The 57,671-nt window shown below is 69.2% G+C and carries 49 protein-coding genes (1 of these 49 running past the window's edge); 17 read left to right on the forward strand and 32 right to left on the reverse strand.

Features of this window, described 5'->3' with window-relative positions:
* From RIV12_RS07785 to RIV12_RS07800, 4 genes are all read right to left on the reverse strand, one after another.
* On the reverse strand, positions 1-461 hold a 461-nt coding region (locus RIV12_RS07785; protein ID WP_428978925.1), incomplete at its 3' end, for a translation initiation factor IF-2 N-terminal domain-containing protein.
* Positions 462-552: 91 nt separating this feature from the next.
* On the reverse strand, positions 553-885 hold the full coding sequence (locus RIV12_RS07790; RefSeq protein ID WP_075418564.1) for a YlxR family protein: 333 nt from the start codon (positions 883-885) through the stop codon (positions 553-555).
* Positions 886-1,003: 118 nt separating this feature from the next.
* A complete protein-coding gene (nusA, locus tag RIV12_RS07795; RefSeq protein WP_075418565.1) occupies positions 1,004-2,044 on the reverse strand; it encodes a transcription termination factor NusA in 1,041 nt (346 codons plus the stop codon).
* Positions 2,045-2,239: 195 nt separating this feature from the next.
* A complete protein-coding gene (locus RIV12_RS07800; RefSeq protein ID WP_309323054.1) occupies positions 2,240-2,758 on the reverse strand; it encodes a ribosome maturation factor RimP in 519 nt (172 codons plus the stop codon).
* A gap of 114 nt (positions 2,759-2,872) precedes the next feature.
* Here RIV12_RS07800 and RIV12_RS07805 point away from each other — a divergent pair, with 114 nt between their 5' ends.
* Together RIV12_RS07805 and RIV12_RS07810 are read left to right on the forward strand one after the other, a co-directional pair.
* Entirely contained in the window at positions 2,873-3,922 is a 1,050-nt protein-coding gene (locus RIV12_RS07805; RefSeq protein ID WP_309323055.1) for a Tat pathway signal protein, read from the forward strand.
* 1 nt (position 3,923) lies between these two features.
* Positions 3,924-4,178 carry a hypothetical protein gene (locus RIV12_RS07810; protein WP_309323056.1) on the forward strand — a complete coding sequence of 85 codons (255 nt, stop codon included), beginning with the start codon at positions 3,924-3,926 and terminating at the stop codon, positions 4,176-4,178.
* A 393-nt stretch (positions 4,179-4,571) separates the two neighbouring features.
* On the opposite strand, the gene RIV12_RS07815 is transcribed toward RIV12_RS07810, so the two are convergent.
* On the reverse strand, positions 4,572-6,407 hold the full coding sequence (locus RIV12_RS07815; RefSeq protein ID WP_309323057.1) for a proline--tRNA ligase: 1,836 nt from the start codon (positions 6,405-6,407) through the stop codon (positions 4,572-4,574).
* Between the two features lie 256 nt (positions 6,408-6,663).
* Between RIV12_RS07815 and mvk the strand changes: the two genes are divergently transcribed.
* Genes mvk through fni form a run of 4 tightly spaced genes read left to right on the forward strand, consistent with a single transcriptional unit; the run spans position 6,664 to position 10,917 of the window.
* On the forward strand, positions 6,664-7,626 hold the full coding sequence (gene mvk / locus RIV12_RS07820) for a mevalonate kinase (protein ID WP_309323058.1): 963 nt from the start codon (positions 6,664-6,666) through the stop codon (positions 7,624-7,626).
* Positions 7,623-8,654 (forward strand): diphosphomevalonate decarboxylase, encoded by a 1,032-nt coding sequence (gene mvaD, locus RIV12_RS07825; protein WP_309323059.1) that lies wholly within the window; start codon positions 7,623-7,625, stop codon positions 8,652-8,654. The genes mvk and mvaD overlap by 4 nt, the downstream gene beginning before the upstream one ends.
* Positions 8,645-9,832 (forward strand): phosphomevalonate kinase, encoded by a 1,188-nt coding sequence (locus tag RIV12_RS07830; RefSeq protein ID WP_309323060.1) that lies wholly within the window; start codon positions 8,645-8,647, stop codon positions 9,830-9,832. The genes mvaD and RIV12_RS07830 overlap by 10 nt, the downstream gene beginning before the upstream one ends.
* A complete protein-coding gene (gene fni / locus RIV12_RS07835) occupies positions 9,829-10,917 on the forward strand; it encodes a type 2 isopentenyl-diphosphate Delta-isomerase (protein WP_309323061.1) in 1,089 nt (362 codons plus the stop codon). Before RIV12_RS07830 ends, fni begins: the two co-directional genes overlap by 4 nt.
* A gap of 169 nt (positions 10,918-11,086) precedes the next feature.
* Here fni and RIV12_RS07840 read toward each other — a convergent pair whose 3' ends face one another.
* The 13 genes from RIV12_RS07840 to rpsB all read right to left on the reverse strand — a co-directional run bounded on the left by RIV12_RS07840 (position 11,087) and on the right by rpsB (position 24,305).
* The gene (locus RIV12_RS07840; protein WP_075418574.1) at positions 11,087-12,463 is read right to left on the reverse strand and encodes a tripartite tricarboxylate transporter permease; all 1,377 of its coding nucleotides are present in this window, start codon (positions 12,461-12,463) and stop codon (positions 11,087-11,089) included.
* Positions 12,460-12,750, reverse strand: coding sequence for a hypothetical protein (locus tag RIV12_RS07845; protein ID WP_309323062.1), 291 nt, complete (start codon positions 12,748-12,750; stop codon positions 12,460-12,462). The genes RIV12_RS07840 and RIV12_RS07845 overlap by 4 nt, the downstream gene beginning before the upstream one ends.
* Before the next feature lie 110 nt (positions 12,751-12,860).
* Entirely contained in the window at positions 12,861-13,850 is a 990-nt protein-coding gene (locus tag RIV12_RS07850) for a GNAT family N-acetyltransferase (RefSeq protein WP_081380109.1), read from the reverse strand.
* 49 nt (positions 13,851-13,899) lie between these two features.
* Positions 13,900-15,081, reverse strand: coding sequence for a flavodoxin-dependent (E)-4-hydroxy-3-methylbut-2-enyl-diphosphate synthase (gene ispG / locus RIV12_RS07855; protein WP_309323063.1), 1,182 nt, complete (start codon positions 15,079-15,081; stop codon positions 13,900-13,902).
* 102 nt (positions 15,082-15,183) lie between these two features.
* A complete protein-coding gene (locus RIV12_RS07860; RefSeq protein ID WP_309323064.1) occupies positions 15,184-16,518 on the reverse strand; it encodes a M50 family metallopeptidase in 1,335 nt (444 codons plus the stop codon).
* Positions 16,515-17,807, reverse strand: a complete 1,293-nt coding sequence (gene dxr / locus RIV12_RS07865) for a 1-deoxy-D-xylulose-5-phosphate reductoisomerase (RefSeq protein WP_309323065.1) — start codon at positions 17,805-17,807, stop codon at positions 16,515-16,517. Before dxr ends, RIV12_RS07860 begins: the two co-directional genes overlap by 4 nt.
* A gap of 41 nt (positions 17,808-17,848) precedes the next feature.
* Positions 17,849-18,394, reverse strand: a complete 546-nt coding sequence (locus RIV12_RS07870; protein WP_075418578.1) for a DivIVA domain-containing protein — start codon at positions 18,392-18,394, stop codon at positions 17,849-17,851.
* A complete protein-coding gene (gene rlmN, locus RIV12_RS07875; RefSeq protein ID WP_309323066.1) occupies positions 18,391-19,653 on the reverse strand; it encodes a dual-specificity RNA methyltransferase RlmN in 1,263 nt (420 codons plus the stop codon). Before rlmN ends, RIV12_RS07870 begins: the two co-directional genes overlap by 4 nt.
* A 72-nt stretch (positions 19,654-19,725) precedes the next feature.
* Complete coding sequence (locus RIV12_RS07880; RefSeq protein ID WP_075418580.1) at positions 19,726-20,655, reverse strand: phosphatidate cytidylyltransferase; 930 nt, start codon at positions 20,653-20,655, stop codon at positions 19,726-19,728.
* A 73-nt stretch (positions 20,656-20,728) separates the two neighbouring features.
* A complete protein-coding gene (frr, locus tag RIV12_RS07885) occupies positions 20,729-21,286 on the reverse strand; it encodes a ribosome recycling factor (RefSeq protein WP_009394550.1) in 558 nt (185 codons plus the stop codon).
* A 160-nt stretch (positions 21,287-21,446) separates the two neighbouring features.
* Complete coding sequence (pyrH, locus tag RIV12_RS07890) at positions 21,447-22,199, reverse strand: UMP kinase (RefSeq protein WP_309323067.1); 753 nt, start codon at positions 22,197-22,199, stop codon at positions 21,447-21,449.
* A gap of 305 nt (positions 22,200-22,504) precedes the next feature.
* A complete protein-coding gene (tsf, locus tag RIV12_RS07895; RefSeq protein WP_309323068.1) occupies positions 22,505-23,344 on the reverse strand; it encodes a translation elongation factor Ts in 840 nt (279 codons plus the stop codon).
* A 112-nt stretch (positions 23,345-23,456) separates the two neighbouring features.
* Positions 23,457-24,305 (reverse strand): 30S ribosomal protein S2, encoded by an 849-nt coding sequence (gene rpsB / locus RIV12_RS07900; RefSeq protein WP_075418584.1) that lies wholly within the window; start codon positions 24,303-24,305, stop codon positions 23,457-23,459.
* Between the two features lie 665 nt (positions 24,306-24,970).
* On the opposite strand from rpsB, the gene RIV12_RS07905 reads away from it, so the two are divergent.
* Both RIV12_RS07905 and RIV12_RS07910 read left to right on the forward strand, forming a co-directional pair.
* Entirely contained in the window at positions 24,971-25,609 is a 639-nt protein-coding gene (locus RIV12_RS07905; protein WP_309323069.1) for a M23 family metallopeptidase, read from the forward strand.
* 180 nt (positions 25,610-25,789) lie between these two features.
* The gene (locus tag RIV12_RS07910; protein WP_309323070.1) at positions 25,790-26,812 is read left to right on the forward strand and encodes a serine hydrolase domain-containing protein; all 1,023 of its coding nucleotides are present in this window, start codon (positions 25,790-25,792) and stop codon (positions 26,810-26,812) included.
* A 118-nt stretch (positions 26,813-26,930) separates the two neighbouring features.
* Here the strand turns inward: RIV12_RS07910 and RIV12_RS07915 are convergent, their stop codons facing one another.
* The 3 genes from RIV12_RS07915 to RIV12_RS07925 all read right to left on the reverse strand — a co-directional run bounded on the left by RIV12_RS07915 (position 26,931) and on the right by RIV12_RS07925 (position 29,104).
* On the reverse strand, positions 26,931-27,854 hold the full coding sequence (locus RIV12_RS07915) for a tyrosine recombinase XerC (protein WP_309323071.1): 924 nt from the start codon (positions 27,852-27,854) through the stop codon (positions 26,931-26,933).
* Positions 27,855-27,907: 53 nt separating this feature from the next.
* Positions 27,908-28,267 carry an ArsR/SmtB family transcription factor gene (locus RIV12_RS07920; protein WP_309323072.1) on the reverse strand — a complete coding sequence of 120 codons (360 nt, stop codon included), beginning with the start codon at positions 28,265-28,267 and terminating at the stop codon, positions 27,908-27,910.
* Between the two features lie 90 nt (positions 28,268-28,357).
* Complete coding sequence (locus RIV12_RS07925; RefSeq protein WP_309323073.1) at positions 28,358-29,104, reverse strand: DMT family transporter; 747 nt, start codon at positions 29,102-29,104, stop codon at positions 28,358-28,360.
* Positions 29,105-29,998: 894 nt separating this feature from the next.
* Here RIV12_RS07925 and RIV12_RS07930 point away from each other — a divergent pair.
* From RIV12_RS07930 to RIV12_RS07970, 9 genes are all read left to right on the forward strand, one after another.
* Positions 29,999-36,001, forward strand: a complete 6,003-nt coding sequence (locus tag RIV12_RS07930; protein ID WP_309323074.1) for an Ig-like domain-containing protein — start codon at positions 29,999-30,001, stop codon at positions 35,999-36,001.
* A 127-nt stretch (positions 36,002-36,128) separates the two neighbouring features.
* Positions 36,129-37,094 (forward strand): AAA family ATPase, encoded by a 966-nt coding sequence (locus tag RIV12_RS07935; RefSeq protein WP_075418590.1) that lies wholly within the window; start codon positions 36,129-36,131, stop codon positions 37,092-37,094.
* Between the two features lie 213 nt (positions 37,095-37,307).
* On the forward strand, positions 37,308-38,603 hold the full coding sequence (locus tag RIV12_RS07940; protein WP_143224129.1) for a DUF58 domain-containing protein: 1,296 nt from the start codon (positions 37,308-37,310) through the stop codon (positions 38,601-38,603).
* Entirely contained in the window at positions 38,600-41,158 is a 2,559-nt protein-coding gene (locus RIV12_RS07945; RefSeq protein ID WP_309323075.1) for a transglutaminase TgpA family protein, read from the forward strand. The genes RIV12_RS07940 and RIV12_RS07945 overlap by 4 nt, the downstream gene beginning before the upstream one ends.
* A complete protein-coding gene (locus RIV12_RS07950) occupies positions 41,158-42,417 on the forward strand; it encodes an RDD family protein (protein ID WP_309323076.1) in 1,260 nt (419 codons plus the stop codon). The genes RIV12_RS07945 and RIV12_RS07950 overlap by 1 nt, the downstream gene beginning before the upstream one ends.
* 14 nt (positions 42,418-42,431) lie before the next feature.
* A complete protein-coding gene (locus tag RIV12_RS07955; RefSeq protein WP_309323077.1) occupies positions 42,432-43,316 on the forward strand; it encodes a PP2C family protein-serine/threonine phosphatase in 885 nt (294 codons plus the stop codon).
* The gene (locus RIV12_RS07960) at positions 43,313-44,962 is read left to right on the forward strand and encodes an FHA domain-containing protein (RefSeq protein ID WP_309323078.1); all 1,650 of its coding nucleotides are present in this window, start codon (positions 43,313-43,315) and stop codon (positions 44,960-44,962) included. The genes RIV12_RS07955 and RIV12_RS07960 overlap by 4 nt, the downstream gene beginning before the upstream one ends.
* Positions 44,959-46,752 (forward strand): serine/threonine-protein kinase, encoded by a 1,794-nt coding sequence (locus tag RIV12_RS07965; RefSeq protein WP_309323079.1) that lies wholly within the window; start codon positions 44,959-44,961, stop codon positions 46,750-46,752. Before RIV12_RS07960 ends, RIV12_RS07965 begins: the two co-directional genes overlap by 4 nt.
* A gap of 97 nt (positions 46,753-46,849) precedes the next feature.
* On the forward strand, positions 46,850-47,596 hold the full coding sequence (locus tag RIV12_RS07970; protein WP_075418597.1) for an FHA domain-containing protein: 747 nt from the start codon (positions 46,850-46,852) through the stop codon (positions 47,594-47,596).
* Positions 47,597-47,666: 70 nt separating this feature from the next.
* Here RIV12_RS07970 and RIV12_RS07975 read toward each other — a convergent pair whose 3' ends face one another.
* The 11 genes from RIV12_RS07975 to RIV12_RS08025 all read right to left on the reverse strand — a co-directional run.
* On the reverse strand, positions 47,667-49,046 hold the full coding sequence (locus tag RIV12_RS07975; protein WP_075418598.1) for a DNA-processing protein DprA: 1,380 nt from the start codon (positions 49,044-49,046) through the stop codon (positions 47,667-47,669).
* On the reverse strand, positions 49,043-50,614 hold the full coding sequence (locus tag RIV12_RS07980; protein WP_309323080.1) for a YifB family Mg chelatase-like AAA ATPase: 1,572 nt from the start codon (positions 50,612-50,614) through the stop codon (positions 49,043-49,045). Before RIV12_RS07980 ends, RIV12_RS07975 begins: the two co-directional genes overlap by 4 nt.
* Entirely contained in the window at positions 50,605-51,165 is a 561-nt protein-coding gene (locus RIV12_RS07985; protein ID WP_309323081.1) for a YraN family protein, read from the reverse strand. The genes RIV12_RS07980 and RIV12_RS07985 overlap by 10 nt, the downstream gene beginning before the upstream one ends.
* Positions 51,166-51,329: 164 nt before the next feature.
* Positions 51,330-51,635 carry a DUF2469 domain-containing protein gene (locus RIV12_RS07990; protein WP_075418600.1) on the reverse strand — a complete coding sequence of 102 codons (306 nt, stop codon included), beginning with the start codon at positions 51,633-51,635 and terminating at the stop codon, positions 51,330-51,332.
* Positions 51,636-51,729: 94 nt separating this feature from the next.
* Positions 51,730-52,464, reverse strand: a complete 735-nt coding sequence (gene rnhB / locus RIV12_RS07995; RefSeq protein ID WP_309323082.1) for a ribonuclease HII — start codon at positions 52,462-52,464, stop codon at positions 51,730-51,732.
* Complete coding sequence (gene lepB / locus RIV12_RS08000; protein WP_309323083.1) at positions 52,461-53,684, reverse strand: signal peptidase I; 1,224 nt, start codon at positions 53,682-53,684, stop codon at positions 52,461-52,463. Before lepB (RIV12_RS08000) ends, rnhB begins: the two co-directional genes overlap by 4 nt.
* Before the next feature lie 111 nt (positions 53,685-53,795).
* Positions 53,796-54,143 carry a 50S ribosomal protein L19 gene (gene rplS / locus RIV12_RS08005; protein WP_003786428.1) on the reverse strand — a complete coding sequence of 116 codons (348 nt, stop codon included), beginning with the start codon at positions 54,141-54,143 and terminating at the stop codon, positions 53,796-53,798.
* A 244-nt stretch (positions 54,144-54,387) separates the two neighbouring features.
* A complete protein-coding gene (gene lepB, locus RIV12_RS08010) occupies positions 54,388-55,302 on the reverse strand; it encodes a signal peptidase I (protein ID WP_309323084.1) in 915 nt (304 codons plus the stop codon).
* On the reverse strand, positions 55,299-56,717 hold the full coding sequence (trmD, locus tag RIV12_RS08015; RefSeq protein WP_309323085.1) for a tRNA (guanosine(37)-N1)-methyltransferase TrmD: 1,419 nt from the start codon (positions 56,715-56,717) through the stop codon (positions 55,299-55,301). The genes lepB (RIV12_RS08010) and trmD overlap by 4 nt, the downstream gene beginning before the upstream one ends.
* Positions 56,714-57,253 carry a ribosome maturation factor RimM gene (gene rimM, locus RIV12_RS08020; RefSeq protein ID WP_075418605.1) on the reverse strand — a complete coding sequence of 180 codons (540 nt, stop codon included), beginning with the start codon at positions 57,251-57,253 and terminating at the stop codon, positions 56,714-56,716. Before rimM ends, trmD begins: the two co-directional genes overlap by 4 nt.
* Positions 57,254-57,563: 310 nt before the next feature.
* Positions 57,564-57,671, reverse strand: partial view of an RNA-binding protein gene (locus RIV12_RS08025; RefSeq protein ID WP_003786440.1) — the 3' end only. 129 nt of this gene lie beyond the right edge of the window; 108 of the gene's 237 nt are visible here — the last part of the coding sequence; its start codon lies off the right edge, out of view; it ends in the stop codon at positions 57,564-57,566.

A 57,671-nucleotide genomic window follows, 5' to 3' on the forward strand; every position in this document is an offset into this window, starting at 1 on the left:
TTGGGCGCATCGGCGGCGCCTCCCTGGGGCGCCGGCTTGGCTGGAGCCGCCGGGGCCTGGGTTGCGTCACTCGGCTTGGCGGCCTGAGCCCCCGGCTTGGGAGCGCCAGCACCCGGCTTGGGGGCAGCCGGCTTGACAGCGGGGCTCGGAGCCTGCTCCTGAGCACCGGCGGGTCCCGGCTTGGCGGCCTGAGCCCCCGGCTTGGGAGCGCCCTTGGAGGGCTTGGGGGCCTGAGAGGCGGTCTTGGCCGACTTGTCGGCCGCAGTGTCCGCCGGCGCTTCCTGCACCTGGGCGGCGAAGTGCTCGCGAACCCGACGAGCGACGGGTGGCTCAACGGCGGAGGAGGCCGCCTTGACGAACTCTCCCTGGTCCTTGAGCCAGGCCAGGATCACCTTCGAGGTGACCTTCTTGCCAGTGGGGTCGAGCTCTTTAGCAAGCTCATGAACGCGTGGTTTAGCCACATTTCTCCTGTCCGGTTTCCCACCCCGGACAGGGGTGGGTGCTTCTAGAGGCAGCTCATCGCTGGGTACTCATCGGGTGCCCATCGGCTTCCTACCCGCCTTCGCTATCGGTGGTCCGCTCACCCGGTCGGGCAGCGGGGGTCTCGCCGTCATTGACCACTCCCCGCTCCAGGAACCCGCGCACCCGGGCCACATCCAGTGGTCCGCCGGTGCGCAGGGCACGTGGAGCGGCGCGTCGTCGCTCAGCGAGGTCGAGGCACGCCGGATCCGGGTGGATCCAGGCGCCGCGCCCGGGTCTGACGGCCCGGGCATCGACGTCGAGCTCACCGCCCGACGTCAGCACGAGACGCAGTAGCTGCGTCCGCGGGGCCCTTTGTCGACAGCCGATACAGGTGCGCTCGGGCACGTGGGGGATGGTGACCACCGTCCGTCGGTGTCCTTCCGCTGGTCTGCAGCCGCTGACGCGGGCACCACGGCCGAGGAATCCCGGCGCAGGACCCGCAAAGGTCCGCCGGAAAGTCTACATCGCCCCACGGGGCGGTTCAGTCGCTCAGCTCTGAGGGACCTGTCACGTCGTCGGACTGGGAGCCCTGACCGGGGGTGATCTCACCGGACTCGGCATCGGCGTGGATGTCGATCTTCCAGCCGGTCAGACGGGCAGCCAGACGGGCGTTCTGCCCCTCCTTGCCGATGGCCAGGGAGAGCTGGAAGTCGGGGACGATGGCGCGGGCAGTGCGCTCCTCGGAGTCGATGACGCCCACGGCGGCCACGCGGGCCGGGGACAGGGCGTTGGCGATGAAGCGGGCCGGGTCCTCCGAATAGTCCACGATGTCGATCTTCTCTCCACCGAGCTCGGTCATGACCGCGCGCACCCGCTGCCCCATGGGGCCGATGCAGGCACCCTTGGCGTTGACGCCGCGAACCTTGGAGCGCACAGCCATCTTGGTGCGGTGGCCGGCCTCCCGGGCGACGGAGACGATCTCGACGTCCCCCGAGGAGATCTCAGGAACCTCGCGCTCGAAGAGCTTGCGAACCAGCCCCGGGTGAGTGCGCGACAGGATGATCTGAGCCCCGCGGGTGCCGCGTGAGACGTCGGTTACGTAGGCGCGCACGCGGTCGCCGTGGCGGTAGCGCTCGCCGGGGACCTGCTCATGGGGAGGCATGATGCCCTCGTGCTCCTCGTCCAGGCGCACGTACACGATGCGGGGGTCGCGTCCCTGCTCCACGGTGCCGGAGATCAGCTCACCGGTCTTGTCCTTGAAGGCGCCCAGGACCTCGAAGTCGCGACGGTCCTGGATGCGCTGGACGATGACGCTGCGGGCCGTGGCCTGGGCGATGCGACCGAAGTCGTCGGGGGTGTCGTCGAAGTACTCCCCCGTGGGCTGATCGTCCTCGTCGACCTCCGGGGCCAGAACGCTCATGTGCCCAGTGCGGCGGTCGATCTCGACGTGGGCCCCCCGAATCGCTCCGGGGACCTTGGAATAGGCCCCCAGGATGGCATCCTCGATAGCGGGCAGCAGGTTGTCCAGGTCAATGCCGAGCTCGTCGGCAGCGCCTCGCAGCTCCGGCATATTGATGTCCATGGGTCCTTGGGTCCTCTCTGGTCCGCTGAAGCGGGTGTGCACTGGGTTCCCGTTGACGGTAGTCCGTGACGGGCCGGATGGTCCATCACGTCTTTCCCGGGCAGGTCCGTCAACCTATCAGTTATCAGGACATACATTATTCCCGGTCGCTATCCGCGGGGAGCATCCTATGGATCTTCGGCCTGTTGCCCGGCTCTAGAACCCGGCCACCACCATCCGTGCCTCGGTGATGTCCCCCAGCGCGATGCGGTGCTGGACGCCGTCGACCTCGATCCCGACCATGCCGCCGTTGTGCTCACTGGCGTCGGCGTCCTCATCGGCCGCGGTGACGAGGCCGGTGAGCTCGTGGTCGGCCGTGCGCACCCGGGCACTATGACCAACGGCACGCCGGAAGTGACGCAGAGTGGTCAGCTCTCGCTCGGCTCCAGGGGTGGAGACCTCGAGGGTGTACTGCCCCTTGACGGGGTCGGCCTCATCGAGGGCCTGGGAGATGGCCGCGGTCACGGGCCCCAGGGAGTCGAGATCGAGGTCTCCGGGACCGTCAGCCAGATCCACGAAGACGCGCACGACCGAGTACTTGCCCGCCCTGGTGGTCTCCACGCTCTCGAGATGAAGCCCGGCATCGTTGACGACGGGGACGAGCAGATCGGTGAGACTGCGCGCCAGTGCGTCAGCGCGCTTGCGCGGATCCTTACGCGGATCATGGGCTGCCATGGTCGTTCTTCCTTCCATACTGGCCCGAGCAGAGGATCGGGCGGACGTGGTCGACATGATCGAGGTGGTCGAGGTCGGGATCATGCTACCTGCCGTCTGTGGGAGGATTCCCCGGTGAACACTCGCCGCAATCCCCTCCCCGCCCAGTCGAACGGCATTCCGTCGCCCTACGGTGACCGAGTCGGTGGCAGGCTCCGAGCCGGTGCCGACACGGGTGCGGCGGGCCACGGCCTGACGCGCCGCACCGCAGTGCTTGCGGTGGGGACGGCTCTGACCGCGGCGTTGGGCGGTTGCGGACTGCGCCTGGGGAAGGGTTCCCCGGCGTCCCTGCCCTCGGCCTCGGCGGCGGAGACCACCCGTGACGGTCTGGCCAGGCAGGCCGCGCTCATCTCCTCCACCGCCGGCGTGGTCGCGCAGGCCGGCGGTGGTGATGCCACGACTGCGGCCCTGGCCGAGGGGGTGAAGCAGACGGCTGACGCCCAGCTCGAGACCCTGGGTGGGGTATGGCAGCCGTGGCCCTCGCAGGTGCCGTCCTCCTACCCCACGGTTGCTCCGGTGCCGTCGGCCTCGGCGGGAGCCTCCGCGCAAGACCTGGCCACGGCCCTGGCCGATGGATCGACGCTGGCCCGCAGAGCGGCGATCGCCGCCGCCTCGGAGCAGGACGCTCGGCTCTTCACCTCACTGACAGTGGCCTGGAGTCTCCAGCACGACCTCTTCAAGCCGCCGAGCTCGGCGGACACGCCACGGGCGGAGGTGGCGCAGGGCAGCAAGATCAGTTCCGGCCTGTTGACCTCCTACGATGCCGCCCGCTATGCCATGGAGGAGCTCGCGGCGCGCAGCGACGACCCCCAGCGCACTCGGGCGATCGCCGACGCCAAGGCCGCCACATCCGTCGTCAATGCCGCGGTGGCCGCGGGCACTGAGGACAAGCGGCTGAGCGCCTACGCCGCCCCGAGCGAGTCCACCGACCCCAATGTGAGCACCCAGGTGCTCTGGGCCCGGCAGGTGTGGTCCAACATCGTGTCGTCGGAGGTGCAGGAGGCCGGTTCCGCCAAGGCCTCCAGTCCGGCCCGTGAAGCGGCCGTCACCGGTGCGGTCGACGCCGCCCGGCGCGCCACCGCCTGGGGCGCGGACTTCTCCTCCCTGCCCGGCTACGCCGCCTGACGTGCGCCTCCTCGTAGCAGTTCTGGCCGTCGTCGCCGCCCTGGCGGCCGTGGACCAGCTCTTCTTGTGGATGGAGCGCCGTGGCTGGATCTACTGGCGGCGTCGCAGGCCCGACCCGCGCGGAGCTGTTCTGGGTCCCATCGACAATGTCTTCAACCCGGCCCACGAGCACGTGGTTGAGCAGCAGGGGACCGAGGAGCGCCTGGCCGACATCCAGGCAGACACGGCCCCAAGACGCAACCGCGACGTCGAGTGAGCTCGAACGGCAGTACCAGCGCAACCCACTGCGATGGAGATCCCCGGAGGACTCGTCGCCTCGCATGTAGCAGCAACGCTCCACCAGCGGCACCGGATCGTTGGGGCCTCCGGCCCCGGGGTGAGGAAGCCCGCCCCCGCCTCTCGCCGACCCACTCCACGAGAGTGGGGATCTACTGCCCAGGGGTTGTACGTACTGCACAAAAGCCGGGCCTTCGTGGAGTACCCCCGACCCTCCCCCAGGTAGCACCCGACCCTCGTGCAGTATGCCGCCCCGAGTAAGGGGCTCGGGCCAGAGCCGGCGTTGAAGCGGCGCCGCCGGGACCCAGTACAGGAGCCAGGAGGGGCAGCCGGGTCCGAGGTGTTCGCCTCGCGCCGATACCGGCGCCACCTGTCACAGGCTCCGGGCGACCTCCAGGGCGTCGCGGACGGTGGCGCTGATCTCGGCTACGGCGGCGTCGGCGGGCACGGAGCGGCGCTCACCGGTGCGGCGGTCACGGATCTCCACGGTTCCCTCCTTGGCCAGGTCCCGGCCGACGACGACCGTGTAGGGCAGGCCGAGGAGCTCGGAATCGGCGAACTTCACGCCGGCGGAGACCTTGCGGCGGTCGTCGTAGAGGACCTCGATGCCGTCGGCGTCCAGGGACGAGGCGATCCGCTCGGCGACGTCGAAGACGGCCTGGTCCTTGCCGGTGGCCAGGACCTGCACGTGGTAGGGGGCGATCTGGACGGGCCAGGTGAGTCCCTTGTCGTCGTGGTTGGCCTCGGCCAGGGCGGCCATGACGCGGCTGACGCCGATGCCGTAGGAGCCCATGGTGACCACGCGGGCCTTGCCGTTCTCATCCAGGACGGTCAGCCCCAGGGCCTGGGAGTACTTGCGTCCCAGCTCGAAGATGTGGCCGATCTCGATGCCGCGGGCCAGGTGGAGGGGGCCGGAGCCGTCGGGGGCGGGGTCGCCCTCGCGGACCTCGGCGGCCTCGATAGTGCCGTCGGCGGTGAAGTCACGGCCCATGACCAGGTCGAGGACGTGCTTCTTGTCGGTGTTGGCGCCGGTGACCCAGCTGGTCCCCTCCACGATCCGGGGGTCGACGAGGTAGCGCACGGAGCCGGTGAGGACCTCGGTTCCGTCGTCGAGCCTCTCCACGCGGCGCAGCGGGGAGTTCGGGCCGATGGCGGTGGGACCGATGTAGCCGCGCACGAGCTCGGGGTGGGTCTCGAAGTCGGTGTCTCCGGCCATCTCGACCTCGGCGGGGGCGACGGCGGCCTCCAGACGCTTCATGTCGACGTCGCGGTCGCCGGGCACGCCGACGACCAGCAGCTCACGCTCACCATCTGGGTGGATGAGGGTGACGACGACGTTCTTGAGCGTGTCGGCGGCCGTCCAGGCCCGCCCGTCCGACCGCGGGTAGGCCTCGTTGCACAGGTCGACCAGGGAGTCGATGGTCGGGGTGTCGGGGGTGTCGACGACGCGCGCCGGGCCGATGCCGGAGGCGTCCACGGGATCGGGGACCACGGTGGTGACGGCCTCGGCGTTGGCCGCGTAGCCGCTTGAGGAGCGCACAAAGGTGTCCTCGCCGATCTCGCAGGGGTACAGGAACTCCTCGGAGTGGGACCCGCCCATGGCGCCGGCCATGGCGTTGACGATGACGTAGTCCAGGCCCAGGCGGGCGAAGATCCGCTCGTAGGTGTCACGGTGGGCCTGGTAGGCGGCGGCCAGCCCGGCGTCGTCGATGTCGAAGGAGTAGGAGTCCTTCATGACGAACTCGCGTCCGCGGATGATGCCGGCGCGGGGGCGGGCCTCGTCGCGGTACTTGGTCTGGATCTGGTAGACGATGGCCGGCAGGTCCTTGTAGGAGGAGTAGAGGTCCTTGACCGCGAGGGTGAACATCTCCTCGTGGGTGGGTGCCAGCAGGTAGTCCCCATCCTTGCGGTCGCGGAGCTTGAACAGGGTGGGGCCGTAGTCGTTCCAGCGTCCGGTGGCCTGGTAGGGCTCGGCCGGCAGGAGAGCCGGGAAGTGGACCTCCTGGCCGCCCATGGCATCCATCTCCTGGCGCACAATGTCCTCGATCTTGCGCAGCGTTCGCAGGCCCAGCGGCAACCAGGTGTACACCCCGGGGGCGGCGCGGCGGACGTAGCAGGCGCGCACGAGCAGGCGGTGGCTGGCGACCTCGGCGTCGGCCGGGTCCTCGCGCAGAGTTCGGATGAAGGAGGTGGAGAGTCTGTGCAGCACGGGGTGATCCTACGGGGTCTGACGCCACGGCCCCAACGGAGCCCGCCCGACCGTACGAGATCACGCGATTCGGGACCGGCTGACCAACGACGACGCACAGGGCGAACCGGAGGCCTTGACGCTGGTCAGGGACGACTTGCGGCCCTCGAGAAGGGCCCGATACGCTCCATCCCATCGGAGGGTTCGTCGACCCTCTTATCCCTGAATTCGGCCCGCGTCACGTCCCCCTGCTCGCGGACCACAGGCAAGGAAGCATATGGACAGGCACTCCTCCATGCGCGAGGGACACGGCCAGACGTGGGCGAAGGCCATTCTTCTGGGTGAGCACTCCGTGGTCTACGGCCACCCCGCCGTCGCCGTACCACTGCAGGACCTGCGGATGCGAGCCACTGCGAGACCGACCTCGGGCCCCTCCACGCTGACCAGCCTGGGCTACTCGGGCCCCCTGACGCAGGCCGGCCCCCGGTTCGCCAGCGTGGCGCGAGCCTTCGAGGTGGCCCGGGAGTTCTCCGGGTGCCTGGACCAGGCCCTTGAGATCACCACCGTCAGCGACTTCCCCCATGAGCGCGGGCTCGGTTCGTCGGCCGCGGCGGCCGGTGCGATCATCCGTGCGGTTCTGGACGCCTGCGGGCGCGAGGCCGCCGCGGACGAGCTGTTCGCCCTGACGCAGATGGCCGAGCAGATCGCTCACGGCAAGCCGTCGGGGCTCGACGCCGCCGCCACCTGCTCCCCGTGCCCCATCCGGTTCCAGGGAGGGCAGATGCGGCCCCTGAGCCAGCGCATTGAGAACGCCTCCCTCGTCATCGCCGACTCCGGGATCCACGGTTCCACCCGAGAGGCCGTTGGCGGCCTGCGCCGGCGCTACGAGAACGATCCGGACAACATCGGTCCGCGCATCAACCGCCTGGGGGCACTCACCCAGAACGCGATCATGGCCCTGGACCAGGCCGACGCCCAGGCGCTCGGGGTCGCCTTGGACGAGGCGCACGCGGTGCTGACCGAGCTCTGCCTGAGCCTGCCGATCCTCGATGACCTCACCGAGGCCGCCCGCGCCGCCGGGGCACTGGGCGCCAAACTCACCGGCGGGGGGCTCGGCGGCTGCGTCATCGCCCTGGTGACCGGCGAGCCGGCCGCGCGCCGGGTGCGCGCCGCTCTGGAACGGGCGGGGGCGCCGGCGACTTGGAACTACCGGATGCGCATCAGCGAGGTGGACGAGTGACCGCCGTACCCCCCGGAGCCGCTGCCGGCTCCTCCCCGTCCGCCATCGCGACCGCGACGGCCAGCGCGAACACCAACATCGCGCTCATCAAGTACTGGGGCAAGGTCGATGAGGCACAGGCGATCCCCGCCACCTCGAGCCTGTCCCTCACCCTCGGCGGCACCCGGACGACGACGACGGTCTCCTTCGACGGCGGGGACGGCGCCGCAGACTCGGTGACGATCAACGGGGCCTCCCCCAGCGCCGTGGAGCTGGGGCGAGTGACCCGGTTCCTCGACCTGGTGCGCGCCCGCTCAGGCGTCACCGCCCCGGCAACCGTCACCTCCCGGGCCTCGGTCCCGCTGGCGGCCGGCCTGGCGAGCTCGGCGGCGGGCTTCGCGGCGCTTGCGGCGGCGGCCTCCCGGGCCGCCGGCATGGATCTCGACGGCCGGGAGCTCTCCAGACTGGCCCGACGCGGCTCGGGCTCGGCGACCCGCTCCGTCTTCGGTGGGCTGGTCCTGTGGAACGCGGGCCACGACGACGCCTCCTCCTACGCCGAGCCGGTCGCCTGCGAGATGGACCTGGCAATGGTCGTCGTCGTGCTCTCGCAGCGTTACAAGCCCATCAGCTCGACCCGGGCCATGCGGGCCACCATGTCGTCCTCCCCTCTCTTCCCCGCCTGGGTCGAGGCCAGCGGGAGGGACCTTCAGGTGGCGCTGGAGGCGGTCCGGGTGGGCGACCTGGCGCGGCTCGGGGAGATCGTCGAGGGCAACGCCCTGGGCATGCACGCCACGATGATCGCGGCCCGCCCGGGCATCATCTACTGGCTGCCGCAGACCGTGGCGGCACTGCAAGCGATCCGCGCCATGCGCGAGGAGGGGCTGCCCGTCTGGGCAACGATCGATGCCGGCCCCAACGTCAAGGTCCTCACCGAGGGCGCCCGCGCCGAGGAGGTCGCCGCCGCGCTGCGGGACCGTCTGAGCGGCACCACCGTCTCGGTGAGGCGTCCCGGCGGCGGGGTGCGTATCGAGGAGGGCCCATGCCCCTGACCTCTCACGGCGGCGATGTCGTCTCCAGGGCGCCGGGTAAGCTCTACATCGCCGGAGAGTACGCCGTCGTCGAGCCCGGCCACCGAGCGGTCCTGGTCGCCGTCGACCGATTCATCACCGTGCGCATCACGCCCTGCTCCCCCGCCGGCGGGCACGCGGGCACGATCAGCTCGCGGCTCTACGCCACCGGCTCCAGGCCCTGGCGCCGCCGACCGCAGGACGGCCAGGCCGAGGCAGTCGGAGGAGAGGACGACTACATCATCTCGGCGATCCGAGTCGTTGAGGCGCTGGTGACCCAGGGCGGCGGCCGGCCAGGCTCCTTCGACCTGAGCGTCTCCAGCGAGCTGGAGGAGGACGACGGGCGCAAGCTGGGACTGGGCTCATCATCGGCGGTGACGGTGGCGACGGTGCGCGCCGTCGCCGCCTTCTACGGCCTGGCCGCCGACGACCTGACCGTCTACAAGCTGGCGATGCTGGCCAGTGACACGGTCCAGCCGATCGGCTCAGGAGGAGACATCGCCGCGAGCGCCATGACCGGGTGGGTGGCCTACACCTCCCCCGACCGCTCGTGGCTGCGCCGGGCCCGGCAGCGAGCCGGGGCCGGTGGCATGAGCGATCTCGTGGAGGCGGACTGGCCAGGTCTGAGCGTCCGCCGCCTGCCGTCTCCCTCATTGCGGCTTCAGGTGGGTTGGACCGGCGCGCCTGCCTCCACCCCGGCCCTGGTCGCCGACGTCCAGACCCGATCCCACGGGGCCGATGACTACGCCGTCTTCCTGCGCGACAGCCAGGACTGCCTGGCTCGTCTCATCACCGCGATCGAGGATGATGACGCCGCCCGGATCATGCGCCAGATCGCGCGCAACAGGGCTCTTCTGGCCGGGCTCAGCCGGATCGGCGGCCGGACCATCGAGACCGCTGAGCTGGTGAGACTGGTCGAGATCGCGCTCGACCACGGTGCCACGGCCAAGAGCTCTGGCGCTGGGGGCGGGGACTGCGGAATCGCCCTGTGCCCACCGGCCACGGACCTGGTTGCACTGCGAGCCGCGTGGGAGACGGCCGGGATACGCCCTCTGGACCTGTCGGTCTACAGCCAGGACTCATCCGCTGCCTGCGCAGCCGACCCCGCTGAGGCACGTGCTGATTCCTCGACCGCCTCCTCCGTTAAGGTCACCCCATGAGCCACGAGCCCCTCACCTCGCAACGGGCCTCCCGTAAGGACGAGCACCTGGAGCTGGCGATGCGTCTGCACGGTCAGGACCGCGCCGGCGCCTTCGACGACGTCTCCTTCATCCATCACAGCCTGCCGGGGGTCAGCGCCGAGCAGGTCGATATCGGCACCACCGTCCTGGGCTGCCGCTGGGAGGTCCCGTTCTATATCAACGCCATGACCGGCGGAACGCAGGCAACAGCGGCTATCAATGCCGGTCTGGCCGAGGCGGCCGCTGAGGCGGGAGTCGCGATCGCCTGCGGTTCCCAGCACGTGGCCCTGCGTGACCCCGAGCGGGCGGACGGCTTCCACGTCATCCGACACCGGGCCCCGGGCGCCTTCGTCCTGGCCAATGTCGGACCGACCGTCAGCCCTCAGGAGGCACTGCAGGCCGTGGAGATGTTGGAGGCCAACGCCCTGCAGATCCACCTCAACGCGGCCCAGGAGCTGGTCATGCCCGAGGGCGACCGCGACTTCACCGGCTGGAGCGAGGCGATCGCCGGCATCGTTGCGGCCGTGCCCGTCCCGGTGGTGGTCAAGGAAGTGGGCTTCGGGCTCTCACGCCGGACGATCGAGGCCCTGGCGCGCACCGGCATCGCGGCCGTCGACGTGGCTGGGGCCGGAGGCACGGACTTCATCGCCATTGAGAACGAGCGCCGACCGCAGCGCGACCTGTCCTACCTGGTCGGCTGGGGCCAGTCGACGGCGCTGTGCCTGCTGGAGTCGCTGAGCGGATCGGAGCCGGTCAGCCTGCCGGTACTGGCCTCCGGCGGCGTGCGCAACCCGCTCGACGTCGTCCGGTCGCTGGCCCTGGGCGCCTGCGCCGTCGGCGCCTCCGGGCACGTCCTGCGCACCCTGATCAAGGCGGGCCCCGAGGCCCTGCGCCAAGAGCTGCGCACCTGGAGCGAGCACGTGCGCACGCTCATGACCCTGCTGGGAGCGGCCGATGTCTCTCAGCTGCGTCGCACCGATGTTCTCGTCACCGGGAGCACCGCTGAGCGGGCCCGTCTGCTCGGCGTCGATCTGACCCGTCTGGCGCACCGCAGCGATACCTAACCGTCACCAGGTGCTTCCGTCAAGGGGGATCGTCCCCTCTGCCTTTTACTCCGACTGACTCATAGAGTGCTGGTATCAGGACTCAACATCGGAGTCTCGCGTGGCCGATCGCAACAGACGTGCGGCGGAGGCCGGTCCCCAACCTCCGCCGCATCCCGCGAGAAGGAGATCAGGCCAGAGCGGCCAGGGCCTTGACGATGCCGGGAGCCGCGTAAAGGGACATGAACTGGACGCCGTAGGAGACCCCCAGTCGGTTGAGCGACCCGCACGCGATTCCCACAAGCAGGACCCCGAAGACATTGGCCAGGCCTGCCTTCTGGTCGGCGTCGATGTAGGCCAGCAGGAGGACGAAGGCGACGAACAGCGCCAGCACCGCCTCGTGGGGAATGCGACGCATGACGAAGTAGGTGATCTGCGAGGACCAGCGCACGGCGATGACGTACGTGATCGCAACCGCGGCAAGAGCCCCGATGGTCACGGTGATGATGAATCCGGGCAGGTCCAGCAGGTGGTGCAGGTTGTGCTGCTTGGTGTAGACCGAGCCCGCATTGAACAGCGGACCGGCGGGGCCGACGGACACACCGGAGATCGGGACCCCGAGCGCCACCAGCGGAATGATGACGCCGGCCAGGTAGGTCGAGTGGGTCAGGGCGCTCATGACGGTCACTGCACGTTGCGCGCGGGGCACCCGGTCCTCCTTCTGGCGGGCCACGGAGGCCTCGCCCAGCAGGAAGGTCAGGCCCACCGGGCTGAGAATGAACAGCGGGGTGGAGACGGCGGCCATGGCGGCACTCCACCAGCCCTCGGACCTCGTGATGAGCCGCCCCGGCCACAACGCCTGTCGCTCGAAACCGGATCGCAGCAGCTCGGCCTTGGTGCGATTGCCGTGCGGCAGTGCCTCCCGACGCTTGGCATTGAGCAGCTCCAGGAGGGTCAGGAGCATAGGCCCCACGGTGATCCCGAGGAAGAAGGAGGTATTGACACTGGCCTTCTCAGGGATAATCCCCGCCCCTCGGTAGAGCGCCGGAAGCGCCTGGAACAGAAGTGCCATGGGAAGAATCGATACCAGGGAGAGAATTCGGTTCTTTCCGAGCAGGGCCAGAATCACGGCTCCGGCAGCCAGGACGATATCGGAGTTGGACTTGATCCAGTCGGCCATGGGCAGCAGCAGACCGGCAAGGAGGAAGCTCAGGGGAATGGAGATAAGGGTTCCAATGGCCGACCCCACCGCCATCTTCCGGATCGTGTCTGAGGCCAGGCCCTTGTTGCGCAGCACCATGGCGTGATCCATGAGCGGAGCGGACATGACTCCGCCGGGCAGTCCCACCAGCGCCGTCGGGATCCCGTTCATGAGGTTGAGCGTGACCACGGCGGAGATGAAGAAGGCAAGCACCACGTGCGGTGGTGCCCCAGCCAGGATGATCGCCAGAGTGACGGGGGCCAGCACCCCGGTCTCATCGGTCCCGGGGATGAAACCGATGAAGGTGTAGAGGACCACAGCAGCCAGGATGGCGACCACCATCATGAGGAGAAGGCTCACAGTCACCGGTCTCCCCCTTCACTCGCCCCGACGTTCAGCTCATCGACAATGGTGACCTCACGTTTAGGAGTCACAAGGAGGCAGCAGGCGATAAAACCGATGGTGGAGGCCCCCAGCCCCCAGAAGAGCGGCTTGCCTCCGAGATAAACGGAGAACAGCACCGCCGCGACGACGCATATCACCGATATCAGGAGACAGACAATCAAGTCTCTGGGTGATACGAGGTCATTCCATACCTCGATATTGTTCTGACGCTCCGTGGTCTCGGAGTCGACGTCATCCGTACTGCGCACGATTGGTGATCGTAGGCGAGCCGCCCAAGACGCTCCATATGTTGTTCACCATGACTTTGCAGGCGCTGTGTAACAAAACAGCATCGTCCTTGCGGTCCCACCGGGAACATTCACAGGAGCACGGTGGCGAACAGACCCACCTGCACGAACCCCAGAGACCGGTAGAGCGCCAGGGCGGGGGCGTTGTAGTCGTTGACGTAGAGGCTGACAACGCCGTCGGCCCCGACATGATCGCGACGTACGGCGTCCACGACGCTGGCCAGAGCCGCCGCCCCGACTCCTCGCCCACGCAGGTCGGGGCGCGTCCACACCCCGGTCAGCTGGGCGACACAGCCGGCCGGGGAGCGCCACAGGGCCCCGACATCGGCCTTGAAGGCCACGGCCCGAGGCGAGCCGGGTTGAACCGGGTGACCGGCACCGTCATCGAGCACGATGTAGCTGCGTCCCTGCTCGATGAGCCAGCTGACGTGGCGGCCGTAACCGGGACCGTCCACGGTGGGGTCGTAGCCGAGCTCCCCGCTGAACATGTCCACCGAGGCGGGCAGCACCAGTCCGTCCTCATCAGGACGGGCGAGACGGACCGACCTCCCCACCCAGGCCAGGGACGGACGACGACGCAGGTGCGCACTCCCCAGTCCCCCGCCCACCCGGGGCGCGGTCAGGACCGGCTGCCTCCAGCGCTCATGGCGAGCACGCGCTCCCTGCTCGCTGAGCCCGCCCCAGATCGCGGCGACGTCTCGAGCCGGTCCCGACACGGAGCCGCGCCTGGAGAGGCGAGGGCGGGCGTGCTCGGCCAGCGCCCAGATCTCACCGGCATCCGCGGCTCGCAGACCGTGCTCTGGGCGTCCGGCCAGGCCGAAGAGCATGAGAGAACCCACCGACCAGGCCGCGGCGACAGGACGGGCCAGTCCTCCCAGAGCGACGACGTCGCCGCGCCCCCAACGAGACCAGCGCTGCATCTGCTGGACCAGGCTCACGGCGCTGACCGGATCGAGTGCGCACAGCGACATGACGCCCGAGACCCGGTCGGCGGGGACCGGTGTCAGGCGATCGGCGCGACGCTGATCGCGTTCGTGATCACGGTGCCGTAGGAAGCCCATGTCCGTCAGGCCCGGGCGGGAGCTCTGCGCTTCCCGCCCTCACCGGTCCTCAACCGGCGGCGGAGACCATGGGAGCGGTGCCGGCCAGTGCATCCTCACCGAGCTCCTCGGCCATCTCAGCGGCCATGACCTCGGCGTGCTTGAGGAGGGTCTCAACGACCTGGTCCTCGGGGACGGTCTCAACCACCTGGCCACGCACGAAGATCTGCCCCTTGCCGTTGCCCGAGGCGCAGCCCAGGTCTGCCTCACGGGCCTCGCCGGGGCCGTTGACGACACAGCCCATGACGGCCACGCGCAACGGCGCGGTGACCTTCTTGAGTCCCGCCTCCACCTCCTCGGCAAGGGTCCACACATCCACCTGAGCCCGACCGCAGGAGGGACAGGAGACGATCTCGAGCTGGCGCTGACGCAGACCCATGAACTCTAAGAGCTTGGTGCCCACCTTGACCTCCTCAACCGGAGGCGCCGACAGGGAGACGCGGATGGTGTCGCCGATGCCCTCTGCGAGCAGGGTGCCGAAGGCGGCGCAGGACTTGATCGTGCCCTGGAAGGCGGGACCGGCCTCGGTCACGCCCAGGTGCAGGGGCCACTGACCGGCCTCGGACAGGAGCCGGTAGGCCTGCACCATGGTGACGACGTCGTGGTGCTTGACGGAGATCTTGAAGTCGTGGAAGTCGTTCTCCTCGAACAGTCCGGCCTCCCAGGTGGCGGACTCCACGAGCGCCTCGGGGGTGGCCTTGCCGTACTTCTTAAGCAGGCGCTTGTCGAGGCTTCCGGCGTTGACGCCGATGCGTAGGGAGACACCGGCGTCGGAGGCGGCCTTGCAGATGTCGGCGACCTGGTCGTCGAACTTGCGGATGTTGCCGGGATTGACGCGCACGGCGCCGCAGCCCGCATCGATGGCGGCGAAGACGTACTTGGGGTTGAAGTGGATGTCCGCGATGACGGGGATGCGCGACTGCTTGGCGATGATCGGCAGCGCCTCGGCGTCCTTGTCGGTGGGGCAGGCCACGCGCACGATGTCGCAGCCCGCGGCCGTCAGCTCGGCGATCTGCTGGAGCGTGGCACCGATGTCATGCGTCTTGGTAGTGGTCATGGACTGCACTGTGATGGGCGCGTCTCCACCGACGTTGAGGCTGCCGACCTTGATCTTGCGAGTTGGTCGGCGCGGCGCCAGGACCGGGGCCTGGGCACGCATGGTGGGGATGCCAAGAGCGATCGCTTCAGTCACCCGACCAGTATGTCACCCGCCCTGCCCGCCCCCACACCTCAGGTGTGTGGCATCGCTCCCGCCGGTACCGATTTGCTCACGCCCTCGCCGGCCCTGCGGGTCTCACAGCGGCGCAGCGATATCCACCCAGACCAGGACCAGGGCCATAACAATGAGCAGGCCGAAGACGACCTGACCGATGGGCAGCATCCTGGCCGTGTCCACCGGTCCCGGATCGGGCTTGCCCTGCGCCTTGGCGATCGAGCGCCGGATGCCCTCCCAGCAGGCCCCGGCCACGTGCCCGCCGTCCAGCGGCAGCAGCGGCACCAGGTTGAAGGCGAACAGCGCCAGGTTGAGGCTGCCCAGCAGCATGAGCATGGTGCTCACCCGCATCGACAGGGGGACCTCTCCACCTCCGGCAGCACCGCCGCTGGTGGCATTTCCGGCCATGCGCCCCATGCCCACCAGTCCCACAACGCCGCTGTCGGCACTGCGCTGCTCAATGCCCAGCGCCGCCTGGACGGCGTGATAGAGGCCGACCGGCAGGGTGGCGATGGCCTTGACCGTCCCTCCGATGGCCTGTCCGATGAGGCCCGGGATCTTGGCGGGGCTCAGGGGAATGGTTCCCAGCGACGGGGAGATGCCGACATAGGGGCGGGCCTGGGTGCGCACGGCCCCGGAGGCGTCCTTGACCGGGGCCCCCTGCGCGTCGCGAACGGTGCGTTGGACTTCGACGGCGGTGACGCTCACTGTGCGCTCGGCTCCGTCGCGCTCGATGACGACCTGGGTGGGGCGGGTGCCTGTGGCGGCGATCCGGGCCTGAAGCTCTTCCCAGGAGGAGACCTTCACCCCGCCCCAGGAGACGATCCTGTCGCCGACTTTGATGCCGGCAGCGCTGGCGGGTCCGACGGGGTCGGAGTCCTGGCAGGGGGCGTCCGCGTCGATGTTGGACGAGACGCAGGGCGCCACGGTCGACAGCGTCGTCGTGCGTCCGGGGATACCGACCGCGCCGATGGCCACGGCCAGCAGCACGATCCCCAGGGCCAGGTTGGTGAGGATTCCCCCGGCCATGACGATGAGCTTCTTGGGGACGCTGAGGTGGTAGAAGGCCCGGTGCTCCTCTCCGGGCTGGATCTCCTCCAGGGCCTCGGCTCGCGCCTCACCCACCATGCCCAGGCTTCCGTCCTTGCGCTTGCGGTCCGGCCTGCCGGGCTTGGCGGGCGGCAGCATGCCGACGAGCTTGACGTAGCCGCCCAGCCAGATGGCCTTGACGCCGTACTCGGTCTCTCCGCGCTTGAACGACCAGATCCTCGGGCCGAAGCCGACGAAGTACTCGGGGACCTTCACACCGAACCTCTTGGCGGGGATCATGTGCCCGAGCTCGTGAAGGGCCACCGAGACACCGATCCCGATGATGAGGATGACGATGCCCAGGATGTAGGCCAGGGTGGTGCTCACGAGTCTGCTCCTCCGTTTCGTACCGCGATGAGCTCGTCGGCGCGGGCGCGCGCCCAGGTCTCCACGGCCAGGAGGTCGTCGAGGCTCGGGGAGGTCAGGCCCTCGTGCTCGCCGACGACGAGCGCGTCGATCTCAACGATGTCCAGCCACTCCAGGCCGCCGGCGAGGAATGCTGCGACGGCCTGCTCGTTGGCCGCGTTGAGCACGGCCGGGTGGGTGTCCGAGGCCGCCACGGCGCTGCGGGCCAGGTCGACGGCCGGGAAGGCGGCGTCGTCCAGTGGCTCGAAGGTCCAGCTGACTGGTTCGCGCCAGTCGTTGGGAGTCACCATGCCCGACAGGTTGGGACGCTCGGGCCAGGTCAGCCCCAGGGCGATGGGTAGGCGCATGTCGGGCGGTGAGGCTTGGGCGATGGTGGCGCCGTCGGTGAACTCCACCATGGAGTGGACGACGGACTGGGGGTGGACGACGACGTCGATCTGCTCGGGTGCCACATCGAACAGGAGGTGGGCCTCGATGAGCTCGAGTCCTTTGTTGATGAGGGTCGAGGAGTTGATGGTCACCACCGGCCCCATGTCCCAGGTGGGGTGCTTGAGGGCGGCGGCGGCACTGATCCCGGTGAGCTCGGTGCGGCTGCGCCTGCGGAAGGGGCCACCGGAGGCGGTGAGGACCAGCCGTCTCACCTCGCTGCGCCCGCTGACGACGGGACTGGTCAGTCCCTTCTCATGGCGGCCGCTGGCCAGGGCCTGGGCGATGGCGGAGTGCTCGGAGTCCACGGGAACGATCTGGCCGGGTCGGGTGAGCGCCTGGCGGACCAGGGCGCCCCCGACGACGAGGGACTCCTTGTTGGCCAGTGCCAGGCGGGCTCCGCTGCTCAGGGCGGCCAGCGTGGGCAGCAGGCCCACGGAGCCGGTGATGCCGTTGACGACCGTGTCGTGGGTTCCCAGTCCGGCGGCCTCGACCGCCGTGGTAGCGGCATCGGGGCCGGTGAGGATGGTGGTGACCGGGTCGGGGCGACCGGCCTGGGCGGCTGCGGCCGTCAGGGCCTGGCGCAGGCGGCCGCCGAGATCCTCTCCCCCACCGGTGACGGCCAGGACGGGGACCTCCCAGGTGATGGCCTGGTGGGCCAGGAGGTCCAGGCGTGATCCACCTGCGGCCAGGGCGACCACCTGCGGAGCGGCCGCCCCCAGGCGGGTGAGGACCTCGAGGGTCTGGGTGCCGATCGACCCGGTGGATCCCAGGAGGACCAGTCGCTGTGGGATATAGGAGGGCGGTGGTGCATGGCTGGTCATGGGGTGGTGGGTTTCCTCAGGACGTGCTCGACGGGCTCGACTCACTCGACGGACAGGAGGACCTCGACGACGCGCGCCAGGTAGCGGTCGACGCTGGGCTCCCCGTAGGCCTTGTTCCCCCGGGCCCGACGAAAGACCGCTCCGCGCACCTCGCTGGAGGTCAGGGTGGTGTCGGAGTCGAAGTAGCCGGCGATGCGGTCCATGAGGGCGTCGACGTCAGTCTTGTCATACCCCTGTCCGGAGGCCGGGGCGAAGCGCTCGCCGGCCGGACGCAGGAGACGCGGGTAGAGGGTGGTGGCGAGCTGGGTGACCTGGTCCATCCAGGCCTGGCGGCCCTTCTTGGCCACGAAGGCCGCGCGCCGGCGCTGGAGGAACGCGGCCTCGAGCCGGTCGAGAGCCGCGTCCACGGCCTGGGGCTGGTAACCGCGCAGAACGACGTCGAAGGCGACGGTGCGCACACCCTCGGAGTCCATCTCGTCGAGCTCACCGGCGTCGTAGATCTCGTGAGCCGTCTCGAAGTAGCGGTCCACCTGCTCGGGGCGGTAGCCCGGTCGCAGGAGCGCTGACTTGGGGAACATGTCGCTCATGTCGTCTTGGCCCTCTCCTGGTTAAGTACCTCGGTCGCGAGCTGACCGCAGGCACCGTCGATGTCGCTGCCTCGAGTGTCTCGCACTGTCGTGGTAATTCCGGCACGCCGGAGCGTGTCAACGAACATATCCTGAACCGCAACCTCCGAGCAGGTCCAGATGGATCCCGGGGTGGGGTTGAGCGGGATGGGGTTGACATGGGCCCATCCGGTGTCCCTGCGGTTGAGCTCGTCAGCGAGCAGCTGGGCTCGCCAGGCGTGGTCGTTCATGTCCTTGATAAGTGCGTACTCGATGGACACGCGCCGGCCGGTGGCCAGGAAGTAGTCGTGGGCGGCGTCGAGCAGCTCACCGACCTTCCACTTGGAGTTGACGGGGATGAGCTCGTCGCGCAGCTCGTCGTCGGGGGCGTGCAGGGAGACGGCCAGGGTCACCGGCAGCCCCTCACCGGCGAGCCGGCGGATGAGGGGAACGAGCCCCACGGTGGAGACGGTGATACCGCGGGCCGACAGGCCGAAGCCCTCCGGGGCCGGGTCGATGAGCCGGTGGAGGGCGCCGACGACGTTCTTGTAGTTGACCATCGGCTCACCCATGCCCATGAAGACCACGTTGGAGAGTCGGGCAGGTCCCCCGGTCAGTTCCCCGGCGGCCGAGGCCTGGGCGGCGTGGCGCACCTGCTCCACGATCTCCCCGGTGGACAGGTTGCGGGTCAGCCCCATCTGACCGGTGGCACAGAAGGGGCAGGCCATGCCGCAACCGGCCTGGGAGGAGACGCACAGGGTGGTGCGGTCCTTATAGCGCATGAGGACGCTCTCGACGCGGACGCCGTCGTGCAGCTCCCACAGGTGCTTGATGGTACGCCCGCCGTCGGCGCGCAGGGCGCGCACCGGGGTGATGAGCTCGGGCAGCAGGTCGGCGCACAGCTGCTCGCGCTGGGCGGCGGGCAGGTCGGTCATATCCGCGCTGTCACGGGTGAAGTGCGTGAAGTAATGACGCGAGAGCTGGTCCGCCCGGAAGGAGGGCAGGCCCGAGTCCTTGCAGGCGGCCTTGCGGCCGGCCAGATCGAGGTCGGCCAGGTGACGAGGTGCCTTGCCGCGCGCCGCCGGTACTGCGAAGGACAGGCGCGGCTTGGCGTCCGGGCTGGTGGCGCCCTCCGGGGGCTGGTCGGTCGGCATGACCTGGACCTGGCCGTCACGCGGACGCCCAGTGATGCTGACGGGCTGCGGGCGCCGGGGGCGCTGCTGTACTCGCGATGGACTCACGCTCGTGCTCCTCGTGTCCCGGGGCTGGGGAGGGCCGGGCTGGTCGATAGGGGTGGGTGCGGCATGCCGTCCCTATTTCACCAGGAGGGTGAAGGCGTAGACAAGTGGAGCGGCCACGAGGATCGAGTCGAGCCGATCCATGATTCCGCCGTGTCCGGGCAGGAGCGTGCCCATGTCCTTGAGTCCCAGGTCGCGCTTGAGCAGGGACTCCCCCAGGTCGCCCAGGGTGGAGACGACCACGGTGCAGGCCCCCAGTGCGGCTCCTGCCCACCAGGGGCCGTCGATGGCCCAGACGCAGCCGGCCCCGGTCGCCACCGCCGCCAGCAGGGAGCCCATGAGCCCCTCCCAGGACTTCTTGGGCGAGACCGAGGGCGCCAGGGGGTGACGGCCGAAGGTGATGCCGGCCATCCACCCGCCGGTGTCGTTGGCGGCCGCCAGGGCGATGAGCATCATGACTTTTCCCACTCCGTGATCCTGCACCAGGAGCAGGACGGCGAAGCCGGCCAGGAAGGGCAGGTAGGTGGCGGCGAAGACCGAGGCGGCCGCGGCACTGGAGCGCGAGCGGCGGACCTCGTCATGGGCCTCCGTGCGAGGGATGTCATGACCGGCCTGCTCCAGGACGGTACCGACCTCCGCCTCGGCCTGGTCCATGAAGCTCCACAGGACGCAGGCCCCGACAGTGGCGACATAGGCCCCGAAGGCCGCCTCCGCTCCCACCTCCCAGGCGCACACGGAGATTCCCAGGGTCCCCAGCCACAGCGGCGCCAGGGGCAGGCGGATGCGCTTGCGGGCGAAGGCAGCCGCCAGCTCCCACAGTGCCCCGCAGACGGCCAGAACGACGACGCCCACGAAGATGACCTTGTAGAAGGCCAGGGACCCCAGGACCACGGCGATGAGCGCGACCGCCACCCCGATGGCGGCGGGCAGGTTGCGTCCTGCCCGCCCGGTGGCGGGCAGGGGGTCGTGGTTGCGCGTGGGGCGCGGGTTCAGCAGAGTCGACACGGGGCTCACAGGGGTTGACGGGACAGAGTCGGGAGGCCGGGTGGAGGCGCGGCCGATCCCGGGACGAGGCGGGTCAGACCTCGAGGAGCTCGCTCTCCTTGGCGCTCAGTGCGGCATCGATCTGCTCGACGAAACGCTTGGTGAGACCGTCGAGCTCGTGCTCGGCGCGCTTGACGTCGTCCTCGCCGGCCTCGCCGTCCTTCTTGATGGCCTCGAGCTCCTTCTTGGCCTTGCCGCGGATACCGCGCACCTGGACGCGGGAGTCCTCGGCGCGGGAGCGGGCGAGCTTGACGTAGTCCTTGCGGCGCTCCTCGGTCAGCGCCGGCAGGGTGACGCGGATGACGGTGCCGTCATCGGTGGGGTTGACGCCGAGGTCGGACTCGCGGATGGCGGTGACGATGTCCTTCATGGCGGAGCGGTCGAAGGGGCTGACCAGGACGGTGCGGGCCTCGGGGATCGTCAGGGAGGCGAGCTGCTGGAGCGGGGTGGGTGCGCCGTAGTAGTCCACGACGATCCCGTTGAACATCGAGGGGTTGGCGCGGCCGGTGCGGATGGTGGCCAGCTCGCTCTTGGCGGCCTGAAGGGCCTTGTCCATCTTGTCCTCGGCCTCGAGCATGACGTCGTCGATCATGGTGCTTCCTTTGCTGGGCGGTCGTGGGTTCGTCAGGTAGTGATCGGCCACCGCGGGGATGGCTGCGGGTTGAGTGAGAGGGTGTGCTGGCCGTCTGGGCCGTAGGCGGTCACGGATCTCGAACGGGGCCGTGAGCGGCCCGTCGGAGCCCGCAGCCGAGTCAGTCGCAGCTGACGAGTGTCCCGATTCTCTCACCCAGCAGGGCGCGGGTGATGTTTCCGGGCTCCCCCATGCCAAAGACGCGCATGGTCAGATCGTTGTCGCGGCACAGGGCGAAGGCGGAGGCGTCCACCACCTGGAGGCCGTCGGCCAGGGCGCGTTCGTAGGTGAGCTGGTCGAGGCGCCGGGCCTCGGGGTTCTTGCGGGGGTCGGCGGTGTAGACGCCGTCGACACCGTTCTTGCCCACGAGCAGCTCGTCGCAGTGGGTCTCCAGGGCGCGCTGGGCCGAGACGGTGTCTGTGGAGAAGTAGGGCAGGCCGGCACCGGCGCCGAAGACGACGACGCGGTTCTTCTCCATGTGACGGATGGCGCGCAGGGGGATGTAGGACTCGGCGACCTGTCCCATGGCGATGGCTGTCTGGACGCGGGCGGGCACCCCCGCCTTCTCGATGAAGTCCTGAAGGGCCAGGGCGTTCATGACGGTTCCCAGCATGCCCATGTAGTCGGCGCGGGCGCGGTCCATGCCCCGCGACGAGAGCTCGGCGCCTCGGAAGAAGTTCCCGCCTCCGACGACGACGGAGACCTGGACTCCGGCGCGCACGGCGTCGGCGATCTGACGGGCGGCGTCGGAGACGACGTCGGGGTCCAGACCTATCGATCCGCCACCGAAGACCTCACCGGAGAGCTTGAGTAGAACACGTCTGGGGTGCGTGCCGTGGGCGACGCGGTCGTCACGAGCCGGTTCCTGACTCATTGCGCTATGTCTCCTGGGTTCGGTGGGCAGGTTTGGCACAGCCTACCCCGTCCGCGGCGGCACCGGGCCACGATGAGCGTCAACCCTGGCGGTCAGACACGCCATGGGATGAGGACCACGCTGAGACATGCGTGAGGACATGCTCCCAGGGAGCAGAGGTTGATGGATGTCGATGAGTGAAGGGACGACAAGACGGGGCGGGGGCACGAGCATGGTGCTCGTGCCCCCGCCCCGGACATCTCCGGATATCACCGGTGGAGCCGGCCTCACCACTCACTGGCGGGCCGACTTGAACGGTGAGCGGATCAGGCGCCGACGCGGAAGCGCACGAAGCCGGTCAGCTCGCCGCCGGTGGCCTCGACAACCTTGCCGACCGTGGTCTTGGGGTCCTTGGCGAAGGCCTGGTCGATCAGGACGTTCTCCTTGAAGAAGCCGCTGAGGCGACCCTCGACGATCTTGGGGATGGCCTTCTCGGGCTTGCCCTCGGCGCGGGTGGTCTCCTCGGCGATGGCGCGCTCCTTGTCCACGACCTCGGTCGGCACGTCGTCGCGGGTGGCGTAGGCCGGGGAGTAGGCGGCAATGTGCATGGCGACGTCGTGAGCCACCTCGGCGGCCTTGGCGTCGGTACCCACCAGGACGCCGACCTGGGCGGGCAGGTCGGGGTTGGTGCGGTGCAGGTAGAGCTCGATCTTGTCGGCCTCGAGGCGGCCGACACGACGCACGACGATCTTCTCGCCGATGACGGCCTGCATGCCGTCGGTGAGCTCCTTGACGGTGGAGCCGTCGACCTCGACCTCGGCCAGGGCCTCGGCGTCGGTGGCGCCCGAGTCCAGGGCAGCGGTGAGGACCTGCTCGGCGTAGTCGAGGAACTTCTGGTTCTTGGCCACGAAGTCGGTCTCGGCGTTGATCTCGACGAGGACGCCGACCTGGCCGTTGCCGGAGTCGACGACCTTGGCGGCAATGAGGCCGGCGGAGGCGGCGCGGCCCTCGCGCTTGGCGATGCCCTTGAGGCCCTTGACGCGAATGATCTCAATGGCCTTCTCGGCGTCGCCGTTGGCCTCGTCGAGGGCCTTCTTGACGTCGAGCATGCCGGCGCCGGTCTTCTCGCGCAGCGCCTTGATGTCAGCAGTGGTGTAGTTCGCCATGAATGTCTCCTGGTCAGTCAGTGACTAATAGACGTGTGAAAAAGGACAAGTAGAGGCGTTCACAGCGCGGATGCCGCGCCGTGAACGAAGAGCTGAGGCGATGCGCCCGAGCTCAGGCCTGCTCGGCGGCAGGGGCCTCGGCGGTCTCAGCGGCCTCGGAGGTCGGCGCGTCGGCCTCGGCTCCGGCGAGGAGCTGGGCCTCCCACTCGGGCAGCGGCTCGGCGTCGGCAGGGGCGACCTCGGCCTCCTCACCGGTGCGGACGCGGCCGCCGGAGCGGGCCAGCAGGCCCTCTGCGGTGGCGTCGGCGACGACGCGGGTGAGCAGGGTGACGGCGCGGATGGCGTCGTCGTTGCCGGGGATGCCGTAGGTGGCCTCGTCCGGGTCGCAGTTGGTGTCCAGGATGGCGATGACCGGGATCCCGAGCTTCTGGGCCTCGGAGATGGCCAGGTGCTCCTTCTTGGTGTCCACGACCCACACGGCCGCGGGGAGCTTGCTCATGTCGCGGATACCGCCCAGGGTGCGCTGGAGCTTGTCCTTCTCGCGGCGCATCATGAGCAGCTCCTTCTTGGTGCGGCCGGAGCCGGCCACGTCATCGAAGTCGATCTGCTCGAGCTCCTTCATGCGGTCCAGGCGGGCGCGCACGGTGGAGAAGTTGGTGAGCATGCCGCCCAGCCAGCGCTGGTTGACGTAGGGCATGCCGACGCGCTGGGCCTGCTCGGCCACGGCGGCCTGGGCCTGCTTCTTGGTTCCGACGAACAGGATGTTGCCGCCGCGAGCGACGATCTCCTTGACGAAGTCGTAAGCGGTGTTGATGCCCTCGATGGACTGCTGGAGGTCGATGATGTAGATGCCGTTGCGCTCGGTGAGGATGAAGCGCTTCATCTTGGGGTTCCAGCGACGAGTCTGGTGCCCGAAGTGGACACCGCTGTCAAGGAGCTGGCGCATGGTAACGACGGCCATGACGGTCCTTCCGTGTGTGCCGAGAGGTTGCTCGACGCACGATTATTCGGGGGACGGCCGAGCGGCGCTCGGAGACGTCCCAGGGTTTTTCTTCTGGGTTCTTCCCCGTGATTCCACACGCTTGCGAACGCGCACCGAAGTCGGTGACCGGCTGGAAGCCGGCGCGGATGGGGCCTGGTGCCTGCGACGCACGGCCACCCGTTCACCGTGGCGAACCGTGATGACCGGGACCGCGACCGTGTCGCCCGGAGGGACGTCCCGAGATGCTCGGGTGCAGGCACGCGAAGTCAGCACTCCGGGCCCGTCTCCCGCTGACGCCGGAGCGATCCGCAGAATGCTGCGGGGGTGAGGCTACCACAGGGCTGCACCAGCCGCCGAGGCCGAATCAGCCGTATTCGGAGTAGTCCCGGTCACCACAGGCCGATTCCTGAGAGCGCTTTCCACAGGGCCGACGACGTCCCCAGCGCCCAAGGCCGATCGGCCCGCACCCTGAGGGCATGCACCCAGAACATCCCCGGCGACCCCGCCGAATCCGGAAAGCCCGAGCACGTCGCACGACTCCTCATCCTCCCCGCCTCCTGTTCCGCCGTCTCGCCGTACTGGCAGCAGCCCTGACCGCCTGCAGCTCACTCGCCGCACTCCCCGGCGCCCCAGCGGCTCACGGCATGTGCACATTCACCGGCGCTGCCGCGACCACAGTTCCGGCCCCGCAGTTCCAGGACCCGGCGCCCACCGACCTGACGGGGACTGCGTCGGGGCCGGCCGAAGCCGCCTCCTCACTGACCTCGCCCTCGTTCCTCACGAGCGTCAACCTCGTCTCCCTGCTCGATGAGGAGACGGGGACGAGCGGTCAGGAGGGGACGGACCGGCCCCAGGGTCCCCAGCGCCCGCGGGGGCGCTACCGGTGGCCGACCGGCGCACCGGCCACCGTGGTGGAGGACTTCGACCCGCCCGCCGTCGTGTGGGGCCGCGGGCACCGGGGAGTCGATCTTGCGGCTGCGGAGGGCACTCAGATCCGCAGCGCCGCTGCGGGGACGGTGGCCTTCGCCGGCATGGTGGCAGGGCGTCCGGTGGTCTCCGTCGACCACGCAGACGGGATCCGCACCACCTACGAGCCGGTCGAACCGACCGTCAGCGCCGGCGACACAGTGGGTGCGGGGCAGGTCATCGGCACCCTCCTGGCGGGGCACCGCTCAGACGGGGTCTGCGCCCTGCACTGGGGCGCTCGCACCGGCCCTCAGACGTACATCAACCCGCTGCGCCTGCTGCAACCGGCCGTCATCCGCCTCAAGCCGGTCCAGTAGCACCGGTGATCGACGCTTGATCTCGCCGACATTCCTTCCGATGATGGGAGGTCGTGGAGAGTGGTGAGCTTTCGGACACATCCCCTTCCAAGGCATCTTGTTGAGAGAGGTGGAGACATGAGGCCCTCCGAGTCCCTTCAGTATTGGCTCGAGTCCTCCCTGCGTCCCAGGCTGCAGAGGATGGCCGCAAAGCGACGCCCAGACCTGCCGGCCCCGCAGGTGCTCATCATCGCCCCGGGGGTGAGGTTCTCCTTCGGTGAGGTCGACCTACCTTTCCATACCGCGAGCGCGGGAAAACCCTTCGTGGCGGTCGCGGCGGCGCGCCTGGCCCAGCAGGGACTGCTGTCCCTGAATGCGCCGATCGGCGAGCTCGCCCCGAGCATCGATCTGTCCGCGCTACCCGCCGCTCCCGGCGTCATTCTGTCCCGGGACCTGACCCTGAGTCACCTGCTCAGCCACCGCTCAGGGCTACCCGACCCGTTACAGCCTCCGCGCGGGCACGCCACCGAGTGCTCGCTGGACCGCCTTGTGCGCCAACCCGACCGCCGGTGGGACCTGGCCGAGGTGTTGGCGCAGTGCGCGGGACTGCCGCCCCAGGGCCGGCCCGGTGAGCGCTTCGCCTACGGGGACGGCAGCTATGCCCTGGCTCAGTGTGTGCTCCAGGAGGTCACCGGCCTGTCCACCCACGAGGCGCTGCGCACCCAGGTGTTTCAGCCGGCAGGCATGACGAGCACGGGTCAGCCGCACTCCACGGCCACCGATGAGGAGCTGGCAGATCTGACGATCGCTCCGGTCTGGGTCAAGGGTGCGGAGATCAGCCATGCCAGGGCGCTGTCCGCCGGGTCCGCTGACGGCGGCGCAGTGACAACCCTGGAGGACATGGTGCGGTTCCAAGAGGCCCTGCATGAGGGAGACCTGCTCGACCGGGCTCTGCTGGCGCGCCTGACCCGGCCCCGCTCCCGCCTGCGCCCGGGCATCCACTACGGGACGGGCCTGGCCACGATCCGCTTCGGTGAGTTCCTGCCCTTGGTCCTGCGGGGCCTGCCCGAGCCGGTGGGAGGCCTGGGCCTGTGGGCGGTACACAGCTTCTTCTACCCGCGCCAGCGCGCCCACGTCGTCATGAACCTCCACAGCACTAAGCAGATGCAGCGCAGCTTCTCGCTGCACATCGCGATCGCCCGCCGTCTGGCCCGCCTGCCCTGAGCCGCGCTCCCCCACTGGCCGACCCTCGGGTCGGGCACGACTTCGGGGTGTCCATGGGGGCCAGGACTCACCCGGGGTCAGCCCACCACGGTGCCGTGGCATGGACGTGCTCGCCGTCTCAAGCGCGGGGGAAGGCCTGCTCGTAGACGCTGCGCAGACGCTCGGCCGAGACGTGGGTGTAGCGCTGCGTGGTGGCCAGCGAGGAGTGGCCGAGGAGCTCTTGGACACTGCGCAGGTCCGCTCCCCCGCCCAGGACGTGCGTGGCGGCGCTGTGCCGCAGCCCGTGCGGGCCCAGGTCGGGGACCTGGGCAGCCGCGCACAGGCGGTGGACGACGTCGCGCACCGCCCGGGGATCGATACGCCTCCCCCGCGCACCCAGGAAGAGGGCGCCTCCCGCGTCGACGGCGCAGATCTCACCGCGCCGACGCAGCCATGCTTCCAGCGCCTTGGCGGCGGGCAGCCCGTAGGGGACGGTACGTTCCTTGCGGCCCTTGCCCAGGACTCGCAGGGTCCGTTGGGAGTGGTCGAGGTCGGTGACGTCAAGGCCGACGAGCTCGGATACCCGCACGCCGGTCGCATACAGGGTCTCGATGATGGCCAGATCGCGCACAGCCAGGACCTCCCCGTCCGAGGCGAGATCCGCAGCGGTCTTGAGCAGCTGAGAGGCCTGCTGGGTCGTCAGTACCCCGGGTAGGCGGTTGTCGACGCGGGGCGCACGCAGACGCGCGGCGACGTCTGAGGAGAGCACTCCCGCCTCGAAGGCCCAGGAGGAGAAGGTCCTCACCGAGGCCGAGCGACGAGCCAGGGTGGCACGCGAGTGACCACTCGCGGCCATCGCAGCGAGCCAGTCCCGCAGGTCCGCCAGGTCGAGGGTGGCCAGGGCGGGGTCGACAGGCTCGGCGTCCCCCTCACCGACGCCCAGGAAGCTCAGCAGATCACTGATGTCGACGAGATAGGCGCGCACGGTGTGCTGGGACAGGTCCCGCTGCAGGGCCAGGTAGCTGCGGTAGGAGGCGAGCAGATCAGCACGCGTCCTCGACATGGCAGACCCCCTTGATGACGGTCCTCACTGGCGAATGACATGAGGGAGATGAGCTATAGCAACGTGGCGACCTGTGAGCGGATCTCGGCGATGCGCTTCTCGTCGCGTTTGTAGTGGGTCCATTTCCCGATACGTGTGGAGGTCACCAGACCTTCACGCTCCAAGGCCCGCATGAAGGCTGATACGGTCGACTGAGCAAGCCCCACCTTGTCGGTGATCTGCTTGATGCAGACCCCGTACTCATCGGGATCCGCGATCCCCTGCTCGATAGGGAACTCCGCCCGAGGTTCTCGGAGCCACTGAAGAATCCGGAGGCGCACCGGATGAGCGAGAACCTTGAGGGCGTCGACCATCACGCCCAGGTCCGCAGAATCCGAATAACCTTCCGAATGACTCTGCACACCCTCCGACATCGCCCCTCCCGCCCCCTATCTCTGCCACGGCTCGAGTTTCGAGCGAGCATATCACTCGTCCTGAACCAGGCGTTCCGACGCCGAGACGCATCACGTGCCGAGGACGAGCTTGGCCCAGTAGATGCTGACGATGAGGACCACCACACCGAGGAACTGAGAAAGTGTCAGGGTCTCGGAGAAGAGAATATAGGCGTAGGCGGCTGCGGCTATGGGCTGGAGCAGGGCGAACAGCGACCCCAGCTGCAGCGACATGAAGTGCATGGCGTGGGCCATGAGTGTCTGCCCGAGTATCTGAGAGGTGAACGCCAGGACAACGAGCAGCAGCCAGCCCCACGCAGAACGCGGAAGCAGGTTCTCCCCGCGCGGTATCGCCACCGCAAGGCACACCGCAGCGCACCATAAACTAAGTAGTGCCATGATACGTGGCGCGGGATACCTCTTTCGCAGCCCCTGGGCGACAACAAGAAATCCCGTGTAGAAGAATGCCGTGGCCAAGGCCATCGCGTTTCCGAGCAGGTGCCCTGGGTCCGTATGAACACCGACCGGGGTCAGGAGCAGCAGCCCCCCGATCGCCAGGATCGCCGGAGAAACGAGTCTGACGTCAGGAACGTCCCTGAAGAGCACCCACCCGTAGATCGCCGCGGCGAAGGGGACAAGATTGGCCAGGAGGTTGGACTCGGCCAGCGTGGTGTGGAAGAACGACATGTTCCACAGGCACAGGTCGATCGCCAGGAGAGCGCCGCCCAGGGCGATGGTGGCATGGTCACGAAGGGGTATGCGTTCCCGCACTCGAGACCCACGCCGCAGTCCGACCCCGGTGTCGAGCAGGAGCAGCATGGACTGCGATCAGAGACCGGAAGCCGCCGGTGGCGATCGGTCCGACCTCACTCAGCCGAACGAACACTCCCCCGAGCGCTAAACATCCCACTGCGAGCACTGCGCAGGCAATCGCCCCTCCCCTCACCCGACCACCGACAGCACGACTCAGATGCTGCACCATCATGCCCCTCCTTACCTCTCATCTCCGCTGACACCGACCGTCCGCCGCCTCAAGCGGCCTGCGCCCGTATCCAGCGCGGCGACGCGAACCGACACCAGCACCATAACCCACATATCGACAATATGCGATAGGTCGATTCATTGAGGGTCGTCGGCCGGCTACTGGATGAGGGAGGCGTCCGCGGCCAGCCCGTCAAGAGGTCCGCCCCCGGTCAGCTCGAGGTCCTGCTCTTGGCGGCTTCCACGTCGACGGCACCCACTTGGCCTCCGACACCCCACTAGCACCAGAAACCAGAGGATCGGGCTCATCGGTCCAAGGCGAGCTGCCCCCCAGCGGCAACAAGAGGCTCAAGCGCGCCAGAATCCCGTACGACCCGCATCCATCAACACAGCCACCAGCAGCCGCTCGACTCACCGCATGAGGACCCCATCACGGACCGCCTCCATCGGAAGGCGGCAGTATCCACGCCCTGGAGAGACGTGACCACATTGATTTAGCGCGCAACCTCACCAGTCGAATCACAAGTTCATAACAACCATCCGAGCGGCGTTATGTGAGCAGGCCACCCCTTCTGCTTGATCCCAACAAAAAATCCACTCCCCCTCCGTGTCCCCCCACATTTGGAGTGGTTGTTGCCGTCCAACAAGGAAGTTAAAATCTTGGTCGTTCTTACGAGCGCCATCCCCCCTGGCCCATCCCTATTTCTGCTGGAGCACAGCACTGTGAAACGGTTGTCCAGGCGCCGTGTCTATGTCGGCGTCATCGCGGTACTGACCGCTGCGGCTCTGGTTGCCATCGTCCTGCATCCGGGGATGGTCACGCATGACGTCGACCTTCATGACGGCGGAGTGTGGGTGACCAACGGGAAGATGAAGATGGTCGCCCACCTCAACTACCCCTCGCAGACGCTCGACGGGGGGCTGCGCACCTCCTCGACAAGCTTCGACGTCGACCAGTCCGGCTCCCAGGTCTTCATGTCCGACTCGTCCTCGGACAGCTACACGCAGATCGACGTGGCCCGTACGACCCTCATGCCGCCGAACACATCATCCGGCTCATCATCCATGGAGCTGGGTGGGGGCCGCATCGGGGTGGCCGATCCAGCCACGGGCAAGGTCTGGGTCGCCAGCGCCTCGGAGGCCCCCACCTTCAGCCAGTCGTCAGCTCCTCCCACCATCTCCGACATGCCCGGTGCCATCCTGGCCATGGGAACCGACGGCTCGGCTCACGTCGCATCGCTCAAGACCGGCACCGTCAAGACGGTCACGCCCCGAGGCTCCGTCAACGACATCTCGACCACGCCCCTGCCCACGTTGGCGAACGACGCCGAGCTGCAGGTCAGCGCGGTGGGAGACAAGAGCGTGGTCCTCGACCGCCGCAGCGGCACCCTCGTGCTCCCGGGAGGTCAGTCGGCCTCCCTGTCCGGGGACGACCTCCAGCTCCAGGTCCCCGGCCCCCAGGCCGATGAGGTCCTGGTCTCCTCGACGTCCGGGCTGCTTCGCGTGAGCCTGTCCGGGAAGGTCTCGTCGATCTCCCCCGGTGTCACCGGCGGCAGCCCCTCCCGGCCCGCGCAGCACTCGGGCTGCGCCTACGCGGCCTGGGGAGTCAAGGGCTCCTTCCTACGGGACTGTGCGGGCACCGGCGACGACGTCGACATCCCCGTCCCCACGCTCAACAACGTCTCGAAGGCTGTCTTCCGCACCAACCGCGACGTCATCGTCCTCAACGACATCCCCACCGGCGGCGTGTGGCTGCCGGACAAGAACATGGTCCAGGTCGACAACTGGGAGCAGATCAACTCCCAGACGAAGAGCGAGGAGTACTCCGACGAGACGTCCACCGAGACCCGGGACGAGGCCACTCAAGAGCGGTCCAAGGAGAACACCCCTCCCGAGGCTCAGGACGACTCCTTCGGCGTGCGGCCCGGACGGACCTCCTACCTGCCGGTCATCGCCAACGACACCGATCCCGACGGTGACGTCCTGGTGGCCACCGCGACCTCTCAACCGTCCTTCGGAAAGGTGGGCCGGGTGCGCTCCGGCGCCGCCCTCCAGGTGGCAGTGGACGACAACGCCACGGGTTCATCGTCCTTGACCTACACCGTCGATGACGGTCAGGCGCAGTCCAGCGCCAACGTCACCCTCAACGTCCATCCCTTCTCCGTCAACGACGGCCCCGAGCAGAAACGGATCTCCTCGCTCGACCTCGCCTCCGGAGCGAGCACGACTCTCAACGTCTCCGACGACTGGCTCGACCCCGACGGCGACCCCGTCTACCTCAAAAGCATCTCCTTCCCCTCGGGATTCGACGTCATGTACCGGGCCGACGGCACCATCACGGTCAAGGACATGGGCCAGACGACCGGCAGCACGGACCTGACCGTCACCTACTCCGACGGCAGCGAGGACACCGAGGGCCGCCTGACGGTCAAGGTGCACGGCAACGAGAACCTGCCCCCGGTGACCAACGCGGACCACGTCGTCGTCCCGGCGGGCCAGTCCGGTCAGGTCTCACCGCTGGCCAATGACGTTGACGCCAATGGCGACACCCTGCGCCTGGCCTCCGTGGGGGAGGCGCCCGAGGGACTGACTGCCACAGCCGACGTCAGCCTCGGGGTCGTCACGCTCAACCCGTCCAAGGCGGGTACCTTCTACCTGACCTACACGGCCAGTGACGGGCCCTCCGCCACGGAGGGCGTGATCCGGGTCGACGCCATCGAGGTCGACCAGTCCGCGCTGCCCGTGGCACAGGACGACGTCATCACGCTGCCAACGGGAGGCCAGGCGCTGTCGGCGGTCCTGGACAACGACTCCGACCCGCAGGGCGGGGTGCTCAGCGTGCAGTCTGTACGCACCCCCGAGGGCAGCCCCCTGGTGGTGGCCCTCCTCGAGCACCACCTCCTGCGCATCACGGCTCCCAACGGACTGACCGAGACCACCACAGTCACATACACACTGGCCAACGCGGCCGGGACGACTGAGGGCACGCTCCAGGTCATCCCGGTCCCGGCCGCACCGAGCACCACACCTCCCGAGCTCACCGATGACACGCTCGTGGTGCGAGCCGGGGACGTGGGCGGTATCAGCGTCCTGGACAACGACCGCTCCCCCACGGGGCTGGATATGAGTGTCCAGTCCGATCTCCAGCACGAGATCGATCCGACCATGGGCGAGCCCTTCGTCTCTGACGACGTCGTCCGCTTCCGCGCAGGGGAGCAGCCGGGTAGCGGACGGATCATCTACAGCGTGCGCGACTCGGAGGGGAATGTCGCCTCGGCCAGCGTCAACCTGACCGTCGTGGCCCGCGACGACGAGCGCAATACGGCCCCGCACCCCAAGGACGTCACCGGGTGGGCCGTGGCCGGGGAGAAGGTGACGATCCCGATCCCCATGGAGGGGCTGGACTCCGAGGGTGACTCGGTCAGCCTCAGCGGGCTGATGTCCTCGCCGCGTCTGGGCGGCGTGGAGCTGGAGGGATCATCCCTGACCTACACGGCCGCTCCGAACGCCTCAGGCACAGACGTCTTCAGCTACACCGTCCAGGACCGCCTCGGCAAGACGGCCTCAGCCGTGGTCCGCGTCGGTGTGGCGCCCGCCGGGAAGACGAACCAGAAACCCGTCGCCGTGGCCGATGTCGTCACCGCGAGACCCGGTGTCAACCTGTCCATCCCGGTGCTGGTCAACGATGTTGACCCGGATGGGGACACCCTGTCCCTGGATTCGTCCCTCATCTCCGGGCAGGACTCGGGTGTGTCCCCGTCGGCCGACGGCTCACGGGTCAGGCTCAAGACCCCGAGCGCGGAGGGGAGCTACACCGTCCAGTACGGCGTCACGGACGGCCGCTCCGAGCCTGTCGTCGGCATGGTGACCCTGGTGGTGTCCGCCTCGGCGCCTCTCCAGGCCCCCATCGCCCGCGACGACCGCATCAGCAAGGCGCAGGCCCGATCCAACCGGACCGTCAAGGTCCCGGTACTGGACAACGACGAGGACCCGGACGGCGATATCAGCGCCGCCACCATCACCACCCAGGACGAGGGCGCGGGCGTCGGGCAGAACGGGGAACTGACGATCGAGGTGGGGGACGAGCCCCGCTTCGTGCTCTACACGGTCACGGATCCCAGTGGGCTGGCGTCCTCTGCCTTGGTCGAGGTCCCCGGATCGGTGGTCACCGAGCCCGAGGTCGACACGAGCAAGATGCCCTTGACCGTGCGCTCCGGAGAGACCCTGTCCATCGCGCTGCGTGACTACGTGCTCACCCGTGACGGCCGCAGCGTGCAGCTGACCGACGGAAACAAGGTCTCGGCCGCCGCCGGGTGGGACGGTTCCAACCTGGTCAAGGACTCCACCACGTTGACCTTCGCCTCGCGTCCCGACTACTCCGGTCCCTCCTCGGTCACCGTGGAGGTGACCGACGGCAAGGACCTCAACGATTCCAGTGGCAAGACCGCCTGGTTGACGCTTCCCATCACGGTGACCCCCGGGGACAACCGTCCGCCCACCATCGCCCCCACCGCCGTCGAGGTGGCCCCCGGTGAGACCACGACGGTCGACGTGTCGCTGTGGACCACGGACCCCGACGGGGAGAAGCCGGCCGATCTGACCTACTCGGTGCGAGACGTCCCCGCCGGTGTCGAGGCCTCGATCAGCGGCAAGACCCTGTCGGTGGTAGCACCCCCGGGAGCCTCGAAGGGGTCCCTGGGCGCGCTCACGATCGACGTCAAGGACGGCTCCGGGGCACAGGGATCGGGGTCGACGCCGGTGAGCATCGTCTCCTCCTCCAAGCCCCTCATCATGCTCTCGCCGGCATCAGTGAGCGCAGACGCCGGTAAGGCCACCACCGTGAACATCTCCTCCTACGCCGTCAATCCCTTCCCAGGCTCCCCCATCCACCTCGTGGGCACTCCTGCGGCTCCGGACGGCATCACGGTCACGGGCTCCGGCTCGACCCTGACGATCACGCCCGCAGCCGGTGCCCGGACAGGAGTCATCACCTACCGGGTCGGGGACAAGACCGGTGACGCCGGACGCGAGGTCGAGGGCACGGTCCAGGTGACGGTGCGCAGCCGGCCGAGTCCACCGACCTCGGTCTCGGCCACCTCCAGCAGCGCGTCAACGGCCCTGGTCTCATGGACCGCAGGACAGGCGAACGGTGCGCCGATCAGCGGTTTCACCGTCTATGACGAGACGCAGGGCGACTCCCAGGACTGCGGCACGGTCACCAGCTGCCTCATGGAGGGCCGCTCCAACGGCAAGGACCACACCTTCCACGTCGTGGCCCACAACGAGGTCGGCGACTCCGATGCCTCGGCCTCGGCCACCACCTCGATCGACGTCGTCCCGGACACGGTCCCCCAGCCGGTGGCCACCGCCGGTGACGGCTCCGTGAGCGTGTCCTGGACCGCCCCGTCCAACCAGGGCTCGGCCATCACCGGATACGTCGTCGCTCTCAGCCCGGGTGGACAGCAGCAGACGGTGTCGGGCACGAGCGCCACCTTCTCCGGACTGAGCAACGGGACGGCGTACACCGCGGTGGTCAAGGCCGTTAACGCCAAGGGTGAGAGCCAGCAGTGGTCCTCCGCCTCCTTGGCGGTCTCCCCCTACGGCAGGCCCGGACCGGTCAGCTCGGTGCAGGCCGCCTCGGCCAATCTCGGCAGCGGCGGCTCCTCGGACACCGTCGCCGTCTCCTGGGGGTCGGTATCCAACACCAACGGCAGACCGATCGAGTACTACACCGTGACATCCTCGACCGGGGCCTCCAAGACGGTCTCCGGCGCGGACAACCGCTCAACCACCCTGGAGGGTGTCAACACCTCCCAGAGTCAGGTGACCTTCACGGTGACGGCCACCAATGACTCCGCCAATGCATCCACCCACACCTCACCGGGACAGTCCACCTCGACCTGGGTCGTGGGACGCCCACCGGTCCCCAGTGTCAAGGGTGTCAGTGCGACCGGAACCAGCCGCCAGATCTCACTGTCAGCCAGCGCCTCGGCTGGCAACGGATGGAGCGCCGGGGAGCTGTCCACCCAGTGGAGCACCGACGGGGCCTCCTGGCAGTCCGTCAGTGACCTGAGTGGCAACGGCCTCAGTGACGGCAGTGCCTCAACCGTGTACGTACGTGTCTGCGGGTCCAAGACCGGGAGCACCTCCTGCTCGGAGACGGTCAGTGCCGGAAGCGTCACCCCCTTCGGCCCACCTGCCTCGCCGACCATCAGCTGCTCGGCCAGCGGAGCCACCACTGTCTCCTGCTCCTGGTCCGGCGGTGGCGACGGCGGGCGATCCACCCGTTACCAGCTGAGCGGACCGTCCGCCAGCGATGACGCCGGCGCCTCAGGCTCCCAGCAGTGGAGCGTCGCGGAGGGCAGCACGACACGCGCGTGCATCCGTGCCGTGCAGTCCTCCTCCGAGCAGGGCTCGCGCGAGGGCCAGGAGAACTGCGCCGAGGCGACGACCCGCTCCTTCGCCAGGAACTACGCCGGCTCGCTCAGCGGCCAAGGGCGGTGCAACGTCGGAGGGTGCGCGGGACAGAACGCCCGGTACCAGGAGGTCACTCTCTCGGACTGGCCCCCGAACTCGACCGTGACCTGCAGCGGAACCTGGAACCAGCGTGAGGTCAGCACCACGCTCACGGTCGACGGCTCAGGTGGGTACAGCGGCCGCCCCAGGTGGCAGGGCGGTTACAACACCATTCTGATGTCCAATCAGGATCGGGGGACCTGGTTCACATGCACGTAGCAGCCGGTACCCGCCCCCGTCGAACGTCGACGCCGGGCACGTCCCCACACCGATCAGCCGCCGGGGCTCCTCACCGGGACGGCTCCCTTCACCGCAGTCAGCACCCCACGGAGAGCGAGGGCGATCAATGGCCATGACGAATGAGAACGCGACCTGGTTCGCCGACACCTTCGCCCGGATGGTGAACAACGTGGGGCTGGCGCTACTGGGCAAGACCGAGGTCATTCGGCTGGCACTGGCCACCATGCTCTCCGAGGGGCACCTCCTGCTCGAGGACGCCCCCGGAACCGGCAAGACAGCCCTGGCCCGGGCCATAGCGGCGACCGTGCAGGGGACGCACTCGCGCATCCAGTTCACCCCCGACCTGCTGCCCAGCGACATCACGGGCGTGACGATCTACGACCAGAAGACGGGCACCTGGGACTTCCACGCCGGCCCGATCTTCTCCTCGATCGTCCTGGCCGACGAGATCAACCGGGCCAGCCCCAAGACCCAGTCAGCCCTCCTGGAGGTCATGGAGGAGTCCCAGGTGACGGTCGACGGCGTGCGCCACACGACTGAGCGCCCCTTCATGGTCATCGCCACCCAGAACCCCATCGAGCAGGCCGGCACCTACCGCCTGCCCGAGGCCCAGCTCGACCGCTTCCTCATGAAGACCTCCGTCGGGTATCCCGACGAGGAGGCGATGGCCGATGTCCTGGAGGGCAGTGCCACCCCGGACCGGTCGAAGTCGCTCAGCGCCGTCATCGCCTCCAGCGCCGTGGCCTCCATGGCCGACCTGGCAGCGGAGAACCACATGGAGCGCTCGGTGGTGAAGTACATCGCGGCGCTGGCGGCCGCCACCCGCGCCTCGGAGAGCACCCGTATCGGGGTCTCGACGCGAGGGGCGCTGGCGATGGCGCGGGTCGCGCGGGTCTGGGCGGCCGCTCAGGGCAGGCCTTACGTCGTCCCGGACGACGTGCGGATGCTCGCCCAGGTCGTGTGGGCCCACCGCCTGGTCATGGACCCCGACGCCGAGTTCGCCGGAGCCACGCCGTCGGCTGTCATCTCCGAGGCCCTGGAGGTCGTCCCCGTCCCCACAGTGCAGGAGTAGGACCTCATGGCTGCGACGACACCGGGCCCAGACCCCGGCGCCCACCCCCGCTCACCGGATCAGGAAGTTCTTGGAGACCCGGGGGTCGGGCGGGCGCCTTCACCCGCCCCACTGGGTTCCTCCGCGCCGCTGAGGACCGGTCCGAGGCGTTCTCGACGGACACTGAACGCGCTGAGGCGGACGTCGACCACAGCACGCGCGGCGGTGCCGGCCGTGGCCGGAACGGTCCTGCGTGCTCTGGCAGCACTGCGGCGAGCAGGCGCGGCCGTGCTGAAGCGGATGTCCGCGCTGGCCGTACGGCTACGAGCCGTTCCCGTGGTGGGGCCGGTGCTGGGCGACTGCGGCTCGTTGCTGAGCAGCGTGGTCACGACGGTGACCGCACTGGGGCGGGTCTGCCTCCTGGTGCTCGTCATCTCCTGGTACCTGGGCGCCAGCCGACACTGGATGGAGGCCTGGGTCATCGCCCTGGCCCTGGCCACCCTGATGGTGCTGGCGGCGGTCCAGGCGCTGGGGCGAGCCACCTACCGGGTGCGGCTCGCCCTGGTCTCGACCCGGGTCGTCGTCGGCGATCCGGCACTCGGCTCCCTGTACCTGTCTCCGCCCTCGGGGCGCGCCACCCGACCGGCGACGGTGGAGATGCCGGTGGGCCAGGGACTGGCCGTCTTCGATATTCCGCGCATCTCCCCGGGCTCCGAGCACCAGGAGGTCTTCACCGTGCCCACCCGGCATCGGGGAGTCATCACGGTGGGACCGGTCCGAAGCATCCGCGGGGACGCACTGGGCCTGGTCCGACGCTCACAGAACTGGACCGAGCCGGTCGACCTGTTCATCCACCCGCGCACCGTCAACCTGGACTCGACGGCGATCGGTTTCATCCGAGACATCGAGGGAGCGGTCACCCCGGACCTTTCCAGCTCGGACGTGTCCTTCCACGCCCTGCGCGAGTACACCCCCGGTGATGATCGCCGCAACGTCCATTGGAAGACCACCGCCCGGACCGGGCGCCTCATGGTGCGCCAGTTCGAGGAGACCCGCAGGGCCCATCTCCTGGTCGTCCACGACCTGGATCCTCACGCCTGGGACGAGGAGGAGGACTTCGAGACCTCGGTGTCCGCGAGCGCCTCGTTGCTGCTGGCCGCAGTGCGGGACAACCGGGAGATCAGCCTGGTCACTCAGGCCGGTCACCCCTACCTGCCCACGGGGGCGCGAGTGCTGGACGTCTTCACCACGCTCGATCCGGTGGAGGGGGCAGGTGACATGGTCGGCCTGACCCGGCAGGCGGTCAGTGCCGTGCCTCAGGCATCGGTCGCCGTCCTGGTCACTGGTTCCAGGACCCCGGCGGCCGCCCTCCACCGCGCTTATGCCGAGCTACCGGCCAGTACCCGTTGCCTGGCGCTGAGGATCGACGGCCGTCAGCGCCTGGCCTCGCAGAAGGTCGCGGGGCTGCCCGTGGTGACGCTGCCCGACCTGGAGCATCTGGCGCCCGCGATGAGAAAGGCCGGTTCATGATCGCTCGTGGGTCACGCACTCGCCCCGATCCTCCCGAGGATCTGCGTACCGGTGGCCGCGGGAGCACGGCGACGACCGCCTCGACCGGCAGCGGATCGTCAGCCCGTCGCCTGGACTGGGTGAGTCTGGGGGCGGTTGTGCTGCTGCTGGTCGCAGCGGGAGCCACGCACGGGGCAGTCTTCGGGGCCCTGAGCGGTTATGTCGCTGTCGCCGGGGGCATCGTCATTGGCACGCTCGTGGGACTGGCCGGAGCCTGGTGGCGATGGAACCCCCTGGAGGTCCTCCTGGCCGCAATCATCTCCTACCTCCTGGTGGGAGGTCCGCTGGCGCTCCCCACCACGACGGGTCGGTGGGGCGTGCCGACCATGGCAACCCTTCAGGGGCTGGTGGTCGGCGCGGTGACCTCGTGGAAGGACCTGCTGACGATCGCGCCTCCGGCGGCGTCCTTCGTCGGCCCGGGGATCGTCCCCTACCTCAGTGGGATGCTGTGCTCGCTGGTGGCGGTCACGATCGCGCTGCGAGCCGGCAGGCGTCAGGGCTGGGCCCTGGCGGCCGTGGCGGTGCTGGGACTCATCGGGATCCTGTGGGGCTCGCAGCGCGCTCCGCTGGCGCTTCCGGCGGCTGCCGTCGCCCTGGTGGTCGCCGTGGTGTGGATGACACACCTGCAACAGCGGGGTCGTATCGCGGCAGGGCACGGGATCGTCGGCAGGCCCGGTTCACGGCGTCGTGCCCGGGTCCGTCTTGTCACAGGCGCCACCGGGATGCTGGCGCTCGCCGTCACCGTCGCCACGACCCTGGCCCCCGTCATCGAGCCCGGAGGCCGCCGAGATGTGTTGCGCGACCACGTCAGGCCTCCCCTGGACCTGTCGGCCTACGCCTCACCGCTGACGTCCTTCCGTTACTGGGTCGACAACCAGAAGGACTCGACACTCTTCACGGTTGAGGGGCTCAAGGAGGGACAGAGGATTCGTCTGGCCACGTTGGACGCCTATGACGGAACCGTCATGCGTGTGGGCACCGACGCCTCGGCGGAGGGGTTCCGGCGGGTGGGCTCCACCGTCACCGATGAGCCATTGCCCGGTGGCACCAGCACCACGAGCCTGACGGTGACGATCAAGGACTATGCGGGCTACTGGATGCCCGGGGGCGGTCAGATGCAGTCGGTCGCCTTCACCGGTGATCGTGCCACGAGCCTGCAGGAGTCCCTGTACTACTCCGAGCCGCTGGAGTCGGCCATCACCACTCAGGGCCTGACTCAGGGGGATCGCTACACGACCACGATCGTCGACACCCCGACATGGACCGATGCCCAGCTCAGTGACAAGGCGCTCACCACGTTGACGATGCCCGAGACGAGTAACGTGCCGGAGTCGGCCGGGACCCGCCTGAGCGAGTTCATCGGCGACGCCTCCACTCCCGCAGAGAAGATCCGGACGATGGCGCAGACCTTCTCCAGTCAGGGCTTCTACTCCGACGGCAGTGACAAGCTCTCCCTACCGAGCCACTCGACCTCGCGCCTGACCACCTTCCTGGACCCCAAGAAGCCGATGATCGGTGACGACGAGCAGTACGCCGTCGCGATGGCGCTCATGGCCAGGCAGGCGGGCTACCCGGCGCGCGTGGTCCTGGGGTTCTATCCCGAGACCTACTCCGGGGGCGCCCAGGCGATCACCGGGACCAACGCCCACGCCTGGGTGGAGGTGAGCTTCTCCTCCGTGGGTTGGGTGGCCTTCGAACCCACTCCGCCCCGTGACCAGAAGCCCCAGACGGAGGTTCCCCGGCCCAAGCCGAATCCTCGTCCCCAGGTGCTCCAGCCACCTGTGCCGCCTCAGGACCCCGCCGATCTGACGCCGCAGACCAACGACGACCGCGACGACGACTCGGACCGCCCCAGCCCCTGGCTGGCCTGGCTGCTCCTGGCTGCCAAGGCGGCCGGTGTCCTGGCGATCATCGCCGCGCCCTTCATCATCATCGTGGCGGCCAAGGCATGGCGTCGTCGACGACGGCGCCGGGCCGCGAGTCGGAAGGATCGCATCACCGGCTCGTGGAACGAGCTCATCGACTACGCCACGGACCTGCGTACCGGGGTTCCACGCGCGACCACCCGCAGTGAGCAGGCCCTCTACCTCGACTCCTTCGTCTCCGGCGAGCCGAACCCGGGGCTGACCTTCCGCCCGTCCCCGGCCTCGGACAGCGTCGGCGGCCTGGCCCAGCTGGTGGACTCCACGGTGTTCAGCGGCCAGGACATGGCCGACGCGATCGAGGCCAGTGCCTGGAACAGTACCGACACCCTGAGTCGGGCCCTGGCCTCTCGCACCTCCCGGTACCGCCGTCTGGTAGCCCGGTTCTCGGTGACCTCCTTGAGACGTCATCCCGGCCGCGCACCGGTTGGGCGGCCCTTAGGCGTCGGATCGTCTCGGCACGGCGACGCTCCGACGCCCTCCCCGGTCGGCTCGCGCCGTTGGTGGCCGAGCCGTCTGAGCCCATCGGGCCTGCGCAGACCGCCGCATCAGTCGGCCACGGATTCACTGCCCTCCCCGGAAGGAGACGACTGATGACGACAGGATCAGTAGGGCCCTCCCCGGTCTCGCCAGTCACCCACGGCTCCCCCGCCCACCTGCGAGGCCTCCAGTCGGCCAGCACCGGTATGCGCGCCACGGCACTGGTCGTCGACGCAGTGGTGGTGTCCCTCATCAGCACCATGTGCCTGCTGCCCACCGTGATCGCCGTGCAGCTGAGCTCCACGGTGACCATCGCGGTGGCGGCCGTGTTCGCGTTCCTGGGAGCGGTGGCTGTCATCTGGTTCGAGATCATTGACCTGTGGAGACGTGGACAGACCCTCGGGATGAGGGTCGTGGGCCTCTCCTGGCTGCGCTGGAGCCTCCCAGGAAGACCCGGTCTGAACGCCATCTCCAAGCTACTGGTCCTGTCGACCGTCTCCGCCCTCACCCTGGGTATTGGAGCCGTCATCATCTACCTGATCTCTGAGGACCGCAGCGGTCGCTCCTGGTTCGACAGGATCAGTGACATCATCGTCGTCACCGACAAGGACACCGATGCTGTCGAGGAGCCCTCGGGGAGGGGAACCGGCAGACGATCATCGGCGCACGGGGATGAAGCATTCAGCCCCCAGTGGTGGGCACCGTCCGAGACTCGCAGCGCAGATGCCTCCGCGGCTGCTTCCGGCGCCGAGGAGTTCATCACCGAGGTCCCGTGGCGATCCGGGGAGCCGGAGGAGACGGCAGCACCCACCCGACGGCCCATGCACCCGGAGCCATCCTCCATAGGGCACGACGGCGATCCAGCCGCGGCACATCCTGTTTCGACGCCCCTTTCACCGCTGTCCACGCGTCAGGAGCAGGCCGACTCCCCCGTGGCATCCGGAGCGGCGCCGATGGAGTCGCAGGATCATTGGGCTTCCGTGGACCCCCGCGCCGAGGAGGACCCCATGGACCGCACCGTTGCCAGAACCGCCACCCGGTCCGCGCCCTCGCTCCTGCTGGACACCGGGCAGCGGGTCGACCTCGGCACTGCGGGCACGGTCCTGCTGGGCCGCGATCCGCAGGCGGTCGCCCCCTGGGAGGGCGCCTGCACCGTCGCCGTGGACGATCCGGGATTCTCCATCTCCAAGACCCATGTCGCCGTCGTCCTGGAGGGCACCGATGTGTTCGTTGAGGACCTGGGCTCCACCAACGGCACCACGGTGGAGGCTCCTGAGGGCGCGCTGACGACCGCCGGTGAGGGCCAGCGCGTCAGGGCCGGCGTCGGCGACATCGTCCATTTCGGTCGACGCCGATTCACGGTGGGGCGCTGAGACGGGATGATGAGATGAACAGCTCCACCACAGCGCATCCAGCGGCTCATGCGGCCTCGCTCCCTCAGGAGGTCCGCCTCGTCGTGCGTCACGGCTCGGCCACCGACGTCGGCAGGGTCCGCACGGATAACGAGGACTCGCTGCTGGCCGGCTCCCCGGTCTTCCTCGTCGCGGACGGCATGGGGGGACACCGCTCGGGAGGTACCGCCTCGGCTCACGCCGTGGGAGCCTTCGAGGACCTCGTGGGGCGCACCTTCGTCACGTCGCGGGAGTTCAACAGGCGGCTGACCCGCGCCGCACGGAACGTGGCCGCTCTGGGGACCGGGGAACGCGCCCCCGGATCGACACTCACGGGGCTGCTGCTCTCCCGGCAGGGAGCGCTTCCGTGCCTGCGAGTGGTGAACATCGGCGACTCACGCACCTACCACCTGTCCACGCAGTCCTTCTCCCAGGTCACCCACGACCACTCCGAGGTCCAGGAGCTCATCGACTCCGGCCAGCTGGACCAGGCCCGGGCACTGTCATCACGCAACCGCAACGTCATCACCCGGGCGCTGGGGGCCGGCGGCGGGGACCAGGTGGTGGCCGACCAGTACCTTCTGCCGGCCACCGTGGGCGACCGCTTCATCATCTGCTCGGACGGGCTGAGCGGGCACGTCGCCGAATCCCTCATCGAGATGGTGGCCAGGTCCGTGCCCGACCCGCGCAATGCGGCCCACGAACTGGTCGCCCTGGCCCTGGCCGCTGGCGGACGAGACAACGTCACCGTCATCGTCGTCGACGTCGTGGATGTCTTCCCTCCCTGGGAGGACACACAGGTCGACGACACCACGCTGCCCCGGGCCACCGGCTCCGACTCCACCGTCCCCACCCCCGCCTCCAGGAGGTCCTGTCCATGAACATGCTGACACGCTGGGTACCAGGCGACATCCTTGTTGCCGTCGCGGACGGCGGCGTCCTCGCCCTCGACGGGAGTGCGCCGGCGATGGAGGCGATGTGGACCGAGCTCGGTGAGCACCGATCCCTCGGCGACCTGCTGCGAAGCCTGAGCCGGCTGCACGACAACGAGGTCTTCTCCCTTCCCGACTTCCTCATGATGGCCATCGACGGCCAGGAGCTGCGAGTGGCCGCCCGGGGGCGTTTCAGCCTCCACCTGGACACCGCCGATGGCGAGCGCAGCTTCAGCGCCTCCGAGGTCGTCGTGTGGGAGGAGTCCCGCTATGACCATGTCAACCAGTGCATCCTCGAGCTCGCCCCGGCCGCTGGGCGCACAGCCGGCCCCGAACACCTCGAGGAGTTCCTCCCTCTGCGGTCGGGGATCGTCCGAGCCGCACAGCTGCACATCGGGTTCGGATCCCACCAGATCCCGCTGTCCCCGCCGGCTCTGTCTGGTGCTCACGAGGCCGAGGAGGCACAGTTTCCATCAGCGGTCCAGGAGATCATCCAGCAGGCTCGGGCGGCAGGCGTCCCGGAGCAGGCCGCCCCGCCGGCGCCGTCATCCCGACCTGCGACGCAGGACCGGAGGGAGGCCGCCCACCCGGCTTCCACCGATCCCGGACGGACGCTGGGACCGGAGTCCTTGGACATGCTGGCCGGTGCGGGTTCCCCGCAGGAGCCCGGGAACCCGGCCGCGGTACTGGAACCCGTCGACGTTCCGGCGGCTGCCGATGCCGCGGACCCGCAGATACGCGAGCAGAGGGTCGAGGACGAGTACGTCGGTCATCTCTTCGAGCACGCCATGATGACGGAGGGCGAAGCGGGGGCTCCCCGCTCGGTCCCCTCCGAGGACGTGGATCCGTTGGCCCGGATCGCCGGAGGGCTTGGTCGCCACCGGGCCGCCCCCCATGGTGAGGACGCCTCCAGCTCCCCTCCCGAGGCGCACTCGGCGCAGGCGGATGAACCGCTCCCGACTCACGGACCGGCCCCGGACAACGGTGTGGAGGCGGCTTCCCCGAACGGTTCCGCCCCCTCGGGTGAGCACTGGCGACATGACGGGCGCACCGTCTCGGCCGCCGGGCTTCATGCCGCCCGGAATGCACTGGGCGGGCAGGCCACGATGGCCGAGTTCGATGAGCCGTCCGGCACCGGCCCCAGTGTGCTGGCCGTCTTCTGCGAGGCGGGGCATCCCAATCCTGTGCACGCCTCCTCGTGCCGCGAGTGCGATGCCGCCATCACCTCCAGGACAGGCCAGGTCGAACGACCGGTCCTGGGGATCCTGCGTGTCTCCTCCGGTGCCACCGCGGTTCTGGACACCGACGTCATTATCGGCCGAGTACCCCAGGGCACCAGCACCACCGCCGCTCAGAGCCCCCATCTGCTCGCGGTCCCCAGCCCGGGCAAGTCGATCTCGAAGACTCACTGCGCCATACGGGTCGAGGACTGGGACATGAGTGTGGAGGACCTGGGGTCCACCAACGGCACCTTCCTGCTGCGCGCCGGGGAGGAGCCCCGCCGGGTGCCCGAGCACCAGCAGCTCTTTCTGCGCATCGGGGACGTCATCGACATCGGTGACGACACCACCCTGACTGTGGAACGTGAGACATGATGTCCTCCAAGAGGAACGCTTCCCCGCAGGGGCCACCGATCCCCGGAGCCAGGCCCAAGCGCTTCCTGGGCGCCGGAGGCTTCGCCGACGTCTTCCTTTACGAGCAGCAGGTGCCGCGCCGCGACGTGGCGGTCAAGATCCTGCGGCAAGGAGGAAGCGAGCGCGACCACCACCGGTTCACCACCGAGGCGGACCTCATGGCCCGGCTGTCGTCACACCCCTCCATCGTGTCGGTCTACGGGGCCGGGACAGTGGAGGAGGAACGCAGCTACCTCATCATGGAGTACTGTCCCCCGCCCCACTTGGGCAAGCTGGCCACCTCACAGCCCTTGACGCTCACACGCGCCCTGGAGATCGGAATCCAGGTGGCGGGCGCGGTGGAGACCATTCACCGAGTCGGTTACCTCCACCGCGACATTAAGCCGGCCAATATCCTCGTCACCCCCTTCGGGCGCCCTGTGCTCGGCGACTTCGGGATCGCCGCACCCATTGGACTCAGCGTCGAGCAGGACGAGTTCGGTGGGGCCTCCCCACCATGGGCCTCACCCGAGCAGCAGCTCGACCAGGAGAGTCTGACACCTGCCTCGGACGTCTACGCTCTGGCCGCGACCATCTACACCCTGCTGGCGGGGCGCTCGCCCCACGTCGACGTCTCCGGCTCCGACCGCAACGACCAGCTCTCGATGCTCGACCGGGTACTCCACCGACCGATTCCCCCGATCGGACGACGCGACGTGCCCGAGCAGCTCGAGCGGGTCCTGATCACGGCGATGTCAAAGTCCCCCCGAGGACGGTATGCCAGCGCCGTCGCCCTGGCTCGAGCGCTGCAACAGGTTCAGACCGACCTGCAGCTGGCCACCACCCAGCTGGATGTCATGGAGGAGGCGCCCCGAGAGGAGACGGGTGGGGACGGGGAGCAGGACTCCACGATGCTGCGGCCGGTCGTCACGGTGAACCCCGACGGGCCGACCGGAACGGTGCCCGCTGCCCACAGGCATGACGACGCCGCCACGGCATTCGCGCCCCGTCGTGTCGAGGCCCAGTCCACAGGCGCCGCCTCGCAGCGCGACCGGCCCCGCCCCCGGTTCTCGGTGCCGCAGCCATCCGCGGGGCCACTCATGCCCGAGGTGCTCGGCAGCCGTCCCGGGCGCAGGAACGACGACGAGGTCGAGCCCGCCCCGGAGGGGGCGGTCCTCCCGGGGCACCGGGCGAGTACCTCATCCGCCTCGACGACATCATCCCCACAGCCCTGGGCCACTCCCCTCTCCGAGGACGATGCGGCCGAGGGTGCGGCGGGTGCTCCAGGCACGGACGAGGCTGAGGCGGGCCTCAGGAGGCAGCCCAGACGCCTGTCGGGGCGAGCCGTGGCCGTCACCGTTCTGGGCGCCGCCGTCGTGGTTAGCCTGACCGCGATCGGAGTGTGGTCGGTGCTGCGAGGAGAGGGCGGGACACAGCAGGCCACCGCCCAACCGGCGACCACCGCGCCGCCTGGGGCCGTTCCCGGTGCCGGGATACTGCCCGCCGTCACGGACCTCAGGGTCGCACAGGCCGAGGAGCGCGTCTCAGCCACCTGGTCCTACGACTCCAGCGGCAGCGACGTGGTCTTCCTGTACCGCATCTCCGACCCGGGCCAGCTGCTTCCGGTGCAGGAGACCAGGCAGACCAGCGTCACTGTCACACCGGTCAGTGCACGGACCTGCATCGAGGTGGTCGCTCGGGACTCCAGCGGGGCCTCGTCGGAGGCCGCCGTCGCCTGCGTCGACACACCCGGGGCGGGCAGCGCGGGGTGAGCCGATCTCTGTCCAAGGCCCCACCGACAGCCGCACGAGCACCGACGTTCAAGGAACATCCATGCAATCGAGGAATACCAAGGAAGAAGGAGGGACCATGACGAATTCACCTGCCGAGCCCCTGCTCGTGGACTTCGTCGGTGAGCTGTACCACGTCGAGCCCGGTACGCACTTCAGTATCGGGCGCGAGGGGGATCTCGTGCTCGACGCCGACAACCTGTTCCTGCACCGCAGGTTCCTCATCCTGGAGCACGACACGGGCCTGTGGTGGGTCGCCAACGTCGGTTCCCACATCGGGGCGACCCTGACCGAGAGGTCCGGTACCTCCCGTTCCTGGATCGCTCCCGGAGCCCGGGTGCCGCTGGTCTTTCCCGAGATGGCCATCGTGTTCACCGCAGGCTCGACCACCTATGAGATCCTGCTGACCGTCCCCCTCCCCGGCTACGAGACCGCTCAGCCGCGTTCGCTGGCTCCCCAGACCGGTGAGGCAACCGTGGGCATGGTGACCCTGACCCCCAGCCAGCACCTGGCGATCCTGGCACTGGCTGAGCCCTGGCTCAGGCGCACCGGCACCGGCCCGGTCGACTTGCCCCGCAACGCCGACGCGGCGGCCCGCCTGGGCTGGACCCTTACCCGTTTCAACCGCAAGCTGGACAACATCTGTTACAAGCTCGACCGTATCGGCGTCAAGGGCATGCGCGGAGGGCCCCGCTCCCACGCCTCCTACCGGCGCACCGCCCTGGTCGACTACGCCCTGACCGCACGGATCGTCACTGTCGAGGACCTCCCCCTGCTGGACAGCACGACGCGGCCGACGGGCACCGAGGACTCGGCGCAGGACTGAGGCGCTCCGGTGTGTGACACTCACATGCCTCAGAAGTAGGGAGACAAGACGCGTACGTCGTGCCCGCGCCTCAGTCGAGAGAGGCTCCGCCGGCCCGGCCACGTGAACGGTTCCGGTTGCGCCGCTTCCAACCGGTGGCGGTGCGCTCCACCTTCCCTGAGAGCTCCAGGATCCCCAGCGCCGATGTCGCCTCCTTCGGCGACAGCCCTGAGGAGCGGATGATGGACTCGGTGCTCGCCGCCGCACGGGCCGGCATGGCATCCAGGACGAGGGAGGCATCCGGGGCCAGCCCGTCGAGAAGACCTCCGCCGATCAGCTCAGGGTCCTGCTCCTTGGCGGCATCCGCGTCGACGGTGCCCAGGGGCGTCAGCAGCTCCAGGGCGTCGTCGGTGTCGGTGACACAGACCGCCCCTTTTCGCAGGAGACGGTGGCATCCGACCGAGGACATGGAGGTCACGGGGCCGGGAACGGCGCCCAGCTGCCTGCCCAGCTCGAGGGCACGGTGGGCGGTGGACAGGGCGCCTGATCTCCAGGCCGCCTCCACCACGATCGTCGCCCTGGAGATCGCCGCGATGAGGCGGTTGCGTGAGACGAACCGGTGGCGGCCCGGCTGACAGCCCGGTGGCACCTCCGCCACCAGTGCCCCGGAGGCGATGACCGCCTCCAGCACCCCGGTGTTTCCCACCGGGTAGAGGCGATCCACGCCCCCGGCGGAGACCGACACGGTTGGCCCCTCCTGCAGTGCTCCGCGGTGCGCGCAGGCATCGATGCCGAAGGCTCCCCCGGAGACGATGAGGCCGCCTTTGGCCGTCACCCCTGAGGCCAGGGAGGTGGCGACGCTCTCACCGTACCGGGTGGAGGCCCGGGCCCCCACCAGCGCCAGGCACAGTCCGCTGGCCGGTCCCACCGGCATCCGCTGCTCGCGTACGGGCTGACCGGCGCCTGTGGCGCTCTCAGCGTCGTCGTCCCCAACGGCCCCGGGCGCCCCTCCCCCGTTGTCCTTGTTCTTCAGGTCCGCGGCGTTGACCAGCAGCGATGGGTCGCCACGCACCCACAGGCAGAAGGGCGGGTGCTCCAGCTCGTCCACCCCCGGCGGCCACCAGGGCTCCCCCGGGAGGATGAGGCTCCCACCGAGACGGTCGAGCACATCGAGCTCGCGGCGGATGTCGAGTCCCTCCAGGCGCGGCACCCACCGGGCAGCGACCTGAGCCCAGCACGTACTGATATCGCCGGCGCTGCTCGTCCCCGGGGGCGGCTCCGACACCGGTGGGCGTGGGGAGCTGCGTACCTGTCCTGAGGAGTCGATGGCCTCCTCCAGCAGCCACCTCAGGGCGGGGCCCGGCCCGAGCCGGCCCACCACCATGGCTGCGGTGGCGCTGTTGGGCTCGGCCAGACGGGACCAGGTTGCGCGCGCCAACGCCGGATCCTCAATGTCGTAGGGCAGCTTCATGGACGCACTCCTGAGGTTCTCAGGGCCAGGGCGGTCCCGATGTGGGTGAGGGCGAGGGAGTCGACGCCCTCGAGGTCGGCGAGGGTCCAGGCCAGTCTGAGGACTCGGTCCACCCCGCGCAGGGAGAGGTCCCCGCGTTCCAGGGCGGTCATGAGCCGGCGGCTGAGTGGAGCACTGAGTCCACCGTCGGGGCCTCTGAGGTAGGAGCCGGGGACCTCGGCGTTGAGGCGCCACGGGGTGCTGGCCAGTCTGCGCTCCGCGGCCCGGCGGGCACGTAGGACGCGCCGGGCCACCGCGGCACTGGACTCTCCACTGCCCGCGGAAGCGAGATCGGCGGCACTGACGGCGCCGACCTCGACCGTGATGTCGACCCGATCCAGCAGCGGACCGGACAGTCGTGAGAAGTAGCGCCGTCGCTGCAGGGAGGTGCAGGTGCACTCCAGGCCGCGGCCACCGGCCTTGCCGCAGGGGCAGGGGTTGGCGGCCAGCACGAGCTGGAAGGCGGCCGGGTAGCTGGCTCGCCCGCCCACGCGGTCGATGGTGACCATTCCCGACTCCAGCGGCTGGCGCAGGCAGTCCAGGACGCCCGCGCTGAACTCCGGGGCCTCGTCGAGGAAGAGCACACCGCGGTGAGCCAGGGAGACGTCTCCGGGGCGGGGCAGACCGGAGCCTCCTCCGACGACGGCGGCCCGAGTCGCCGTGTGGTGCGGCGCGCGCAACGGCGGCCGGGTGATGAGTCCGCGGGCGGGGTCGAAGATTCCAGCAACGGAGTGCAAGGAGGTGACGGTGACGGCATCCGTCTGCTCCAGGGGCGGCAGGATGGAGGGAAGCCTCTCGGCGAGCATGGTCTTCCCTGTTCCCGGGGGCCCCACCATGATGAGGTGATGGCCCCCGGCGGCGGCGACCTCGAGGGCCTGCCGGGCCTCGGTCTGCCCGACGACGTCCGCCAGGTCCGGCAGCTCGGCGTCGTGGGGAGGGGTCGTCGGGGCATCGTCTGTTGCTGCCTCGGTGATCTGCTCCACCGCTGCCGCCACGGCAGCGCTCAGCCGCCCTCCGTAGCGCTCGACGAGCTGACCAACGTGTCTGACGGCGGTGACCCGGGCGCCGGGGACGAGCTCGGCCTCGGCTGCGGCCTCCTGGGCGACGACGATCTCCTCCACCCCGGCGGCCACCGCGGCCTGGACGCTGGGCAGGACGCCACGGACGGAGTGCACGGAGCCGTCCAGCCCGAGCTCGCCGATGTAGACGGTCCGTCCCAGGAGCCCGGCTGCGGACCGTCCGAGCCGACCGCGTGCTCCCAGGACGGCCAGAGCGAGCGCAAGATCCAGTCCGGTCCCGCTCTTGCGCAGGTCCGCCGGGGAGAGGTTGACGGTCAGGCGCTGCTCGCCCCAGGTGACGCCGCAGGTGCTCAACGCGGCCCGAACGCGCTCACGCGACTCGCGCACGGCGGTATCGGGGAGGCCCACGAGGGTGAATCCGGGCAGACCCTGGGCGGAGTGAGCCTCGACGTCAACGATGTGCCCGGCCAGCCCGGTCAGCGTGACGGCGAGCGTGCGCGCTAGCCCCATGACGCATCCACCGCCCGGTGGTGGCGCAGCAGCGCAGGACGCGCGTCGCGCAGGAGGATGGAGACGACGTCGAGGCGCATGCCGGTGTGCGGCGGGGTCTCATGGGTGGTCGCCCAGGCAGCCGCCAGGGCGCGCAGTCGGGCGACCTTGCGGGCGTCGACCGCGGCTGCCGGTGACCCCTGGCGCAGGGAGCTGCGGGTCTTGACCTCAACGATGACGAGCCTCGGCCTTGTCCGTGCCGCACCTGACTCGGCAGCGGGCGCACTGCTCGGCTCCCGGTGCGCGTGGGTGGGCTCCAGGGCGATGATGTCGAGCTCTCCGCGCAGGCCGTGCTCCGGGCGCCAGTTGCGCTCCAGGACCTGCCAGCCGATGTCCTCCAGGTAGGTGGCGGCAAGGTCCTCGCCACGGCGTCCGGTGCGCAGGCGGGACGCTCCTGCGGGAGCGGATCCCGAACCACCCGGGCTCCGGGCGGCCTGCGTGGGCACGTGATCACCGCATCTCGCTGCGATCACCGTTCTTCCCGTTGTGGTTGCTACGACCTGGTCGGTCATCCCGATCACCTCCGCCACTAGCCTGAGGCCGGATCAGCCGGTGGGCGCCACGGCCCCATCGGCTCTGTGGACAACGCTGCCGGAAGACGTCCTGTGGCCCCCGGTGAGCGGGGCCGGTCAGCGGAACGGATGCGGCCAGAACTGGCGGCGCAGCATCGGAAAGGTTAGGAGGGGATGTCCATCTCGAGCTTGGTGAGCTCCTCGACGTTGACGTCCTTGAAGGTGACGACGTGGACGGACTTCACGAACCGGGAGGCACGGTAGATGTCCCACACCCAGGCGTCCTCGAGGGTGAGCTCGAAGAAGACCTCCCCGCCGTTGGTGCGTACCTGGACGTCGACGGCGTTGGCCAGGTAGAACCGCCGCTCGGTCTCCACCACGTAGGAGAACAGGGAGGCGACGTCGCGGTACTCCCGGTACAGCGAGAGCTCCAGCTCGTTCTCATAGGACTCGAGGTCTTCTGCGCTCACCGGGCCATCATGCCTGCCCGCGGCCGCTGGAGGCGGCAGGCGGCGGGGGCGAGTCGGCCCTGTCCGGGAGTCGCCCTGGAGTCGGGCAGCCGCATCAGGCGCTGCCTCGGCCGTGGCGCTGGTCCAGGCCGGGCAGGTGCCAGCTGCGTCGGTGCTGGTCGCCGGCGCCCAGGGCGGTGAGTCCCTTGATATGGGCCGCAGAGGCGTAGCCCTTGTTGGAGGCCCACCCGTAGCCGGGATCGTCGAGACCAGCCATGAGGGCGTCTCGTTCAACCTTGGCCAGGACACTGGCGGCGGCGACGACGGCGCACCTGGCGTCGGCCTTGACCTCCATGCGCACCGCGGGGGTGGACGGAAGCGCAGCGGGCTCAGGAGCGGACCTGGAGGGGGGAGCGTCCTCCAGGGCGGTGAGCAGGTCGGGCTGGGGCGCGGTGAGCCAGTCGGCCACGCCGTCGAGGATGATGACGCCGGGGGCGTGGCCGCGCTCAGCGACCTGCTGCAGAGCCCGCAGACCCGCCGTCCTCAGGGCTCCGACGATGCCGCACTCATCGATCTCAGCAGGTGAGGCATGGGCGACGGCGCAGTCCACGAGCCAGCTGCGTACAGGATCAACCAGGCCCGTGCGCGCCCGGGCCGTCAGCTGCTTGGAGTCGGCGAGCCCCTCGGGGAAGTCGTCATCGGTGCGCCGCGCCACGATCGCCAAGCCGACGCTGACCGGTCCGGCCAGGGCCCCGCGACCGACCTCGTCCAGACCGCCGACATAGTCGTAGGTCTCAAGCAGCGCCTTCTCCAGGCACCGGTCGGGGCGGGTGCGTCCCCGAGGACTCATCTCATTCTCCCCGGGACCTGCTCCTGGTCGGCCAAGCCTCCGGAGGTATCCGGACCGTCGGCCGTCCACCCGGGCTGGGTGTGCTGCCCGTCGTCGTTGCCGGGCTCCTCACCGGCAGCGCCGACGTCATCGGAGTCCTTGCCGTCGGGGGCCTGCGACGATGCCTCCTCCTCAGAAGCCGTTTCCCCGTCGCCTGTGGGAGCAGCGGGAGGCGAGGGCGACGCGGACGGCGTTGAGACCTCCCTCACAGGCACGTCTGAGAAGGAGCTCCTCCCTCTTCCCAGAGTCCCCCACCGGCTCGGGTGCGACCATTGGAAGACCACCTTGGCCACCCCGACGACGTTCTTCAACGGCACGAAACCGCCATGGGCGTCGTCGCGGTGGTAGCGGGAGTCGGCCGAGTTGCTGCGGTTGTCCCCCATGACCCACACGTAGCCCTGGGGGACGGTGACATCGAAGGAGGTCAGGGACGGGGACTGACCGTCCTTGACGTAGGGCTCCTTGACCGCAACGCCGTTGACGCTGAGGGTCCCCTTCCCGTCGGCGACCACATGGTCGCCACCGACACCGATGACCCGCTTGACGAGGTGATGGCCGGTGTTCTCCGGCAGAAGGTTCACTGAGACCATGACCTTCTGGGCGGCGCCGCGCAGCCCCGTCGGCTCCTTGACATGGAGCCAGTCATCAGGGTCGGTGAAGACGATCACGTCGCCCCGTTCGACGTCGTCGGAGCCGTACATGGGGACCGCGACCTTGTCCCCGTCACGCAGGGTGCGTTCCATGGAGCCGGAGGGGATCTCGTAGATCTGGACGACGTAGGCCCGCAGGAGAGCCGGGACGAGGATGACGACTGCCACAATAAGCACCAGCCTGATCACCCGTTGGTACAGGGAGCTGGTCTGCGGCGGAGGGATGGCGGGGGCCACGTGCCGGCGGGGCTGGATGGAGGGGGGCAGCTCGGTGAGCTCGTCATCGGGCTCGGGGTCGGCGTCCGGGTCGATGAACGGGTCGTAATCCCACTCATCGCTGTCGTCGACCGGGGCCGGCTTCGGAGCTTCTCCAGCCGCATCAGGAACCGTGCAGGTCTCCTGGGGGGAGTCCGCGGACGGAGAGCTGCAGGCCGGAGTGATCGCGGACCTGGAGGTCCGACCGATCTGAGAGGGATCGGCCTGTTTCAGGTCCAGCCCGACGTCGTCGGTCCCTTCCTGCACCGGTCTCACCGTGCTCCTTCCCCGGAATTGATGTACGTGGGACCGCCGCTGCACGGCGGCGAGAGATGGCGAGCGCCCGGAACCCGTGGGCTCCGGGCGCCGCCTCGAGAGTGCAGGCGCTCAGTCCTCGCGACGCTCCTTGATCTTGGCGGCCTTACCGCGCAGGTTGCGCAGGTAGTAGAGCTTGGCACGGCGCACCTGACCCCGGGTGACGACCTCGATCTTCTCGATGGAGGGCGTGTGGACGGGGAAGGTACGCTCGACACCGACACCGAAGGAGACCTTGCGGATGGTGAAGGTCTCCGAGACGCCGCCGCCTTGGCGCGCAATGACGACGCCCTGGAAGACCTGGACGCGGGTGCGGGATCCCTCAACGACCTTGACGTGGACCTTGAGGGTGTCCCCAGGACGGAAGGAGGGAATGTCGTCGCGCAGTGATGCGGCGTTGATCTCGTCGATCAGGTTCATGTTTCTCTCCACACCCGTGCCACTGGTCAGGAGTGCTGGTTCGGCGGCGCCGCGCCGTATGGGGCAGCGCCGGAGGTGGACGCTCCTGGGCTCCTTCACAGCGGTCGCCTCCCCAGTGGCAGAGGAACCGCAGGACCCAAGTGCCCGCTCAGTTTGCCACAGGCTCAGTCCTCGGACGAGTGCGTCAGCCTCGACGTGCCTGAGTTCACGCCTTTCTCCCGCCCCAGCACGCATCCGGGTGCGATCAGCCTTCGGAGCCCGCCAGCGTGCTCGCCGGGGCGGGCGCGGCCGGTCCGGCGGGGAGCTCCGTCGGGGTGGACGTCGGCTCGGGAACCTGGGAGAAGGTCTCGTGTCCGGAGCTGAGACTGGACCAGTGGGAGTAGGGCCATACGACGTTCTTGGCGACGCCGACGACGTTGCTCATGGGCACGAAGCCGCGGTGGACGTCGTTCTGGTGGTAGCGGGAGTCCGAGGAGTTGGCACGGTTGTCTCCCATGACCCAGATGTAGCCCTCGGGAACGGTGACGTCGAAGGCGAGGTCGGAGGCCGACCGGCCGGGCTTGAGATAGCCCTCGTGGAGCTCGACGCCGTTGACGGTCAAGGAGCCCTTCCCATCGGCGACGACGTGGTCGCCGGGCATTCCGATGACCCGCTTGATGAGGTGATGGCCGGCGTTCTGGGGGAAGATACGGATCGCGACGAGGAAGTCCTGCGCAGCGCCTTGCAGGCCAGTGGGCTCCTGGGTCGTCAGCCAGTGGTCCGGATCGGTGAAGACGACGACGTCACCCCGGTTGACCTTGTCGGAGTCGTACATCGTCACAGTGACACGGTCGCCCTCGTTGAGGGTGTTCTCCATCGACCCCGACGGGATGGTGAAGCTCTGGATGATGAAGGTGCGGATGAGAGCGATGATCACCACGGCGACGACCAGGTAGGACAGGGTGATGCCCCACTGCTTGAGACGGAAGACGAGCCGCTCCCCCAACGAAGCGGACTGAGCTGTCTCAAAGGCCCCGGCGTTGTCCTTGTGGGTGCCGCCCTTGTCCCGGCGGTCATTCTGGAGGCTGCTGTCGGCCCACAGGTTCTTCCCCGGGGTCACTGCCTCATCCGTATCACCGTCGGTCCTGTCCTGAAGGTTCTGGTCGGGTCCGCTGCTCATAGGCCTTCTCCTGTCCGCCGAGTCATGACGACGTCGTGGGCGTCCTGGCCACCGACGTTGTAGGTACGGGTACCGACCTGGCGGAAGCCGGCCCGCTTGTAGGCCTTCTGGGCGCGCTTGTTGGTGACGTGGGTGCCGAGCCAGAGCAGGCCCGTTCCATGGGCGGCGGCCTGACGCATCACGGCGTCCATGAGCGCGGGGGTGAGTCCGGATCCCCTCATCATGGAGTCGACGTACACCTTGGACAGCTCACCGACGACCTCTCCCCCGCGAGCCCGCACGCAGGCGGGACGGGGGTCGATCCCCTTGGGCTGCTCACCGTCGGAGTCGGGTTGCTCGCGCAGCACCGCGGCGTAGCCGACCAGAGCCGGAGTGGTGCGCGTTCCCGTTTCCACCCCAGGGGAGGAATCCCGTACTGAGGGAGGCTCGACCAGCTCGGCGACGACGAGGTCGACGCGGTCATCGTCGGCCCAGGTGGCGAACAGCTCGGGAACAAGCGTGGTGGCGATGTGTCTGTCGAGGAACTCGGGGGCGATGACGTTCCCGCAGGCATCGGGGAAGGTGCGGGCGGCGAGCGCGGCCAGGGCGTCGGCGTCGTGGGCGGCGGCGTTGCGAAGGCGCACCGGAACCGGGTGGTCAGCCCCGGCCGGGACCGCCCATCCCTTGGCGGCCAGGACCGCGCGGTCCTCACGGTTCAGGCCGGCGGGATCCAGGGCCTGGATCATGTCGGGCCGGCGCTCGACGGTGCGGGTGATGGACTGGTTCCGTCGCGCTCGGGCGATACGGCCGTGGTCACCGGAGAGCAGGACGGGGTCGACCTCGTGTCCGCGCCACCGGGTGGGGCGGGTGTGGACGGGGTACTCCAGCAGGCCGGCGGCTCCGTGGGACTCCTCGACCAGCGACTCGGGGTTTCCCAGGACCCCGGGCAGGAGACGGGCGATGGCCTCGATCATGACGACGGCGGCGACCTCTCCCCCGTTGAGCACGTAGTCACCGATGCTCAGCTCGCGCACCTCGATACCGCGGGAGGCGTAGTGCTCGGGCACGCGTGCGTCGATGCCCTCGTAGCGGCCGCAGGCGAAGACCAGGGAGTCGGCGCCGGCCAGGTCCTCGGCGGTGCGCTGGGTGAAGACCTCACCCGAGGGGGTGGGGATGATGAGCACCTGACGGCCTACGTCGGGGGCGTCCGCACCGAGCACCTCATCAAGGGCCTCGCCCCACACGTCGGGTTTCATGACCATGCCGGCCCCACCGCCCAGGGGCGTGTCGTCGACGGTGCGGTGCCGGTCGTGGGCATGGTCTCGCAGATCGTGGACGCGCAGGTCGAGGGGGCCTCGGTCGGCCGCCTTCCCGATCAGCGAGAGGTCCAGGACCTTGAGGTAGTCGGGGAAGATGGTGACGACGTCGATCCTCACCTGGCTTCCTCCGCCTCACCGCGTCCGGGGAACAGGCCGCCGGGCGGGGCCAGCGTCACCGTCCCGGCCTCAGGGTCGATGGCCGGGACGAGCGCCTCGACGAAGGGCACGGCCACATCGTCCCCCTCGGGGGTGGTGACCACGAGTCGGTCCTGGGCGACGCCGGGTTCCAGGTCAGTGACCTCCCCCAGCTCCTCGCCGGAGACGCTCAGCGCCCGCAGGCCGACGAGCTCGTGGCGGTACCAGGACTCCTCGGAGTCCTCGTCATCGGGGTCGTCGGTGTCGGTCTCGACCAGGAGCCTCACGCCTCGCAGGGCCTCGGCGGTCGTGCGGTCACGGGCCTGCTCGAAGGCGGCGAACCAGCGGGAGCCGTCGAAGCGCAGACGACTGACCGTCAAAGGACCCGCGTGGGCCGGCTCTGTGGGGACGGTGGTTCCGGGCGCGAGACGCCCCTCGGGGTCATCGGTACGGATCTCGAGACGCACCTCGCCCTTGAGGGCATGGGCGGGACCGATGACAGCAAGGGTGAGCAGCACCTGTTCTCCTGGGATCGGGGCATGGAACGGTTTGGCCGGAAAGCCTGAATGTCTGACGCCAACCTACCGCGCTGCGGTCTGCGTTCCCATCGGCCACAGGGATGAGGTGGCGCACCGATGGCGTGAGGTTGGCCAACTCGGTACAGTGCACCCTCCTGTCGGCGGCTGTCGTCGCACGAAGACGCGGGGGCGCGCAGCCCCAGGAGCACGACGGTGCCCGGCCCCCTTGCGGGAACCGGGCACTCGTGGTGATCGATCAGACCGGCCGAGGCCGACACAGACTGCCGTACCGGCCTGGAGGGCCCTGCGTTCAGCGGCGGTCGGTGTCGACGACGTCGACGCGCACCGGCGAGTCCGCCAGCGCTCCGACCACTGTGCGCAGTGCTCGAGCAGTACGGCCCGAGCGGCCGATGACTCG

Source organism: Actinomyces stomatis (assembly GCF_031292835.1).
GTDB lineage: Bacteria > Actinomycetota > Actinomycetes > Actinomycetales > Actinomycetaceae > Actinomyces > Actinomyces stomatis.

Bases quoted from the DNA above. Each gene is read 5' to 3' on its own strand.
- lepB (WP_309323084.1), bottom strand. From the start codon at position 55,302: ATGAGCAGCGGACCCGACCAGAACCTTCAGGACAGGACCGACGGTGAT.
- mvk (WP_309323058.1), top strand. From the start codon at position 6,664: ATGGACAGGCACTCCTCCATGCGCGAGGGACACGGCCAGACGTGGGCG.
- rplS (WP_003786428.1), bottom strand. From the start codon at position 54,143: ATGAACCTGATCGACGAGATCAACGCCGCATCACTGCGCGACGACATT.
- RIV12_RS07935 (WP_075418590.1), top strand. From the start codon at position 36,129: ATGGCCATGACGAATGAGAACGCGACCTGGTTCGCCGACACCTTCGCC.
- RIV12_RS07965 (WP_309323079.1), top strand. From the start codon at position 44,959: ATGATGTCCTCCAAGAGGAACGCTTCCCCGCAGGGGCCACCGATCCCC.
- frr (WP_009394550.1), bottom strand. From the start codon at position 21,286: ATGATCGACGACGTCATGCTCGAGGCCGAGGACAAGATGGACAAGGCC.
- RIV12_RS07910 (WP_309323070.1), top strand. From the start codon at position 25,790: ATGGCCGCAAAGCGACGCCCAGACCTGCCGGCCCCGCAGGTGCTCATC.
- RIV12_RS07870 (WP_075418578.1), bottom strand. From the start codon at position 18,394: ATGAGCGACATGTTCCCCAAGTCAGCGCTCCTGCGACCGGGCTACCGC.
- RIV12_RS07905 (WP_309323069.1), top strand. From the start codon at position 24,971: ATGTGCACATTCACCGGCGCTGCCGCGACCACAGTTCCGGCCCCGCAG.
- RIV12_RS07960 (WP_309323078.1), top strand. From the start codon at position 43,313: ATGAACATGCTGACACGCTGGGTACCAGGCGACATCCTTGTTGCCGTC.
- RIV12_RS07970 (WP_075418597.1), top strand. From the start codon at position 46,850: ATGACGAATTCACCTGCCGAGCCCCTGCTCGTGGACTTCGTCGGTGAG.
- fni (WP_309323061.1), top strand. From the start codon at position 9,829: ATGAGCCACGAGCCCCTCACCTCGCAACGGGCCTCCCGTAAGGACGAG.
- RIV12_RS07950 (WP_309323076.1), top strand. From the start codon at position 41,158: ATGACGACAGGATCAGTAGGGCCCTCCCCGGTCTCGCCAGTCACCCAC.
- rpsB (WP_075418584.1), bottom strand. From the start codon at position 24,305: ATGGCCGTCGTTACCATGCGCCAGCTCCTTGACAGCGGTGTCCACTTC.
- tsf (WP_309323068.1), bottom strand. From the start codon at position 23,344: ATGGCGAACTACACCACTGCTGACATCAAGGCGCTGCGCGAGAAGACC.
- RIV12_RS07920 (WP_309323072.1), bottom strand. From the start codon at position 28,267: ATGTCGGAGGGTGTGCAGAGTCATTCGGAAGGTTATTCGGATTCTGCG.
- pyrH (WP_309323067.1), bottom strand. From the start codon at position 22,199: ATGAGTCAGGAACCGGCTCGTGACGACCGCGTCGCCCACGGCACGCAC.
- RIV12_RS07945 (WP_309323075.1), top strand. From the start codon at position 38,600: ATGATCGCTCGTGGGTCACGCACTCGCCCCGATCCTCCCGAGGATCTG.
- dxr (WP_309323065.1), bottom strand. From the start codon at position 17,807: ATGACCAGCCATGCACCACCGCCCTCCTATATCCCACAGCGACTGGTC.
- RIV12_RS07915 (WP_309323071.1), bottom strand. From the start codon at position 27,854: ATGTCGAGGACGCGTGCTGATCTGCTCGCCTCCTACCGCAGCTACCTG.
- RIV12_RS07850 (WP_081380109.1), bottom strand. From the start codon at position 13,850: ATGGGCTTCCTACGGCACCGTGATCACGAACGCGATCAGCGTCGCGCC.
- RIV12_RS07985 (WP_309323081.1), bottom strand. From the start codon at position 51,165: ATGACCGACCAGGTCGTAGCAACCACAACGGGAAGAACGGTGATCGCA.
- RIV12_RS07955 (WP_309323077.1), top strand. From the start codon at position 42,432: ATGAACAGCTCCACCACAGCGCATCCAGCGGCTCATGCGGCCTCGCTC.
- RIV12_RS07830 (WP_309323060.1), top strand. From the start codon at position 8,645: ATGCCCCTGACCTCTCACGGCGGCGATGTCGTCTCCAGGGCGCCGGGT.
- RIV12_RS07980 (WP_309323080.1), bottom strand. From the start codon at position 50,614: ATGGGGCTAGCGCGCACGCTCGCCGTCACGCTGACCGGGCTGGCCGGG.
- RIV12_RS07975 (WP_075418598.1), bottom strand. From the start codon at position 49,046: ATGAAGCTGCCCTACGACATTGAGGATCCGGCGTTGGCGCGCGCAACC.
- RIV12_RS07925 (WP_309323073.1), bottom strand. From the start codon at position 29,104: ATGCTGCTCCTGCTCGACACCGGGGTCGGACTGCGGCGTGGGTCTCGA.
- rnhB (WP_309323082.1), bottom strand. From the start codon at position 52,464: ATGAGTCCTCGGGGACGCACCCGCCCCGACCGGTGCCTGGAGAAGGCG.
- RIV12_RS07800 (WP_309323054.1), bottom strand. From the start codon at position 2,758: ATGGCAGCCCATGATCCGCGTAAGGATCCGCGCAAGCGCGCTGACGCA.
- nusA (WP_075418565.1), bottom strand. From the start codon at position 2,044: ATGGACATCAATATGCCGGAGCTGCGAGGCGCTGCCGACGAGCTCGGC.